This is a genomic window from Rhizobium phaseoli (assembly GCF_010668805.1).
Classification (GTDB): domain Bacteria; phylum Pseudomonadota; class Alphaproteobacteria; order Rhizobiales; family Rhizobiaceae; genus Rhizobium; species Rhizobium phaseoli_A.
Genome location: NZ_WUFT01000014.1, coordinates 57,092 through 113,961, shown reverse-complemented (window position 1 = coordinate 113,961; position 56,870 = coordinate 57,092). Strand labels below are relative to the sequence as shown.

49 protein-coding genes, 1 pseudogene and 1 riboswitch (1 of these 51 cut by a window edge) are annotated in these 56,870 nt (G+C 61.8%); of the genes and pseudogenes, 27 read left to right on the top strand and 23 right to left on the bottom strand.

Annotation, left to right across the window (positions count from 1 at the left end; translation table 11 throughout):
* Together rhaS and GR197_RS21775 are read right to left on the bottom strand one after the other, a co-directional pair.
* A protein-coding gene (rhaS, locus tag GR197_RS21780) for a rhamnose ABC transporter substrate-binding protein (protein ID WP_164013274.1) crosses the window boundary here: on the bottom strand, window positions 1-622 show its 5' portion. 374 nt of this gene lie to the left of the window's left edge; only the first 622 of its 996 coding nucleotides appear in the window; its start codon is at window positions 620-622; the stop codon falls past the left edge of the window.
* 46 nt (window positions 623-668) lie between these two features.
* On the bottom strand, window positions 669-1,481 hold the full coding sequence (locus tag GR197_RS21775; RefSeq protein ID WP_164013272.1) for a DeoR/GlpR family DNA-binding transcription regulator: 813 nt from the start codon (window positions 1,479-1,481) through the stop codon (window positions 669-671).
* A gap of 197 nt (window positions 1,482-1,678) precedes the next feature.
* Here GR197_RS21775 and GR197_RS21770 point away from each other — a divergent pair, with 197 nt between their 5' ends.
* Window positions 1,679-3,775, top strand: a complete 2,097-nt coding sequence (locus tag GR197_RS21770; RefSeq protein WP_164013270.1) for a bifunctional rhamnulose-1-phosphate aldolase/short-chain dehydrogenase — start codon at window positions 1,679-1,681, stop codon at window positions 3,773-3,775.
* A 216-nt stretch (window positions 3,776-3,991) separates the two neighbouring features.
* Window positions 3,992-5,284 (top strand): L-rhamnose catabolism isomerase, encoded by a 1,293-nt coding sequence (gene rhaI / locus GR197_RS21765; RefSeq protein WP_164013268.1) that lies wholly within the window; start codon window positions 3,992-3,994, stop codon window positions 5,282-5,284.
* Window positions 5,285-5,374: 90 nt separating this feature from the next.
* On the opposite strand, the gene GR197_RS21760 is transcribed toward rhaI, so the two are convergent.
* On the bottom strand, window positions 5,375-5,833 hold the full coding sequence (locus GR197_RS21760) for a carboxymuconolactone decarboxylase family protein (protein ID WP_164013424.1): 459 nt from the start codon (window positions 5,831-5,833) through the stop codon (window positions 5,375-5,377).
* Between the two features lie 126 nt (window positions 5,834-5,959).
* Here GR197_RS21760 and GR197_RS21755 point away from each other — a divergent pair, with 126 nt between their 5' ends.
* Both GR197_RS21755 and GR197_RS21750 read left to right on the top strand, forming a co-directional pair.
* Entirely contained in the window at window positions 5,960-6,829 is an 870-nt protein-coding gene (locus tag GR197_RS21755) for a sigma-70 family RNA polymerase sigma factor (protein ID WP_164013255.1), read from the top strand.
* A gap of 173 nt (window positions 6,830-7,002) precedes the next feature.
* On the top strand, window positions 7,003-8,211 hold the full coding sequence (locus tag GR197_RS21750; protein WP_164013421.1) for an amidohydrolase/deacetylase family metallohydrolase: 1,209 nt from the start codon (window positions 7,003-7,005) through the stop codon (window positions 8,209-8,211).
* Window positions 8,212-8,233: 22 nt separating this feature from the next.
* On the opposite strand, the gene GR197_RS21745 is transcribed toward GR197_RS21750, so the two are convergent.
* Both GR197_RS21745 and GR197_RS21740 read right to left on the bottom strand, forming a co-directional pair.
* A complete protein-coding gene (locus GR197_RS21745; RefSeq protein WP_164013253.1) occupies window positions 8,234-9,073 on the bottom strand; it encodes an IclR family transcriptional regulator in 840 nt (279 codons plus the stop codon).
* Between the two features lie 204 nt (window positions 9,074-9,277).
* Window positions 9,278-9,526, bottom strand: coding sequence for a type II toxin-antitoxin system Phd/YefM family antitoxin (locus GR197_RS21740; protein WP_164013251.1), 249 nt, complete (start codon window positions 9,524-9,526; stop codon window positions 9,278-9,280).
* A gap of 115 nt (window positions 9,527-9,641) precedes the next feature.
* On the opposite strand from GR197_RS21740, the gene GR197_RS21735 reads away from it, so the two are divergent.
* A complete protein-coding gene (locus tag GR197_RS21735) occupies window positions 9,642-10,499 on the top strand; it encodes an SDR family oxidoreductase (protein WP_164013249.1) in 858 nt (285 codons plus the stop codon).
* On the opposite strand, the gene GR197_RS21730 is transcribed toward GR197_RS21735, so the two are convergent.
* On the bottom strand, window positions 10,496-14,107 hold the full coding sequence (locus tag GR197_RS21730; protein ID WP_164013247.1) for a hydantoinase B/oxoprolinase family protein: 3,612 nt from the start codon (window positions 14,105-14,107) through the stop codon (window positions 10,496-10,498). The two genes, GR197_RS21735 and GR197_RS21730, sit on opposite strands and share 4 nt — an antisense overlap.
* Before the next feature lie 87 nt (window positions 14,108-14,194).
* Here GR197_RS21730 and GR197_RS21725 point away from each other — a divergent pair, with 87 nt between their 5' ends.
* The gene (locus GR197_RS21725; RefSeq protein ID WP_164013245.1) at window positions 14,195-14,722 is read left to right on the top strand and encodes a winged helix DNA-binding protein; all 528 of its coding nucleotides are present in this window, start codon (window positions 14,195-14,197) and stop codon (window positions 14,720-14,722) included.
* A 54-nt stretch (window positions 14,723-14,776) separates the two neighbouring features.
* Here GR197_RS21725 and GR197_RS21720 read toward each other — a convergent pair whose 3' ends face one another.
* Window positions 14,777-14,992 (bottom strand): hypothetical protein, encoded by a 216-nt coding sequence (locus GR197_RS21720; RefSeq protein WP_164013244.1) that lies wholly within the window; start codon window positions 14,990-14,992, stop codon window positions 14,777-14,779.
* Between the two features lie 127 nt (window positions 14,993-15,119).
* On the opposite strand from GR197_RS21720, the gene GR197_RS21715 reads away from it, so the two are divergent.
* Window positions 15,120-15,743, top strand: coding sequence for a TetR/AcrR family transcriptional regulator (locus GR197_RS21715; protein WP_164013241.1), 624 nt, complete (start codon window positions 15,120-15,122; stop codon window positions 15,741-15,743).
* Window positions 15,744-15,812: 69 nt separating this feature from the next.
* Entirely contained in the window at window positions 15,813-16,007 is a 195-nt protein-coding gene (locus GR197_RS21710) for a hypothetical protein (RefSeq protein WP_164013239.1), read from the top strand.
* 61 nt (window positions 16,008-16,068) lie between these two features.
* On the opposite strand, the gene GR197_RS21705 is transcribed toward GR197_RS21710, so the two are convergent.
* Together GR197_RS21705 and GR197_RS21700 are read right to left on the bottom strand one after the other, a co-directional pair.
* On the bottom strand, window positions 16,069-16,500 hold the full coding sequence (locus GR197_RS21705) for a DUF1810 domain-containing protein (protein WP_164013237.1): 432 nt from the start codon (window positions 16,498-16,500) through the stop codon (window positions 16,069-16,071).
* Window positions 16,501-16,590: 90 nt separating this feature from the next.
* The gene (locus GR197_RS21700) at window positions 16,591-16,869 is read right to left on the bottom strand and encodes a hypothetical protein (RefSeq protein ID WP_204330335.1); all 279 of its coding nucleotides are present in this window, start codon (window positions 16,867-16,869) and stop codon (window positions 16,591-16,593) included.
* Between the two features lie 274 nt (window positions 16,870-17,143).
* On the opposite strand from GR197_RS21700, the gene GR197_RS21695 reads away from it, so the two are divergent.
* Together GR197_RS21695 and GR197_RS21690 are read left to right on the top strand one after the other, a co-directional pair.
* Complete coding sequence (locus GR197_RS21695; RefSeq protein ID WP_164013233.1) at window positions 17,144-18,514, top strand: amidase; 1,371 nt, start codon at window positions 17,144-17,146, stop codon at window positions 18,512-18,514.
* A gap of 66 nt (window positions 18,515-18,580) precedes the next feature.
* The gene (locus GR197_RS21690; RefSeq protein ID WP_164013231.1) at window positions 18,581-19,441 is read left to right on the top strand and encodes a TIM barrel protein; all 861 of its coding nucleotides are present in this window, start codon (window positions 18,581-18,583) and stop codon (window positions 19,439-19,441) included.
* A gap of 9 nt (window positions 19,442-19,450) precedes the next feature.
* Here the strand turns inward: GR197_RS21690 and betC are convergent, their stop codons facing one another.
* Window positions 19,451-20,965 (bottom strand): choline-sulfatase, encoded by a 1,515-nt coding sequence (gene betC, locus GR197_RS21685; RefSeq protein ID WP_164013230.1) that lies wholly within the window; start codon window positions 20,963-20,965, stop codon window positions 19,451-19,453.
* Window positions 20,966-21,060: 95 nt separating this feature from the next.
* Here betC and GR197_RS21680 point away from each other — a divergent pair, with 95 nt between their 5' ends.
* The 3 genes from GR197_RS21680 (at window position 21,061) to GR197_RS21670 (ending at window position 23,111) form a co-directional block, all read left to right on the top strand.
* Window positions 21,061-21,966, top strand: coding sequence for a choline sulfate utilization transcriptional regulator (locus tag GR197_RS21680; RefSeq protein ID WP_164013228.1), 906 nt, complete (start codon window positions 21,061-21,063; stop codon window positions 21,964-21,966).
* A gap of 90 nt (window positions 21,967-22,056) precedes the next feature.
* On the top strand, window positions 22,057-22,257 hold the full coding sequence (locus GR197_RS21675; RefSeq protein ID WP_164013226.1) for a hypothetical protein: 201 nt from the start codon (window positions 22,057-22,059) through the stop codon (window positions 22,255-22,257).
* 59 nt (window positions 22,258-22,316) lie between these two features.
* Window positions 22,317-23,111: an HpcH/HpaI aldolase family protein gene (locus GR197_RS21670; RefSeq protein WP_164013224.1), complete on the top strand. Its 795-nt coding sequence runs from the start codon at window positions 22,317-22,319 to the stop codon at window positions 23,109-23,111.
* Window positions 23,112-23,145: 34 nt separating this feature from the next.
* Here GR197_RS21670 and GR197_RS21665 read toward each other — a convergent pair whose 3' ends face one another.
* Window positions 23,146-23,826, bottom strand: a complete 681-nt coding sequence (locus tag GR197_RS21665; protein WP_164013222.1) for a spermidine synthase — start codon at window positions 23,824-23,826, stop codon at window positions 23,146-23,148.
* Window positions 23,827-24,017: 191 nt separating this feature from the next.
* Between GR197_RS21665 and GR197_RS21660 the strand changes: the two genes are divergently transcribed.
* Window positions 24,018-24,455, top strand: coding sequence for a VOC family protein (locus GR197_RS21660; RefSeq protein ID WP_164013220.1), 438 nt, complete (start codon window positions 24,018-24,020; stop codon window positions 24,453-24,455).
* A 6-nt stretch (window positions 24,456-24,461) separates the two neighbouring features.
* Here GR197_RS21660 and GR197_RS21655 read toward each other — a convergent pair whose 3' ends face one another.
* From GR197_RS21655 to thiM, 10 genes are all read right to left on the bottom strand, one after another.
* Window positions 24,462-25,361: an ABC transporter ATP-binding protein gene (locus tag GR197_RS21655; RefSeq protein ID WP_164013218.1), complete on the bottom strand. Its 900-nt coding sequence runs from the start codon at window positions 25,359-25,361 to the stop codon at window positions 24,462-24,464.
* The gene (locus GR197_RS21650) at window positions 25,358-26,161 is read right to left on the bottom strand and encodes an ATP-binding cassette domain-containing protein (protein WP_164013216.1); all 804 of its coding nucleotides are present in this window, start codon (window positions 26,159-26,161) and stop codon (window positions 25,358-25,360) included. Before GR197_RS21650 ends, GR197_RS21655 begins: the two co-directional genes overlap by 4 nt.
* On the bottom strand, window positions 26,158-27,036 hold the full coding sequence (locus GR197_RS21645; RefSeq protein ID WP_164013214.1) for an ABC transporter permease: 879 nt from the start codon (window positions 27,034-27,036) through the stop codon (window positions 26,158-26,160). Before GR197_RS21645 ends, GR197_RS21650 begins: the two co-directional genes overlap by 4 nt.
* 1 nt (window position 27,037) lies before the next feature.
* Window positions 27,038-28,015 (bottom strand): ABC transporter permease, encoded by a 978-nt coding sequence (locus tag GR197_RS21640; protein ID WP_164013212.1) that lies wholly within the window; start codon window positions 28,013-28,015, stop codon window positions 27,038-27,040.
* A 56-nt stretch (window positions 28,016-28,071) separates the two neighbouring features.
* On the bottom strand, window positions 28,072-29,718 hold the full coding sequence (locus GR197_RS21635) for an ABC transporter substrate-binding protein (RefSeq protein ID WP_164013210.1): 1,647 nt from the start codon (window positions 29,716-29,718) through the stop codon (window positions 28,072-28,074).
* Window positions 29,719-29,760: 42 nt separating this feature from the next.
* Window positions 29,761-30,783, bottom strand: a complete 1,023-nt coding sequence (locus tag GR197_RS21630; protein WP_164013208.1) for a glycoside hydrolase family 3 N-terminal domain-containing protein — start codon at window positions 30,781-30,783, stop codon at window positions 29,761-29,763.
* Window positions 30,784-30,799: 16 nt separating this feature from the next.
* Window positions 30,800-31,288: a GNAT family N-acetyltransferase gene (locus GR197_RS21625; RefSeq protein ID WP_164013206.1), complete on the bottom strand. Its 489-nt coding sequence runs from the start codon at window positions 31,286-31,288 to the stop codon at window positions 30,800-30,802.
* 215 nt (window positions 31,289-31,503) lie between these two features.
* Window positions 31,504-32,313 (bottom strand): bifunctional hydroxymethylpyrimidine kinase/phosphomethylpyrimidine kinase, encoded by an 810-nt coding sequence (gene thiD / locus GR197_RS21620; protein ID WP_164013204.1) that lies wholly within the window; start codon window positions 32,311-32,313, stop codon window positions 31,504-31,506.
* Window positions 32,310-32,945 (bottom strand): thiamine phosphate synthase, encoded by a 636-nt coding sequence (thiE, locus tag GR197_RS21615; RefSeq protein ID WP_164013202.1) that lies wholly within the window; start codon window positions 32,943-32,945, stop codon window positions 32,310-32,312. Before thiE ends, thiD begins: the two co-directional genes overlap by 4 nt.
* Window positions 32,942-33,745 (bottom strand): hydroxyethylthiazole kinase, encoded by an 804-nt coding sequence (thiM, locus tag GR197_RS21610; RefSeq protein ID WP_164013200.1) that lies wholly within the window; start codon window positions 33,743-33,745, stop codon window positions 32,942-32,944. Before thiM ends, thiE begins: the two co-directional genes overlap by 4 nt.
* A gap of 50 nt (window positions 33,746-33,795) precedes the next feature.
* A riboswitch (TPP riboswitch) is annotated at window positions 33,796-33,892 on the bottom strand.
* A 648-nt stretch (window positions 33,893-34,540) separates the two neighbouring features.
* Between thiM and GR197_RS21605 the strand changes: the two genes are divergently transcribed.
* The 6 genes from GR197_RS21605 (at window position 34,541) to GR197_RS21580 (ending at window position 46,553) form a co-directional block, all read left to right on the top strand.
* Window positions 34,541-35,149 (top strand): invasion associated locus B family protein, encoded by a 609-nt coding sequence (locus GR197_RS21605; protein WP_164013198.1) that lies wholly within the window; start codon window positions 34,541-34,543, stop codon window positions 35,147-35,149.
* A gap of 12 nt (window positions 35,150-35,161) precedes the next feature.
* Window positions 35,162-36,883, top strand: coding sequence for a ShlB/FhaC/HecB family hemolysin secretion/activation protein (locus GR197_RS21600; RefSeq protein ID WP_164013196.1), 1,722 nt, complete (start codon window positions 35,162-35,164; stop codon window positions 36,881-36,883).
* A 13-nt stretch (window positions 36,884-36,896) separates the two neighbouring features.
* Window positions 36,897-37,361, top strand: a complete 465-nt coding sequence (locus GR197_RS21595) for a hypothetical protein (protein ID WP_164013194.1) — start codon at window positions 36,897-36,899, stop codon at window positions 37,359-37,361.
* A 43-nt stretch (window positions 37,362-37,404) separates the two neighbouring features.
* Window positions 37,405-37,959, top strand: a complete 555-nt coding sequence (locus GR197_RS21590) for a hypothetical protein (RefSeq protein WP_164013192.1) — start codon at window positions 37,405-37,407, stop codon at window positions 37,957-37,959.
* A 91-nt stretch (window positions 37,960-38,050) separates the two neighbouring features.
* Window positions 38,051-45,913, top strand: a complete 7,863-nt coding sequence (locus GR197_RS21585) for a hemagglutinin repeat-containing protein (protein ID WP_246724650.1) — start codon at window positions 38,051-38,053, stop codon at window positions 45,911-45,913.
* Between the two features lie 10 nt (window positions 45,914-45,923).
* Window positions 45,924-46,553: a hypothetical protein gene (locus GR197_RS21580; protein ID WP_246724649.1), complete on the top strand. Its 630-nt coding sequence runs from the start codon at window positions 45,924-45,926 to the stop codon at window positions 46,551-46,553.
* A gap of 497 nt (window positions 46,554-47,050) precedes the next feature.
* Here GR197_RS21580 and GR197_RS21575 read toward each other — a convergent pair whose 3' ends face one another.
* Window positions 47,051-47,635 carry a DUF1349 domain-containing protein gene (locus GR197_RS21575; RefSeq protein WP_164013190.1) on the bottom strand — a complete coding sequence of 195 codons (585 nt, stop codon included), beginning with the start codon at window positions 47,633-47,635 and terminating at the stop codon, window positions 47,051-47,053.
* Window positions 47,636-47,860: 225 nt separating this feature from the next.
* Between GR197_RS21575 and GR197_RS21570 the strand changes: the two genes are divergently transcribed.
* From GR197_RS21570 to GR197_RS21540, 7 genes are all read left to right on the top strand, one after another.
* The gene (locus tag GR197_RS21570; protein WP_164013188.1) at window positions 47,861-49,387 is read left to right on the top strand and encodes an ABC transporter substrate-binding protein; all 1,527 of its coding nucleotides are present in this window, start codon (window positions 47,861-47,863) and stop codon (window positions 49,385-49,387) included.
* An 82-nt stretch (window positions 49,388-49,469) separates the two neighbouring features.
* Window positions 49,470-50,411, top strand: a complete 942-nt coding sequence (locus GR197_RS21565; protein WP_164013187.1) for an ABC transporter permease — start codon at window positions 49,470-49,472, stop codon at window positions 50,409-50,411.
* Window positions 50,411-51,280, top strand: coding sequence for an ABC transporter permease (locus tag GR197_RS21560; RefSeq protein ID WP_164013185.1), 870 nt, complete (start codon window positions 50,411-50,413; stop codon window positions 51,278-51,280). The genes GR197_RS21565 and GR197_RS21560 overlap by 1 nt, the downstream gene beginning before the upstream one ends.
* 62 nt (window positions 51,281-51,342) lie before the next feature.
* Window positions 51,343-51,855: a RidA family protein gene (locus GR197_RS21555; RefSeq protein WP_164013183.1), complete on the top strand. Its 513-nt coding sequence runs from the start codon at window positions 51,343-51,345 to the stop codon at window positions 51,853-51,855.
* A gap of 69 nt (window positions 51,856-51,924) precedes the next feature.
* Window positions 51,925-53,121 (top strand): aminotransferase class V-fold PLP-dependent enzyme, encoded by a 1,197-nt coding sequence (locus tag GR197_RS21550; RefSeq protein ID WP_164013181.1) that lies wholly within the window; start codon window positions 51,925-51,927, stop codon window positions 53,119-53,121.
* A gap of 17 nt (window positions 53,122-53,138) precedes the next feature.
* Window positions 53,139-54,974, top strand: coding sequence for an ABC transporter ATP-binding protein (locus tag GR197_RS21545; protein WP_164013179.1), 1,836 nt, complete (start codon window positions 53,139-53,141; stop codon window positions 54,972-54,974).
* Window positions 54,975-55,058: 84 nt separating this feature from the next.
* Window positions 55,059-55,880, top strand: coding sequence for a bifunctional allantoicase/(S)-ureidoglycine aminohydrolase (locus GR197_RS21540; RefSeq protein ID WP_164013177.1), 822 nt, complete (start codon window positions 55,059-55,061; stop codon window positions 55,878-55,880).
* Between the two features lie 33 nt (window positions 55,881-55,913).
* On the opposite strand, the pseudogene GR197_RS21535 reads toward GR197_RS21540, so the two are convergent.
* Window positions 55,914-56,838 (bottom strand): annotated as a pseudogene (locus tag GR197_RS21535) (TauD/TfdA dioxygenase family protein).
* Window positions 56,839-56,870: the final 32 nt, after the last annotated feature.

Sequence of the window (56,870 nt, the reverse complement as noted above, 5' to 3'; positions counted from 1 at the left end):
TCAGCAGGCCTTCGGCTTCACGATAGGACTTGTCCGAGAGATCGTCGCCATAAACCGTGGTGACGAGGTTGAGGCCCGGGAAATCCTTGAGCTGCTTCTTCATCTGGTCGATCCAGATGTTCTGGTTGGTCGAGGTGGTCGTTGCCGACAGGATGGCGAAATCACCCTTGCCGCCGTCGAGGTGGTCCTTGACGAGCGTCAGGCACATCTTGCCGATCAGCTCGTTGGACGACGGGTTGAGCTGCAGGATACGGCCTTCCGGCGCGACGCCCGAATCCCAGGAGATGACCTTGATGCCGCGCTGGGCAGCCTTCTTCAGCGCCGGAACGAGCGCGTCTGGATCGTTGGCCGAGACGGCAATGGCGTCGACGCCCTGGGCGATCAGCGAGTTGATGACTTCGATCTGGCCTTCCGCCGTCGTCGACGTCGGACCGGTGTAGATGACTTCTACGCCGCCGAGTTCCTTGGCGGCTTCCTGGGCACCCTTGTTGGCGGCGTCGAAGAAGCCGTTGCCGAGCGACTTCACCACCAGGCCGATCTTGATGTCCTTGGCGCTTGCAGTGCCGGCCATCATGGCGACGGCGAGCGCTACACCGAGCGCAAGTGTCTTTGCGAGTTTCATGTACTTTCCTCCCTTAAAGATTAGACTTCCACACCTCGGCGGCGCCTCATGCGACCGACGAGGAATCCTCCCTCACAGCCTGGGCCACCGGGCTGGCGACAACGAGCCGGACGCCGGCATTCTCGACCATGCGAGCTGCCTCGTCCGAAATCGCGTCATCAGTGATGATCACAGAAACGCGGTCGAGCGCGCAGAGAATGAGGCTCGACCGGCGATTGAATTTGCTTGAATCGGCCATAACGACGAGTTCGTCGGCCTGGTGCATCAGCTTCTGCTCACTCTGAATGATCAGCGCATCCGCCTCCATGATGCCAAGCGGGCCGACGCCTTGGGCGCCGATGAACATGCGCCGCGCATAAAAATTGCGGATCGCGTCATTGTCGAAAGGCGACAGGATCAGGCTCTGCTCGCGATAGATCGCGCCGCCCGGCACCGTCACTGTGTTTTTGGAATGCTTCACCAGATGTTCGGCGATCGCGAAAGAATTGGTCATGACCTGCAAGCGATGGCCGGCCATGTAATGCACCATCTGGAAGGTGGTCGTGCCGCCATTGATGATGATGGCGTCGCCCGCTTCGCAGAGATCGACGGCCGCGCGTGCAATTGCGCGTTTCTTATCGATGTTGACCGATTCTGACACCCGGAAGGGCCGGCCGGCAAGATTGCCGAGTTGCGGCGGATGCACTGCCTCCGCGCCGCCGCGGACGCGGCGGATCTTGCCTTGCACATGAAGAGCCGCAATGTCGCGCCGGATCGTTGCTTCAGAAGCTTCCGTCAGCTCGGAAATGTCCTGGATCGTAACGACCGACTTTTCCTGAACGGCGCTTAAGATAATGCGGTGGCGTTCGCGTTCGTGCATGGGGCTCCTCCTCTGGTCATATTTATTTCGCATCCGTTAATGCGTGTCAATCACAAACGATCATAAATTTTCATATTGCGATGCAGCATAATCGATTTTGATCGTTTTCGATTGACAAGCGCACTTTTGATGCGCGATACCGTGAGCGAAAGGGCGCGCTGATCGCGGCGCCTCACAAGCCTTTATGGGAGGATGATATGGCGGCGAACGTCCGGCTTCTGGATAACCGGTGGGATGATGCTTATGCGGCAGGCCTCGATGAGCCCGGCAAGCTGCTCTATCGCTCCAACCTGCTCGGCGCCGACAAGCGCATCACCAATTACGGCGGCGGCAATACCTCGGCGAAGGTAATAGAAACCGATCCGCTGACCGGCGGCAAGGCGAAGGTTCTCTGGGTCAAGGGTTCGGGCGGCGACGTCGGCACGATCAAGCTCGACGGTTTCGCCACCCTCTACCAGGACAAGCTGGAATCGCTGAAAGGTATCTATAAGGGTGTCGAGGACGAAGACCGCATGGTCGGTTTCCTGCCGCACTGCACCTTCAACCTGAATGGCCGCGCCGCCTCGATCGACACGCCGCTGCACGGTTTCGTGCCTTTTACCCATGTCGACCACATGCATCCCGATGCGATCATCGCGATTGCCGCCTCGAAGAATTCCAGAGAATTGACACAGCAGGTCTTCGGTGACGCGATCGGCTGGCTGCCATGGCGTCGCCCGGGCTTCCAGCTCGGCCTCGACCTCGGTGCTTTCGTCGCCGCAAACCCGAATGCCAAGGGCGTCGTGCTCGAAAGCCACGGTCTGTTCACCTGGGCAAACGACGCCAAGGCCTGCTACGAGCTGACGCTCGATATCATCAACAAGGCGATCGTCTGGTTTGCCGACAAGACCGAGGGCAAGACGATTTTCGGCGGCGCCGTCGCGCAAAGCCTGGCCGTTGGCGAACGCCGCGCCATCGCCGCCCGGCTGATGCCGGAAATCCGGGGTCGCATCGGCCAGCAGGAGCGCAAACTCGGACATTTCGACGATCAGGAAGCCGTGCTCGAATTCGTCAACTCCCGCGATCTGCGCCCGCTCGGCGCGCTAGGCACCAGTTGCCCCGATCATTTCCTGCGAACCAAGATCCGCCCGCTGATCGTCGATTTCGACCCTGAAAAGCCGGATGTCGACGCGATCGTTGCCGGCCTAGACAAGGCGCTGGAGGATTACCGCGCCGATTACGCACGCTATTATAATGACTGCAAGCATGACAATTCACCCGCCATGCGCGACGCCAATCCGGTCATCTTTCTCGTTCCCGGCGTCGGCATGCTGTCATTTGCCCGCGACAAGGCGACGGCCCGCATCGCCAGCGAATTTTATGTCAACGCCATCAACGTCATGCGCGGTGCCTCGACGGTCTCGGAATATCAGGGCCTGCCGGAACAGGAAGCCTTCGATATCGAATACTGGCTGCTCGAAGAGGCCAAGCTGCAGCGCATGCCGAAGCCGAAGAGCCTTGCCGGCCGCGTGGCCTTCGTCACCGGCGGCGCCGGCGGCATCGGCCGGACGACGGCCGCACGTCTCGTCGGCGAGGGCGCCTGCGTGGTGCTTGCCGATATCGACCAGGCGGCGCTCGAGGGCACCGAAGCCGATTTCGTCAAGAAGTTTGGCGCTGATGCGGTGCGCAGCGTTCGCCTTGATGTCACCAAGGAAGATGCGGTGATTGCCTCCTTCACAGAAGCCTGCGTCGAATTCGGCGGCATCGATATTCTCGTCTCGAATGCCGGCATTGCTTCGTCTGCGCCGATCGAAGCCACCGAGCTTGCGACGTGGAACCGCAATATCGATATTCTGGCGACCGGCTATTTCCTGGTTTCGCGCGAAGCCTTCCGCCTGTTCCGCCGTCAGGCGCTCGGCGGCAACATCGTCTTCGTCGCTTCTAAAAACGGCCTTGCCGCCTCGCCGAATGCGTCTGCCTATTGCACCGCAAAGGCTGCCGAAATCCATCTCGCCCGCTGCCTGGCGCTGGAAGGTGCGGATGCCGGCATCCGCGTCAACACCGTCAACCCGGATGCGGTGCTGCGGGGTTCGAAGATCTGGAGCGGCGAATGGCGCGAACAGCGCGCTGCCTCGTCCAAGATCGAAGTGGATGATCTCGAGGAACATTACCGCAAGCGTTCGATGCTGAAACTCAACGTGTTTCCGGAGGATATCGCCGAGGCGATCTACTTCCTGGCCTCTGACCTTTCGGCAAAATCGACCGGCAACATCATCAATGTCGATGCCGGCAACGTGCAGAGCTTTACGCGGTAATATCTAATCGGCGGCGGATGTGTCTGCCCCTCACCCTAACCCTCTCCCCGTTCAGACGGGGAGAGGGGACTTGCCCAACGAAATGTTGGAGTGGGACGGAGACGGTGCGGCATATCCCCTTCTCCCCGTCTGAACGGGGAGAAGGTGCCGGCAGGCGGATGAGGGGCAGGCCCCACGGCAGTCCCAATGTAGAAATTGCATAACCGGGAGGAAAAAATGGCCGAGTTCAGGATCGCGCAGGATCTGGTCGCGACAGAAAACGACAAGCGGACAACCGCATTGAAAGCCGATTACGAGGCGCTGGGTGCGAACCTTGCCCGCCGGGGCATCGATATCGAAGCGGTTACCCGCAGGGTGGCGGAATTCTTCGTCGCCGTTCCCTCCTGGGGTGTCGGCACCGGCGGCACGCGCTTTGCCCGCTTCCCCGGCACCGGCGAGCCGCGCGGCATCTTCGACAAGCTCGACGATTGCGCCGTCATCAACCAGCTGACCCAGGCGACGCCAAACGTCTCGCTGCATATTCCCTGGGATAAGGCGGATGTGAGCGAATTGAAGGCCAAGGGCAATGCGCTCGGCCTCGGCTTCGATGCGATGAATTCGAACACCTTTTCCGATGCGCCGGGCCAAGCCCATTCCTACAAATATGGTTCGCTCAGCCATACCGATGCGGCAACGCGGGCGCAGGCGGTCGAGCACAATCTCGAATGCATCGAGATCGGCAATGCGCTCGGCTCCAAGGCACTGACGGTCTGGATCGGCGACGGCTCGAACTTCCCCGGCCAGAGCAATTTCACCAAGGCTTTCGAACGTTACCTCGCCTCGATGGCCGATATCTACAAGGCGCTGCCCGACGATTGGAAGCTGTTCTCCGAACACAAGATGTATGAGCCGGCCTTCTATTCGACGATCGTCCAGGATTGGGGCACCAATTACCTGATCGCCCAGACGCTCGGCCCCAAGGCCCATTGCCTCGTCGATCTCGGCCATCATGCACCGAACACCAATATCGAGATGATCGTCGCCCGGCTGATCCAGTTCGGCAAACTCGGTGGCTTCCACTTCAACGATTCGAAATATGGCGACGACGATCTCGACGCCGGCGCGATCGATCCTTATCGGCTGTTCCTCGTCTTCAACGAGCTGGTCGATGCCGAGCAGCGCGGCGTCAACGACTTCAACCCGGCCCATATGATCGACCAGTCGCACAATGTCACCGACCCGATCGAAAGCCTGATCAACAGCGCCAACGAAATCCGCCGCGCTTATGCGCAGGCGCTGATCGTCGACCGCAAGGCGCTCGACGGATACCAGCAGGACAATGACGCGCTGATGGCGTCGGAGACCCTGAAGCGGGCCTATCGCGCCGATGTCGAGCCGATCCTCGCCGAAGCTCGGCGCAGGGCCGGCGGCGCGATCGACCCGATCGCTGCCTACCGCGCCAGCGGCTACCGCAGGAAAGTGGCGGCCGAACGCCCGGCCTCCGCTGCCGGTGGTGGCGGTATCATCTGAACGATAGGTCGTCCCTCACGACCTGAAGCCAAACTGATTGAGTTGGTTGCCGGCAGCGCAGGGGCGAAGCGCTGCCGGCTGCCCTGCCGCTTACGGCTTCCAAGCCCCGGCGATCTGGCGGGTGGCGATGTTCAGCCGGTTCCAGACATTGATATTGGCGATGGCGATGACGAGTGCCGCAAGGCTCCTGCCGTCATAATGCCGGGTCGCCTCATCCCAGATATCGTCAGGCACCGGGTCGGCGCGGTCGCTGACGCGGGTCACCGCCTCGGTCAGCGAAAGGGCTGCCCGTTCGCCGTCGCTGAAATAGGGCGAGTCGCGCCAGGCGCTGACGGCAAAGAGCCGTTCGTCCGTCTCTCCAAGTTTCTTCGCAACGCGAGGATGGCCGTCGACACATGCGCTGCAGCCGTTGATCTGGCTGGCCCTGAGATAGACGAGTTCGAGCAGCTTCGGCGACAGACCGGTCTCGGCCGGCACCTTGCCGAGGGCAGCCAGTGCCTGCATGGCTTCGGGAATGACGAGGGCGGGATTTCCCATTCTTTCCTGCATGACCACTCTTTCCTGCATGATATGTCTCCTTGATGTGTTTGTCGTTTGACGCTCGGCCGGCGCTGTCACATCGGCCGGGTTTCGTTCGTCATGGCTTTGACGGAATGCAGCGGAGGAATGTGACAAATGGACGAGAAAAAATGGCTGGCTGACGAATTCGAAGCGAACAGGGCGCATCTGAGGGCCGCTGCCTATCGTATGCTCGGCTCGCGCAGCGAGGCCGAAGATGCCGTCCAGGAAGCCTGGCTGCGGCTCAGTCGTACGGATACGGCAGATGTCGGTAATCTCGGCGGCTGGCTGACGACGGTGGTGGCGCGCATCTGCCTCGACATGCTGCGCACGCGCAAGACCCGCCGTGAGGAACCGCTGGAGATGCCGGTCCATGCCGCGATCACCGATCCGGCAAACGATCCGGAGCGCGATGCAGCCTTCGCCGAATCGGTCGGCGTGGCGTTGCTCATCGTGCTGCAGACGCTGGCGCCCGCCGAACGTGTCGCCTTCGTGCTTCACGACATGTTCGATCTGCCCTTCGACGAGATCGCGCCGATCATCGGTCGTTCGTCCGCCGCTGCCCGTCAGCTTGCAAGCCGCGCCCGCCGCCGGGTGCAAGGGGCAGACGAAGCGCCGGATGTTGATTTCGGCCGCAAACGCACGATCGCGGAGGCGTTTTTGACGGCGTCGCGCAACGGCGATCTTGAGGCGTTGCTTGCCGTGCTTGCCCCCGATGTCGTCTTCCGGCCGGATGCGACGGCGGCGCGGTTCGGCACCATCGGCGAAACCCGCGGAGCGGCCGATGTGGCCGCAGCCTTCAAGGGGCGGGCGCAGGCGGCAGAAATTGCCGTTGTCGACGGCGAGCTCGGATTTGTCGTGCAAATCGGCCGCCAGCTCCGCGTCGTCGGGGTGCTGACGATCGCCGATGGCAGGATCGCTGCGATCGACGCCATTGCCGATCCGGATCACCTCCAACGGCTTGACTACTCGATCCTTCGGGATTGAAAATAAACGCTGATTTGCCGGATCTTCGCGAACAGGCGCGCTTTGGAACAAGTGCGCCATCGACGGTTTCTCGGCGGCGGATCCCGTGTCATTGTCCTTGACAGCAGCGCCCTCAGCTTTATTCTATTATAAAGATTTATATAGCATAACTATGGAATTCAGGCAATATGACCATGTCAAGCGACCAGGCGAAGAAGCCGCTTCTCCTCACCAATGTCAAACCGATGGCTTTCGGTGCGGGCACAGCCGAGGGGGCGATCGACATTCTCGTTGATGCCGATGGCAGGATCGCTAAAATCGGTTCGTCACTCGCGATCTCTGAGGATGTGAGGCGCATCGACGGCAAAGGCGCCTTCGTCTCGCCGGGCTGGGTCGACCTCCACGTGCATATCTGGCACGGCGGCACCGACATTTCCATCCGTCCCTCGGAATGCGGCGTCGAGCGCGGCGTCACCACGCTGGTCGATGCCGGTTCGGCCGGTGAGGCGAATTTCCATGGCTTCCGCGAATATATCATCGAGCCCGCGCGTGAGCGCATCAAGGCCTTCCTGAACCTTGGCTCGATCGGCCTCGTTGCCTGCAACCGCGTCGCCGAACTCAGGGATATAAGAGATATCGATCTCGACCGCATCCTCGAAGTCTATGCCGAAAACAGCGAGCACATCGTCGGCATCAAGGTGCGCGCCAGCCATGTCATCACCGGCTCCTGGGGTGTCACCCCCGTCAAGCTTGGCAAGAAGATCGCCAAGATCCTGAAAGTGCCGATGATGGTGCATGTCGGCGAGCCGCCGGCGCTTTATGACGAAGTGCTTGAGATTCTCGGGCCCGGCGACGTCGTCACCCATTGCTTCAACGGCAAGGCCGGCTCGAGCATCATGGAGGACGAGGATCTCTTCAATCTCGCCGAGCGCTGCGCCTCCGAGGGCATCCGCCTCGACATCGGCCATGGCGGCGCCTCCTTCTCCTTCAAGGTGGCGGAAGCGGCGATCGCGCGCGGGCTGCTGCCGTTCTCGATTTCGACCGACCTGCACGGCCATTCGATGAACTTCCCGGTCTGGGACCTGGCGACGACGATGTCGAAGCTGCTCAGCGTTGGCATGCCCTTCGACAAGGTGGTGGAGGCCGTCACCCACGCGCCGGCATCGGTCATCAAGCTGTCGATGGAGAACCGGCTCTCGGTCGGCGCGCAGGCCGAATTCACGATTTTCGACCTCGTCGATTCCGACCTTGAGGCGACGGATTCCAACGGCGACGTCTCCGTCCTCGGCAAGCTGTTCGAGCCGCGGTATGCGGTAATCGGCGCCGATGCCTTTACTGCCGGCCGCTACGTGCCGCGGGCACGCAAGCTCGTGCGCCACAGCCACGGTTATTCCTACCGGTAGGATCCGCTGATGAGCGAAGCGTTCAGCGGTTGCGCCAGCCCATCAGCTTTTCGATCCGCTCCGCCGAACTGCGCACGTGCGCGGTATAGTGGTTCTCGTCGGAAAAGGCCTTCTGCTCCGGTAGCACGATGGAAATGGTAGCGACGCACTGGCCGTCGCGATCGCAGATCGGCGAGGCGATGCAGGCAACTGCATAATCGGATTCCCCCGCCTGGATCGACAGGCGCGCCTCGAAGGCCTTGCCAGCGGCTTCCGACAGGGTGCTCGGATCGATCTCGGCGCGGCCGGTCGGTGACGAGCGGGCGCAGCGCTTGAACAGCTCGATGCGCTCCTCCTCCGGCAGGTGGCCGGCGAGCAGGCGGCCAGACGCCGTCCAGTTCAGCGGCACGCGGGTGCCGACGCGCGACGCCACCTGGAAGTGGCTCGGGCCGTCGGCCATGGCAAGCACCAGCATATAATCGCCGTCGCGGCCGCAGACCTGCACGGTTTCGCCGGCCTGGCGACAGAGATCGTGCATCTCGTGGGTGGCGATGCTCATGAAATCCAGCGACCGGGCATAGGCAAGGCCGTAATGATAGAGGCGGGCGCCGAGCCAGATCGAGCCGTCCGCCTGACGCGTCAGCATGTTCTTCTCGACCAGATCGTCGACGATGACGTAAACGGTCGACAGCGGCGCCTTCACCGCCTTGGCGATCGCATAGACGCCGGCAGGCGACCCGGTCTCATAAAGATGATCGATCACTTGAAGCGCACGGTCGATGCCGCTGACGCGGGCGCGACGCACACCCTTGCCCGCGACGTCGTCGGCGTGGGCCTCATCTTCGGTGTAAACTGCGGGTGATGTCTTTCCGTCCAATTCCATGAACCTCGTTAAAACTGCGACCATGTTACATTACTATGGCATAGCGGTCGCTGTGGCAAATCGCAACATCTTGTAGGTTGATCGTGCGGGCGGATGCGACGGCGACAGAAGCTTGAAGAGTTATGTGAGACGAACTTTAGGAAAGAAAAACTCACGGATTACCCTTCAGCCACCACCTTCGGCGACGATTCCCGACGGAAAGCATCAATAGCGATCTGTGTCGCGCATACCCCGAATGAACGTTGCGGAATCGACCGGTTCGTCAGGCGGCTGCATCGAGGCGGTCAATGTCTTCAGCCGTTCTATATCGATCGCTTTTACCGATGTCTTCATGGGCACAAGTTGCGCGACCGGCTTCCCATGCCGCAGTATCTCGAAAGTCTCTCCGGCTTCGACGCGACCGAGCAATTCGCTGAGACGGACCTCGGCTTCCTCTAGATCGACACGCATCATGATGTGTCCTCGATGTCTATTTCCCGGTCATCTTATCCGAAAACTATGCAGTCGTAATCCCGCTTGGAACAACAAGCCGTAGCTTGAGTTTGACCCCTGAACCCAGGAGATCATGATGACGAATTATCCGACACCGCCGTTCCCATCCCAGAAACAGCCGATGCCGGGTTTTACCGCGCAGATGGATCCCGTCCCCGATCATGGCGAAAAAAGCTATCGCGGCTCCGACCGACTGAAAGGCAAGCGGGCGATCATCACCGGTGGCGATAGCGGCATCGGCCGGGCAGTGGCGATAGCCTATGCCAGGGAAGGCGCCGATATCGTAATTTCCTATCTCGACGAGGATGAGGATGCCGACGAGACAAAGCGGCTCGTCGAGGAGGCCGGTCGCAAGGCCGTGCTCGTCAGCGGCGATATCCAGGATCCGGCTCTGTGCCGGCAGATCGTCGAGACGGCGGTCAAGGAGCTCGGCGGTATTGACATCCTCGTCAACAATGCCGCGCATCAGGCGAGCTTCAAGAGTATCGACGAGATCAGCGACGAGGAGTGGGAACTGACCTTCAAGGTCAATATCCATGCGATGTTCTACCTGACCAAGGCGGCCGTTCCCCATATGAAGCCCGGCAGTTCCATCATCAACACCGCCTCGATCAATTCGGACAGCCCGAACCCGACACTGCTTGCCTATGCGACAACCAAGGGCGCGATCCAGAATTTCACCGCCGGCCTCGCCCAGCTTCTGGCCGAGAAAGGCATTCGCGCCAATGCCGTGGCGCCGGGGCCGATCTGGACGCCGCTCATTCCCTCGACCCTGCCTGAGGAAAGCGTCAGCAACTTCGGCAAGCAGGTGCCGATGAAACGGCCCGGCCAGCCGGCCGAGCTGGCAACGACCTATGTGATGTTGGCCGATCCCTTGTCGAGTTATGTCTCCGGCGCGACAATCGCGGTCACCGGCGGCAAACCGATCCTCTAAACCGGTTTGCCGTAGCCACCGCCGGTCGGCGTCGTGACGATCACGGCATCGCCGGCGGCAAGCATTGCCTGATCAGCGCCCTCCAGCCTTTCGACCTTGCCATCGGCGCGGCGGATCTCGGTTTTTCCCAATTGCCCGTCTTCCCCGCCGTTGAGGCCGAACGGCCGGATCGTGCGGTGGGAGGAGAGAATGCTGCAATCCATCGTCTCCAGGAAGCGGATGGTGCGCTCGGTTCCGCCGCCGGAGCTATACTGTCCCTTGCCGCCGGAGCCACGGCGGATGTGGAAATCCTCGAGCACGACGGGAAAACGGAATTCCAGCACTTCAGGATCGGTCAGCCGCGAATTGGTCATGTGGGTGTGCACACCATCGGCGCCGCTGAAGCCAGTGCCATCATTGAGCAGACCGGCGGGGCCGCCGGCACAGATCGTCTCGTAATATTGATAAACGGCGTTGCCGAAGGTCAGGTTGTTCATTGAGCCCTGGGCTGCCGCCAGCGTGCCGAGCGCCCCGAACAGCGCGTTGGTCACATGCTGGCTGGTCTCGACATTGCCGGCGACGACGGCGGCGGGATAGGCCGGGCGCAGCATCGAACCGTCGGGCACGATGATCCTGATCGGCCGCAGGCAGCCGGCATTCATCGGGATCGGCTGCTCGACCATAACCCGGAAGACATACAGCACGGCGGCGCGCGTCACCGGTTCCGGTGCATTGAAATTGGTCGGCTGCTGCGCGCTGGTGCCGGTGAAATCGACCGTCGCCTCACGCGCTTTTCTGTCGACGGTGATTTTCACCTTGATGACGGCGCCCTGGTCGGTGGGATAGGTGAATTCGCTGTCGCTCAGCCGGGCGATCACTCGGCGCACGCTCTCTTCGGCATTGTCCTGCACATGGCCCATATAGGCTTCGACGACGTCGAGCCCGAAATGGGAGACCATCTTGCGCAATTCCTGCACGCCCTTTTCGTTGGCGGCGATCTGCGCCTTGACGTCCGCGAGGTTCTGGGCCGGATTGCGGGCGGGATAGGCATGGTCAGTCAGCATCGCTGCGAAGTCGCCCTCGCGGAAACGGCCTTTGTCGACCAGCAGGAAATTGTCGATCAGCACACCTTCCTCGTCGACCTTCGTCGCCCGCGGCGTCATCGAGCCCGGCGCCTTTCCGCCGATATCGGCATGATGACCACGCGAGGCGACGTAAAACAGAATGACCTCTCCCGGATCGTCGAAAACCGGCGTAACGACGGTGATGTCGGGCAGATGCGTGCCGCCATTATAGGGAGCGTTGAGCGCAAAGACGTCGCCCGGGCGGATGCGGCCTTCATTGAGGCGGATGATCGTTTCGACCGACCGGTCCATCGAGCCGAGATGCACCGGCATATGCGGCGCATTGGCGACGAGCGCGCCGGTGCGGTCGAAGACGGCGCAGGAGAAATCGAGCCGCTCCTTGATGTTGACGGAATGAGCCGTGTTCTGCAGCGTCACGCCCATCTGCTCGGCGATCGCCATGAACAGATTGTTGAAGACTTCGAGCATAACCGGGTCGGCGCTGGTGCCGATCGCCGCGTTGCGGGAAAGCGGAATCTCGCGGGTGAGCACAATATGGTCGTGGCCGGTAAGCCTTGCCTGCCAGCCGGCTTCGACGACGATCGTCTGATGTGGTTCGATAATGAGGGCAGGTCCCTTGAGGACGGCGCCCGGCTTCAGCCCGTCGCGCCTGAAAATGCCGGCTTCGCGCCATGTTCCGCCGGAATAGAAGCGGGTCGTGCGAAGGGCTTCCGGCTCGGAGGCTTCCGCCTGTATGTCCGCTTCCTCGATGTCGGCGCCGCCGCCAATGCCCTCGACTTCGATGGAATCGACGACAACAGGCCGGTCTTCAAAGATGAAGCCGAACTGCTTCTTATGGGCGGCGGCAAAGGCCTGCGCCATTTCTTCCTGCGGCCCGAAGGCGACGGGCAGGGCGGTGTCGGTGCCCTTGTATTGCAGGTGCAGGCGGGTGACGATTTCCATATCGCCAGCCTCGACACCCTGCAGCGTCAATTCCTCGCGCACCTCCTCGGCCAACCCGGCCCGGATGTCGGCGATCGTCGTCAACGCCGTGGCGAGTTCCGTGAGCACCGCGCGCTGGCGCGTGGCGCGAATATCGGCAAGACCCATGCCATAGGCCGAGAGAATGCCGGAGAAGGGGTGGATCAGCACGGTCTTCATGCCGAGGCTGTCGGCGACAAGGCAGGCATGCTGGCCACCGGCGCCGCCGAAGCAGGTGAGCGCATAGTCCGAAACGTCATAACCGCGCTGGACGGAGATCTTCTTGATGGCATTGGCCATGTTCTCGACGGCGATGGCGAGAAAACCGTCGGCGACGTCTTCCGCCGTCCGCCCGCCGCCGATCGTCTGCGCCATGTCGGCGAAGGCGGCACTCACCGTCTCGGCATCGAGCGGCAGGTCCTGCAACGGCCCGAAGATTTCAGGGAAGAACTCCGGCAGCAGCTTACCGGCCATGATGTTGGCGTCGGTAACAGTGAGTGGGCCGCCGCGTCGATAGGATTTCGGGCCGGGCGTGGCGCCGGCTGATTCAGGACCAACCCGGAAGCGCGAACCGTCATAGCTCAAGATCGAACCGCCGCCGGCAGCGACGGTGTGGATCTTCATCATTGGGGCGCGCATGCGCACGCCGGCGACTTCGGTCTCGAAGGCGCGTTCCAGTTCACCGTCGTAATGCGAAACATCGGTCGAAGTGCCGCCCATGTCGAAGCCGATCATCCTGTTGAAACCGGCGATGCGCGAGACCTCGACCGCGCCGACCACGCCGCCGGCGGGGCCGGAGAGGATCGCGTCCTTGCCCTGGAAGAGGTGCGCGTCGGTCAGCCCGCCGGAGGACTGCATGAACATCAGCTTTGGGCCTTCGCCTTCGCCAGTGCCGAGCTCGGCGGCGACCTGATCGACATAGCGCCGGAGAACCGGAGACAGATAGGCGTCGACGACGGCGGTGTCGCCGCGGCCGACAAGCTTGATCAGCGGTGAAACCACGTGCGACGGCGAGATCTGCGTGAAGCCGATCGCGCGCGCGATGGCGGCGGCCTGCTGCTCATGCTGGGGATAGCGATAGGCATGCATGAAGACGATGGCGACCGCGCGCAGGCCCTTGCTGTAGGCGGCTTCCAGTGCTTGCCGCAAGACATGTTCGTCGAGGCCGCGTTCCACCGTGCCGTCCGCCAGCACGCGCTCGTCGGCCTCGATAACGTCGGAATAGAGCAGTTCCGGTTTGACGATTTTTTTGGCGAAGATATCGGCGCGGGCCTGGTAGCCGATCTCCAGCGCATCGCGAAAACCCTTCGTCGTCACCAGCAGCGTCGGATCGCCCTTGCGTTCCAGCAGCGCGTTGGTGGCGACCGTCGTTCCCATCTTCACCGCGCCAATGAGATCGGAAGGGATTGGTTGGCCGGCTGCTACACCAAGTAGCTCACGGATCCCGTGCACCGCCGGGTCGCGATAGGCTTCCGGATTTTCCGAGAGCAGCTTGTGGGCGGTGAGCGAACCGTCGGGACGGCGCGCGACGATATCGGTGAAAGTGCCGCCGCGATCGACCCAGAAATCCCACTGTCTGCCCATCATCCGGCCTCCCATTGAACTGAAAATTTATTGACGATTTATCGATAAAATGTCAACGTTATCTTCTCGAAATCATGGAGGGGCGGCATGGCAGATCAGCGCGGGCGACAGGAAATCGGACCGATCGTCTCCTCCGCACACCTGGCAGATGGCGCGCTGCCGGCTCTTTCGGAGCTGGAATTCGGCCTGATCCTCGCCGGCAATGCCTTCGATCGTTGGATGGTCCGCTGCATGACGGCAGCGGGCGAGCCCGGCTGTGCTGCAATCGACGTGCTGGTGCTGCATTCGGTGGCCCACCGGCAGCGGCCGAAGCGGCTCGGCGACCTCTGCAGCGTGCTCGGCGTCGAGGATACGCATCTGGTGATCTACGCGATCAAGAAGCTGGAAAGACGTGGCCTCGTGACAAGCGCACGGGCAGGCAAGGAGAAGCTGATCGCCGCCACCGAAAAAGGTTTTGAAACCTGCCTGAAATACCGGGCGGTGCGGGAGGCGTTGCTGGTGGAGTCTATGAAGGGGATCGGGCTCGATCCCGCGGTGACATCGGCGGTGGCGGCGACGCTCCGGGTGCTTTCCGGGCATTACGATCAAGCGGCAAGGGCCGCCGCCTCTTTGTGACGGCAGCCCTTGGCGGGGGCAGGGAAAGATCCCCCGAGATTTTAAGCGGATTGTTCAGCCGAAGCAGGGCATCGCCGGCAGATTGGTGCGGCTTGCGAGCGCTCCGATCATGTTGCCCACTGAGGTCGGGCGCGGTTCGCGTTTACCGGCCGCCGTCTCCAGGAGTTGCTTGAAATCTTCAAGCTTCACGCCGTCGGCGCGCAACACCATGGCGATCAGGGGGTCGCGAAGGGCTTCGGATATCGTCAGGTCGTCTCTGGTCTTTCTCATGGTTGTCCTCCTTTCGTGGGCGGTCGCCCGTGTTCCACTTTCCGCTGCCGTGTTCTCGACATTGACTTTCGCGTTTTGTGGTGTTACCGGTAAGTAACAATGCATTTGTTACCGATCGGTCACATCGATGTCAAGGACTACGTCCGCGAAAAGATCAGAAACTTTGAATGAAATCTCCGTAGCCGCTCCAGAAAATCGAATCCCGCCGAGGGAGCGTATCGTCTCGACCGCGTCGGAGCTTTTCCGTGAGCGCGGCATCCGCGGCATCGGCGTCGATGCCATCGCCGACGCCGCTCTGACCAACAAGATGACGCTCTACCGGCATTTCGGCTCGAAGGACGAACTCGTCTGCGAGACGCTACGCCGCGCCTCCGAAAAGGCGGGTGCGATCTGGCGTGAGCTGGAGGTTGCCTATCCCGGCAATCCGCGCGCCCAGCTGTATGCCTGGGTGGAAACGCGGGCGCAATGTCTGAACGGCGAGCCCGCCGGCTGCGATCTCGCCAATGCCGCCATCGAACTGAAGGGCGAGGGCCATCCCGCCCACGAGATGATCGAACGGCACAAGGCCGAACAGCGCGATCGCCTGGCCGCGCTCTGTTCGGCGGCCGATGCGCGCGAGCCCGAGCTTCTTGCCGATACGTTGACGTTGCTGCTCGAGGGGGCGCGTGTCAGCCGCCAGGCGATGGGCGCTGCCGGCTGCTGCGGTCATTTCGCCAAGGCCTGCAACGCGGCGATCGCGTCTTTCGCCTGAATTCCTTCGGGAACCTTACCGCTTCCATACCGTTCATCCATCACCGGAGGACAAAGTGGAGACCGGGAGATGAACCACGTCTATCTCAAGCGCCTATATGCCAAACGCGCCGAGCTCGAAGCCAAGCTGGAGCTCCATGACGCCCGCTATTGTTTCGGCGAGGAAGAGGTCGATGACGGCACCGACAGCGATCTGCGTCAGCGGTTGAGCGAAATCTCCGACGAAATAGCTGCGCTGGAAGCAGGCCGGGCCGCCAGAGCGTGATGCCAAAACTGTCGGCGGTCTCGGACGACATTGGGCCGACCGGGCCTAAAATCTACCTGTTCTAAGTCCGGAGGATTTCCATAGTCCGTTCGTCGAATTTCCCTTGGTAGAAATGCTCGATCACCCGGTGGAAGGGCGAGCCATGGTCGCTGATCGCGGCAAACAATGTCATCGACGAGCGCAGCTTCAGGTCGTCGGGTGAACCGAGGATCTCATGCGCCGATCGGCCGTCAACCGACAATATCGCTTCGATGCAGCGTAGCAGCCGGCTTGAGAGAATGGGATCGGCAAGATAGGCAGCGGTTTCCTCGGCCGAGCGGATCGCATATTTTTCCGCCGTTGCCGACGTGCCGAGACCAGCGATCTGCGGGAAGATGAACCACATCCAATGGGACGTCTTGCGCCCGGCTTTCAGCTCGGAGAGCGCCTGTTCGTAAATGCCGTTCTGGGCGTCGATGAAACGGTCGAGATTGTAATCGATATCACCGGCCATGGTCCTTTTCCCTTTTCCTGCATTATGCAGCCTGGGCCAAGGTCTCCACGCCCGGCGAGGTGATTTTACCCGCGCGAGCCGAACTCGCCTTCAGCAGACCCTTTCGGCATAAGGGCTGCTCTCACGGCAATGGCCGTAAGGCTGATGGTGCGGCGCGCTGTCGCCAGCGGGGGCGGCAATGGCCGATGTCGTCACCGGGTCCGTCTCGCTGGAAGAATATGCGGCAAAACCGACAAAGCTCAAGAGAGCCAGCGCTGCGACCACGACAATCCGCTCGAAGCCCGAAAGTTTCTGGGCGCTGACATGTTCCACATAGTCGCGCTCGCCCAAGCCGGCGGTTCCATCCTCCTTTACATGGAGGGTCACCATATCCTGGCGACGGGTCAAATTTTCACAATCTGTCATCTTCATTACTCCTGCAACACATGTGGCGCCGGTCTCTCAAGAATAAACTCTCAACCCTCATGGCGGACCGACTCCCGCATGCGTGCAGCATGTGTGTCTTTAATCGCGGCAATTGAAGGGGCAATCTGCAAACTCAGTGTTCAAAAAATCGTCCTAATAAATGCAAAATATCGTGATGCTCTGGCTCGCCGGAATGATCCGGGGTAGTCCAGAGGATCATCTTTCAGTGGATCGTCCCATGAGCAAATCCTTCGGCGCGATGTCGGTCGCCCAGCTTTCCGTTCTCATTCAAGGTGGCGCGGCCGATCCGGTCGACGTGGCCGAGGCGGTCTTCGACACCATCGCCGCTTACGCCGACAAGGCGGTCTTCACCACGCTGACTGAAAGCCGGGCGATGGAGGAGGCGCGCGCCTCTTCTAAGCGTTTGCTGGAAGGCCGATCGCTCGGATTGCTGGACGGCATTCCGATCGCCTGGAAGGATCTTTTCGATATCGAAGGCCGGGCGACGACGGCGGGTTCCGTCGTGCTGGCCGGAGACGCGCCGGCCAAGCGCGATGCGGTCGTCGTCGACCTCCTCCGGCAGGCCGGCATGGTCGCCATCGGCCGCACCAATATGAGCGAATTCGCCTTTTCGGGCCTCGGCATCAATCCGCATTACGGCACGCCGGTCAATCCACGCGGCACCGACCTCCCGCGCATTCCGGGCGGCTCGTCCTCGGGCGCCGGTGTCGCGGTCGCAGCCGGCCTGGTGCCGGTGGCGATGGGCACGGACACCGGCGGTTCGGTGCGCATTCCGGCCGCCTTCAACGGCATCGTCGGCTACAAGGCGACCCGCGGCCGTCATGCGATGGACGGCGTCTATCCGCTGGCCATGAGCCTGGATTCGCTCGGACCGCTCTGCCGCAGCGTCAGGGACGCAGTGTGGATCGATGCGGCGATGCGCGGTCGGATCGCATCTGACGTCGTCGAGCGTCCGCTGCAGGGGCTGGAACTGCTCGTGCCTGAAAATATCGTCTTCGACGGAGCCGAACCGGGCGTCATCGCCGCATTCGAGGCCGGTTTGGAACGTCTTCAAAGGGCCGGCGCCCATGTTGCCCGTGCCGTCATTCCCGCCTTCGACGCGATTTTCGATCTGATGACGAGATATGGCCCGTTGGTCACCGCCGAAGCTTTCGCGCTTCACCATGAACGCTTGGCCGGACCGGATGCGGACAGGATGGACCGCCGCGTCGTCATGCGCACCCGCTTGGGAAGCAGGACGACCCTTGTCGATTACCTGGCGATCCTCGAGGCGCGCAAACGGATGATCGCGGATGTCGAGCGCCTTGTCGGCGACCGGCTGCTCGCTTTTCCGACGGTCGCCCATGTCGCGCCGCCGATCGGACCGCTGGAAGGGGACGACGAGCTGTTCTTCGCGACCAACAACAAGACGCTGCGCAACACCGCGCTCGGCAATTTCCTCGACTGGTGCGGCGTCTCTATCCCCTGCGGCACGGGTGCCTCAAGCATGCCGGTCGGCCTGCTGCTCTCGGCCATGGCCCGTCGCGACGAAACGCTGCTGGGAGTTGCCCTTGCCGCCGAGCCGGTCGTCCGCGGCGATTTCGCCTGAGGCGGCAATTGAACCGGCTGGCTTTTATTGCCATGGATGGCAGAAGGAAATATTGGAGGAAGGCACGTGCAGATCTTGCAAAACGGACGCTTCGCGGTTTCGACGTGGTCGCTGCATCGGCTGCTCGGTGCCGTTTATGCCTACAGTCCCGATCCCGACAAAAGTTCTGCGCCGAAGGAACCCTATGGCCCTGGTGCCGCGGCACTCATCGACATTCCGGCGGCGTTGGCGGCGCGCGGCGTCAATCGGCTGGAGGTCTGTTCCTTCCATCTGCCGAGCCTTGAGGCCGGCTATCTAAGTGATTTGCGCGATGCGATGACGGCCTCGAAAGTGCTGTTCCAGACGCTGCTGGTCGAGGACGGCGATCCGAGCCATGCCGAGACGGCCGAACGCGACGTCAGATGGATGGCGGAGTGGATCGATATCGCCGCTGCACTGGGGGCACAGCGGATGCGCGTCATCGCCGGCAAGCAGAAACCGACCGAGGAAAACCTGAACCGCGCCGCCTGTCACCTCGGCTGGCTGGCCGAAAAAGCCGAAGGCAGCGGTGTGCGCATCGTCGTCGAGAACTGGTTCGACCTGCTGCCGTCGCCGGTCGAGATGAACTGGCTGCTGGACCGGCTGGACGGCAAGGTCGGCCTCAACGGCGACCTTGGCAATTGGGCGGCACCCGCGAAATATGAAGGCCTGGCCGACATCATGCGCCGTGCCGAGATCTGCCACGCCAAGGCCGATTACGGTGTTGGCGGGCTCGATGCCGACGATTACCGCAGGTGCCTGGAAATGTGCGAGAGGGCCGGTTATGCCGGTCCCTTTACGCTGATCTACGACTCGCCGTTTTTTCCCGACGAATGGGACGGCATCCTGCTGCAAAAGCAGTTTATCGAGGATTTCCTGCGCGAGGCGCCGGCCCGCAGGTCGGCTTGAACCGAAGCGCTATTCCTCACGCGGAAACCGCTGACTTTCCTCCAGCACGTTCAGGTCCATGTGGTTGCGCATATAGCGCTCCGACGCTTTTTGCAGCGGCTGATAGTCCCAGGGATAATAGGCGCCATTGCGCAGCGCTGCGTAGACCACCCAGCGGCGCGCCTGGCTTTCGCGCACGGCGGCGTCGAAATCGGCAAGGTTCCAGCGCCGCCTGGCCTGGTCGACAAGCCTCGCCAGTGCGTCGGCATGCGCCGGCTTTCCCGCCAGATTGTCGAGTTCCTGCGGGTCGGCTTCGAGGTCGAACAGCATCGGCGGGTCCTTGTCGCAGAGCGAAAGCTTGTAGCGTCCGTCCCTGAGGCAGACGAGCGGCGCTTCGGAACCTTCCGCGGCATATTCCATCGTCACGGGACCGCGGCTGCCGGTGCCTTCGGCGAGGCCTGCGAGATCCTCGCCCTCGGTCCACGGTTTCAACGCGGTGATGTCGATCCCGGCAAGACCGGCGAGCGTCGGCGTCACGTCGAGGGTGGAGACCGGCTGATCGATGCGTTTCGGCTTCCAGCCGGGTGCCGCAATCATCAGCGGGACGCGCGCCGATCCCTCGAAGAAGTTCATCTTGAACCAGAGGCCGCGGTCGCCGAGCATGTCGCCGTGGTCGGAAACGAAGAGGATGATCGTGTTGTCGGCCATGCGGGTCCGTTCCAGTACGCCGAGAATGTCGCCGATCTTCTCGTCGACATAGGAGATATTGGCGAAATAGCCCTGCCTTGCCCGCCTGATCTGTTCGCGACTGATCTCGAAAGCATCATGGTCGCAGGCTTTCATCAGGCGCCGCGAGTGCGGGTCCTGCCGCTCGAAGGCAATCGGCGCCACCGCCGGGTCAAGCGCCGGGCAATCTTCATAGAGGTCCCAGAATTTGCGGCGTGCGACATAGGGATCGTGCGGATGGGTGAAGCTGACGGTCAGGCACCAGGGGCGTTCGTCGTGGCCGCGTGAGAGATCGAACAGCTTGCGGCTCGCGTGGTAGGCGACCTCGTCGTCATATTCCATCTGGTTGGTAATCTCGGCAACGCCGGCGCCGGTGACCGAGCCGAGATTGTGATACCACCAGTCTATGCGCTCGCCGGGTTTGCTGTAGTCGGGCGTCCAGCCGAAATCGGCGGGATAGATATCCGTCGTCAGGCGCTCCTCGAAGCCATGAAGCTGGTCGGGCCCGACGAAATGCATCTTGCCTGATAGAGCCGTCTGATATCCGGCGGCGCGCAGATGATGCGCATAGGTCGGAATGTCGGAGGCAAATTCGGCGGCGTTGTCGTAGACGCGCGTCCGGCTCGGTAATTGCCCGGACATGAAGGACGCCCGCGCCGGCGCGCAGAGCGGGCTTGCCGTATAGGTGTTGGCGAAGCGCACGGAGCGTTCAGCCAATACTTTCAGGTGCGGCGCATGCAGGAAGTCGGCAGGCCCGTCGGGAAACAAGGTCCCGTTCAACTGATCCACCATCAGGATGAGAATATTCGGGCGCGCCATCCGGCTCCTCCTGTGCTATTTGAAGATTTTATTGAAGCGCCTATTCTCGTGCCTGTAAAGACGGCATTTTTGAATGGCTGCCTAAAGGAAATTTTATGCCAGACCACCCGCTTGAGCTTGGATGGATGCGCATCTTCGTCGAGGTCGCGAGACTCGGTAGCTTTTCGTCGGCTGCAGCGCTGCTCGGGCTTACCCAGCCGGCCGTCAGCTACCAGATCCGCCGGCTGGAGGAGCAGTTCGGCGTCAGCCTGCTGCGTCGCCAGCATCGCGGCGTGACGCTGACTGCCGAAGGCGAGCGGCTTCTCGAGGTCACCGTCAAAGCGGTCGGCGATATCGATGCGCTTGCCCGCAGCTTCCGCGCCGAAGCCCAACGACCGGTCGTCCGGCTCAGAACCGACTATGCTTTTTCATCGCTTTGGCTGATCCCGCGCATGGACGGCTTCCGGCTTCTTCATCCGGAAACGGATATACAGATCGTCGCGACGCAGCGGTTTTCGGCCGGTTTTCGCGACGAGGCGGATGTCGCGGTCGTTTTCGGCACGCGGGCGGAATTCGGCGCAATCGGCACGCTTCTGCTGCGGGAAAAGGTCGTGCCGGTCTGCACGCAGGGCTTTCTCGATCGCAATGGCCCGTTCGAGGATGCGAGGCAGCTTGCCAAGGCGGTGCTGATCCATCTCGACACGCCGATGCCGTCACCCTGGTTCGACTGGCGCAGTTATCTGACCGAATTCTCCGTGCTTCGCGACATCAATGCCGGCCGCGGGGATATCAGCTTCAATACATATTCGCTGGTCGTTCAGGCGGCGCTGAGCGGGCAGGGCGTGGCAATCGGCTGGATGGGGCTCGTCGATACGCTGCTCTCCACGCATATGCTGGTCGAAGCCGGCCCGCCGCTCGAGGCGCAGGACCGCGGTTACTGGCTGGTGCCGCCGCGATCTCCAGGCGCGCACAGCGAAAATCTGGCTGCCTGGCTGGTGGACGAAGTCGGAGGGAGCGGCTGACACCGGATTATTTCTCCGCAGCAGAGGCCTTGTCATCGGCGGCGGCGACCGACATTGTGGGAACGAATCCATAGCGAAAGTGACGCAAGCATGCGAACGATCGGATATATCATCGGACTGCTGATGGTCCTCCTCGGGCTGATCTGGATCGGGCAGGGAAGCGGCTATTTTCCTTATCCTGCGTCCAGCTTCATGATCGCGCAAACGATCTGGGTGTTGTGGGGCGCACTTCTGGCCGCAGCCGGCATTGCCGTCATGATCGTCGTCTCGCGCCTGCGCCGGAGAGTATGAACGCCGCCGCTGCCGGGCAGCAATGGCCGCTGGCGGTCTGATGAATTGAGGAGAATGGCATGGGTGCAACTGAGATCGACGGCTTTGCGGAGCGGATCAGGAACAGCCGGGATGGCATGATCTCCGCCTGGGTCGGCATTCCCGACGCCACGCTTGCCAACCACCTGGCGCAGGAGGCCTTCGACGCGGTCGTGCTCGATATGCAGCACGGCATGTGGGACATGCCGTCGGCGGCCAATGCCATCGGTCAGGTGCGGCTTGCCGGCAAGCCGGCCCTGGCGCGCATTCCGGTCGGCGATTTCGCCTCCGCCTCGCGGCTGCTTGATGCCGGCGCCTCCGGCATCATCGCGCCGATGATCAATTCGGCCGAAGACGCGCAAGCCTTCGTCAGGACCACCAAATACCCGCCTGTCGGCGAGCGCAGCTGGGGGCCGTCTCTGGCACTGAACCATATGGGCCTGTCGGGCGATGATTATCTGAAAAACGCCAACGCGCTGACCGTCGCCATCGCCATGGTCGAAACCCGGGCGGCGCTTGAGGCGATCGACGGCATTCTTGGCGTTGCCGGCATTGACGGTATCTTCGTCGGTCCCTCCGACCTTTCGATCGCGCTGTCGAACGGTGATCAGGTGGCGCCGAACGCCGCCGAGATCGACAGCGCCATGCAGCATGCCGTCTCGCGCTGCCGCGCCCACGGCAAATTCGCCTGCGCCTATGCCGCCGACGGCGAGCGGGCCGGCGAACTGTTGAAATTCGGCTTCGACCTGGTGATCGCCGGCGCCGAGACCACGCAGCTGCGCTCCGGCGCCCGCCGCGCCATCAATGCCGCCCGCAGGATCGCTTCGGCCAATTGACCCAGGCGGCGGCCTCATCGTTGAGGAGCTTTGGTCAGCGGGTCGGTTTCATTGCCAGCCAGATCACATGACGGGCGCCGCCGCGTTTGCCGTTGGCGCGGGTGTTGACGGCATCGACGGAAAAGCCGCTGTCCTTCAGGCGGCGGGTAAAATCCGGATCGGGACCGGATGACCAGACGGCGAGCACGCCGCCGGGACGAAGCGCGTCGCGGGCGGCGCGCAGGCCGGCGAAATCATAGAGCCGATCGTTGGATTTGCGGGTCAGCCCGTCCGGGCCATTGTCGACATCGAGCAGGATCGCGTCATAGGCGCCCTTGCCGGCACGGATCGCTTCACCGACATCGCCCTGATGGATGGCGACGCGCGGATCGTCGAGACAGCCTTTGAAGACTTCGGCCATCGGTCCGCGCGCCCAGGCAACGACAGCAGGCACCAGTTCGGCGACGGTGACGCCGGCATTTTCGGGAAGGATGGCGAGAGCGGCGCGCAGTGTGAACCCCATGCCGAGCCCGCCGATCAGCATCCTCGGTTTTGGATGGGCCTTGATCCGCTCCCAGGAAAGCGTTGCAAGGGCCTCTTCCGAGCCGCTGAGGCGGCTGTTCATCAACTCGTTGGCGCCGAGCATGATCGAGAACTCGCTGCCGCGCTGCTTCAGCCTGAGTTCGCCGTCTTCGCCGGGAATGGTCGCGGAATCGAGCTGGATCCAGGGCAGCATGACGGTTTCGCCTCACTTGAAAGAGCCGTCCCCTAGCATAGGGCAATGAGTGGGGCCAGTCAGCAGGGCCTCGGAGGCCATTTGAAAACGGGCGGTGTTCGGACGGCTGTCGGTGTTGGGGCGCCTCAAACGTCCTTTGTCAGACGAGGCGCCACCTCGTAGATTGCAACGACACTTTGGAGATTGGAAACATGGCGCTCAAGCGGATGGACAATGTAGGCATCGTCGTCGAAGACCTCGCCGTGGCGATTGATTTTTTTGGCGAACTCGGCCTCGAGCTCGAAGGACGGGCCATGATCGAAGGAGAATGGGCCGGACGTATTACTGGACTGGGCGATCAGCGTGTCGAGATCGCCATGATGCGCACACCTGATGGCCACAGCCGGCTCGAACTCTCCCGCTTCCTCACGCCTGATATCGTCGCAGATCACCGCAACGCTCCGGTCAACGCGCTCGGCTATCTCCGCGTCATGTTCACCGTTGACGACATCGGCGACACGCTTGAAAGGCTTCGCGCGCGTGGTGCGCAGCTCGTCGGCGAAGTCGTCCAGTATGGAGACACATATCGGCTCTGCTATATAAGAGGGCCCGAAGGGCTTCTCCTCGGGCTTGCCCAGGAACTCAGCTGAGCCGCCTCAGATCATCCGTATGAAATGCTGCGGCTCCACTTCGACGATCTCGTCCTGCGGCGCGGCGGAACGGCGGCGGATATCCTCGACCTCGTCGGGTCGGAGACGGGCCTTCGGGTCCTCGAAGCGGATGTCGGGATCGGGCACGGCCGAAAGCAGCAGCTTTGTATAGGGATGCAGCGGATTGTCGATTACCCTTGCGGTGCTGCCCCATTCGACGATCTGGCCGGCATACATCACAGCGATGTCCTCTGCGATATAGCGGGCGGTGGCGATATCATGGGTGATGTAGAGCAGGCCGAGGTTCATCTCCTGTTTCATCTCGTTCAGCAGGTTCAATACGCCGAGGCGCACCGAGACGTCGAGCATCGAGGTCGGCTCGTCCGCGACGATCACCTCCGGCTGGACCGCAAGCGCGCGGGCGATGTTGACGCGCTGGCGCTGGCCGCCGGAGAGCTCATGCGGATATTTCGGCGCGACGCGATCGGGATCGAGCCGGACGCGCGTCAACAGTTCACGGACCGCGACGTCGATCTCGCTTCCTTCGATCTCCGGGCGATGCAGCTTCAGCGGCCGTCTGAGATGATAGCCGATGGTATGGGCGGGGTTCAGCGAGGCGAAGGGGTCCTGGAAGATCATCTGCACCGAGCGGCGGTAGCGGCCGATCTCGGCGGAATTCGCCGCTTCGACCGGCCGGCCCTTGTAGAGGATCCGGCCCGATGTCGGCCGATATTCGCGCATCGCCATGCGGGCGCAGGTCGTCTTGCCGCTGCCGGATTCGCCGACGAGCGCCAGCGCCCGGCCGGCATGCAGTGAAAAGGAAATGGCGCGCGCCGCATGCACGGCCGCCGAACCGTGTCCGAAACTCTTGGTGACGGTGTCGAGCGCGATGATGGCGTCGCTCATAGCAGCACTCCTCCGTGAAGCGAGGGGAAGGAGGCCCAGAGCTTTTTCGTATAGTCGTGCTCCGGCGCCCGGTAGATCGCCTCGGCCGCGTTCTGCTCCACCAGCCTGCCTGACAGCATGATGCCGATGCGGTCGCAGAACTGCACCATCAGCCCGAGATCATGGGTGATGAAGAGCACAGAGAAGCCGAAGCGGCGGCGCAGCTCGTTGATGCGCTGCAGGATTTCGCGCTGGACGACGACGTCGAGCGCCGTCGTCGGCTCGTCCATGACGACGAGCTTCGGATCGAGCGCCATGCAGATTGCGATGACGATGCGCTGGCGCATGCCGCCGGAAAACTGGTGCGGATAGTCGCGCATGCGATCCGGCGCGATATCGACGAGCCTCAGCATTTCGGCGGTGCGCTCGCGGGCTGCAGCACGGCTCATGCCCTTGTGGGTGCTCAGCATGTCGTAGAATTGCGTCTCGATGCGCAGCACCGGGTTCAGCGAATTCATGGCGCTCTGGAAGACCATGGCGACCTCGCGCCAGCGGAAGGCGGCAAGCGCCTGCCGGTCGAGATCGAGCACGTTGCGGCCGTCGAGCAGTATGCGGCTCTCCTTGCGGATCAGCGCCGGCGGCTTGTGCAGGCGGCTGATGGCAAAGGCGATGGTGCTCTTGCCGCAGCCGGATTCGCCGGCAAGGCCGAAGACCTCGCCCGGCGCCACGTCGAAACTGACATCGTCGACGGCGCGGAAATCCTTCTCCTCGCCGATATAATCGATGGTGAGGTTCCTCACCGAAAGCAATGGCTGCGTCACAGGCGGCCCTCCCCGGAACGGACGAGTAGGGACCAGCGCTTCAGGTGATTGCCGGTGCGCAGCCGCGGATTGGCGATCTCGTCGACGGCGAAGTTCAACAGCGACATGCCGATGCCGAGGAAGGCGAGCGCGAAGCAGGGGGTCAGGATATCCCACCAGGCGCCGACCGAAAGCGCCGAGGCCTTCTGGGCATTGTAGAGCATCGTGCCCCAGGAGATCGCGCGGGGATCGCCGAGGCCGAGAAACTCAAGCGTCGCCTCGGTGATAATTGCGAAGATTACGCTGCCGATCAAATTGATGCCGACGATTGAAATCACGTTGGGAAAGATCTCGAAGGTCATGATGCGCCATTGCGGCTCGCCCATCATCTCGGCGGATTTGACGAAATCCTTATGCTTGACGGAGAGCGTTTCGGCGCGGGTGACGCGGGCGCCCCAGGCCCAGGAGGTGGCGCCGAGGATCAGCGCGATGACGAGCGGGCTTGCCTGGCCGATGAAGGCGGCGAGCACGAGCAGCAGCGGCAGATTGGGAACGACCAGCACCATATTGGTGAAGAAGCTGATCACCTCGTCGGTTCTGCCGCCGCGATAACCGGAGATGATGCCGAGCGCGGTGCCGACAAGGGTGATCAGCAGGCCGGCGCCGAAGCCGACGGCAAGCGAGGTGCGGGCGCCGTAGATCAGCCGGGCGAACACATCCTGGCCGATGCGGGTGGTGCCGAGGATATGGTCGAGCGACGGCGGCTGGTGCGGCCGCCCGGTGCGGGCGGCGGGATCATATTGCGTCAGCAGCGGTGCAACGATCGCGACGATGATGATGGCGGCGATGATGACGAGGCCGGTGAGCGCCTTGCGGTTTCGAAGCAGAGTTTTCATCTCATGCTCCCTTCAGCCGCGGGTCAAGCAGGATATAGCTGACGTCGACGATGAAATTGGCGATTAGCATGGTCGCAGTCATGATGAGGAGCTGGCCCTGGATGACGGGGTAATCGCGGGCGAGGATCGCCTGGTAGAGAATGTTGCCGAGGCCGGGATAGTTATAGACGACCTCCGTCACGAGCGAGCCGCCGAGGATGGTGCCGATGGCGATGGCGAGACTGGAGACGGTCGGCAGCAGGGCGTTGCGGGCGGCGTACCAGAGCATCACATGCCGGTCGGAAAGGCCCTTGGCGCGGGCCATGACGATATAGTCCTCACCGAGCAGATTGATCATGTTGTTGCGCATGGTGACGGTGAAGCCGCCGATCAACACGGTGCAGAGCGTGACCATCGGCAGGATGCCGTGATAGGCGACGCTGCCGAGATATTGCAGGCTGAAGGCCGGATCGAGCGAAGGATCGGCGGCGTAGCCGTTCGGAAACCAGCCGAGCGTGAAGCCGAAAATGAAGAGCACGATCAGCGAGGTGACGACGGCCGGCACCGAGGTCGCGAAAATCGCGCCGACGGAAACGAAAACGTCGAACCTGCTGCCCCGGCGCCAGGCGGCGGCGATGCCGAGGAGGGTGCCGAGTGCAAAACTGATGATCGTCGCTGTGCCCATCAGACCGACGGTCCAGATAAGGGCATGACCGAGCACCGAGGTGACCGGCAGCGGGAAATACTTGATCGAGCGACCGAGATCGCCGGTGAAGATGCTGCCGAGATAGGTGAAGTATTGTTGCCAGAGCGGGCCGTCGACGAAGCCGAAGGTGAGCTTCAGCGCCTGCAGGCTTTCCGGCGGCAATTCGGTGCCGGCGCTGGAGAACATGATCTGCACCGGATCGCCCGGCATCAGCCGCGGCAGGAAGAAATTGATCGTCGCTGCCGCGATGAAGGCTGCCATGTAGAAGGCCAGGCGGCGAAGCAGGAAAGCCATGGGAACTCCGTCGTGACGGGAGCGGCGTTTTGCACCGCTCCCGAGGACTATGATGCTTACTTGACGGGTTCGAGAGCCAAGAGGTTCAGGAGGCGTGCCGGGTTGGTCCGCGAGATCGACGGATTGACGAAGGGGTTTTCCTTGGTCGACCAGCCGGTGAAGCGCTTGGTGTTGTACTGATACCAGTTCGGATTGTTGAACACCGGAATCATCGGCATGTTTTCGGCGACGATGCGTTGCGCCTTGTTCATCGCGTCCTTCTGCTTGGCAAGGTCTGCGGTCTGGGTGAACTCGGTCACGAGTTTCTCGACCTCAGGATTGAACCAGCGCTGCGCGGTGAAGCGCGTCTTTCCCTTGTCCGAAGCGCTGAAGGCGCGCTTGTAGGGGTAATAGGGCGAAGCCGATGCCGGCAGGCTGTTGATCGCCGCATCGAAGGTGCCGTTGATGAGGTTGCCGGTCCAGACGGCTTCTTCAGGCGTTTCGATCTTGGCGTCGATGCCGACCGCCTGCATGCCTTCGACGGCGAGATTGACGGTGTCGATCCAGTCCGTCCAGGAATTCGGGACGATGATCGAGAAGGCAATCTTGCTGCCGTCGGGATTGTCGCGGAAGCCGTCGCCGTCCTTGTCCTTGTAACCGGCCTCGTCGAGCAGGGCCTTGGCGGCATCGGCATCATAGGTCGCGAACTTGCCGAAGTCGGCCTTAACTGATGGATCCGCCCAGCTCTTGTAAAGCTCGCCCATCAGGCCGGGGTCTTCGTTCAGTGTCGGATAGCCGTAGCCGGCGACATCGATCATCGTCTTGCGGTCGAGTGCCATCGAGACGGCGCGGCGGAATTTCAGGTCGTTGAAGGCCTTCTTGTTGTTCTCGTTCGCCGTTTCCAGGTTGAACAGAAAGGCGACCATGCTGCTTGGCGAATACCAGTAGTGGAAATGCGCCGGATCCTTGGAAACATAGACATTGTCGATATCGGGAATGAAGGAGACGCCCCAGTCGAGCGTGCCGTCGGCTGTTGCCGTCAGCATCTGGTTGTTGTCGGCAAGCTGCGGGAAGCGCATGCAATCGACCTTCAGATGCGCGTTGTCCCAGTAGTTCGGATTGCGGCACTGGTCGTAGGTCTGGCCGGTGAAGCGCGGCACCTCGGTCAGCGGGCCGCTGCCGACCGGGTTCTCGTTGGCGAAGGTGACCGGATCGGCGACGTCCTTCCAGACATGTTCCGGAACGATCGGCAGCTGCGAGATCTGTTCGGCTGCGAGCGAGCTCGGATTGGCAAGCGTGAAGCGCACCGTCTGATCGTCGACGGCTTTGACATCGGTGATGAAGCTCCAGATGCTGACGAAGTCGAGCGCCGGGAATTTCTTCAGATAATCATAGGTGAACTTGACGTCGGCTGCCCTCAGCGGCTTGCCGTCAGACCATTTCAGGTTCGAGCGCAGCTTGAAATCGATGCTCTTCAGATCGTCGGAGAGCTTGAAGCTTTCGGCCAGGCGATAGACCGGTTTGTTGCTGTCGAAGCGGTTGAAAATAACCAGCGGCTCGTAGATGAAATCGAGCGTCGACTGGCGCGACGAGGTCTGGTTGAACGGATTGAAGTTGCGGACCCAGGTCGTCGCCGGTTCGATATTCGCCGTTAGGACCGTTTGCGCCATGGCAGAGCCCGAAAGCAGTGTCAGGGCGGCGGCGGCAAGAAGATATTTTTTCATGCTTTATTCCCCTTTTTTATACGGTGAGAGATGGCGCGCCGGTCAGGAGACCAGCGCGCTTGCAAACATGTCTTCGACTTCCGCATGGGCGGCGCGGAGGTCGATCTTGAGATTGCCGAGGCGGGCCTTGCCGGCGGCGATCCGCATGAGAGCGGCGTCCGTCAGCGGCCGTGCAGCCTTGGCGGCGGCTTCGCTTTCCCTGATGTCGCCATGGCTGTGGAGGGCGATGTCGAAGCCGGCGTCGAGCACCTGTCGGACGCGTTCCGGCAGGGTGCCGGAGAGCGATTCCATGAAGATGCAGTCGGAAATCAGCACGCCGTCGTAACCCAAATCGTTGCGGATCACGTCGTGCATGATCGGCGAGACGGAGGCTGGTAATTCCTTGTCATAGGCCGAGTAGACGACATGGGCGACCATCGCCCAGGGCGTATCCTTCAGCGCCACGAAGGGCTTGAAATCAGTGGCAGCGAGCGTCTCGCGGCTGGCGTCGACCACCGGGCGCTCCTTGTGGGAGTCCAGCGTCGCGCGGCCATGGCCGGGAATATGCTTGATCACAGGCATATTGCCGGTCTCGAGCAGGCCGTCGACCACCTCGCGGCCGAGGGCGGCGATGACATCGGGATCGGGACCGAAGGAGCGGGCGCCGATGACCGCGCTCGTCGTCTCGAAGACGAGGTCGAGAACGGGCGAGCAGCCGCTGGAAAGGCCGAGTTCTGTCATCATCGCGCCCATGGCCTGGGAGGAAAGGCGCAATGCTCTTTTGCCGAGCGCGAAATCGCGGCGGGCCAGTTCGGCAAACTGACCGAAGCTGCGGAAGAGCGGCCAGGGGCCGGCATCGAGATGCTGGACGCGCCCGCCCTCCTGATCGGTGAAGACAGGCGCATCGTCGCGGCCGACGGCTTGCCGAAAGCGGTCGATCAGCCGTTTCGTCTGCTCCGGCTCGCGCTGATTGCGCCGGCCGACGAACAGGCCGAGCGGATTGGTTTCGCGAAACAAGGCGAATTCTTCATCCGAAAGGACGGGATTGGGAAGGCCGACGAAAAGGGCGAGCGGGGTCGAGGACAATTCTGGTGCTCCGGGATCAAGTGGTCATTTCGGCCATGCGTCTCAGCATGCCTTCGTAGATGCCCTTGTCGGGGGCGGGGATGATGATGGCGCCTGCGGTCTTCGCGTAAAAATCGACCGGGCCGGCATCGCCGATGAAGGCATAGGCATGGCCAAGCGTCTTCATGGTCTGAAGGCAGGCGGAAAACAGGGCGAGGCCGATACCCTTGCCGCGGGCTTGCGGGTCGACGCCGGTCGGGCCGAAGAAGCCGCGCGCCGTCGTGTCGTAGCAGGCAAAGCCGAGCAGCTTGCCGCCGTCGACGGCGATCAGGCAGGCAACCGGCTGGCGGGAGAAGGCGACGGAGACTTCGCTCGCCCAGTTTTCGCTGAACTGCTGGCGAACCCAGTCGACGACGAGATGCAGTTCCGGGGGGAGGGCCGGTCGGATGGAGACACCGACATGATCGGTTTTCCGATTCAGATCGGCAAGCTTTGTGGAGTATAGACTCACAAGCAGGTCTGGCACCGGTCATTCCTCCTCATATTCCGTTATTGCGGAATATATCCCCTTTTAATGTCATAGACTTGGCTATCTGGCTGAGCTTGTCAACTGCGTTTTTCAAATGGCGCGATGCTGCTCGCCATGATGCTCTCGCTCAAAAGCAAGCCGGCTGCCGAACGCAAAAACGGCCCGGGGAGCCCGAGCCGTTTCGATTGAATGTCTGCGTCGATGATGGATGCTTATCCCGCCACTTTCCAAAGCGCATGAAAATGCTGCACCGGGCCGTGGCCGGAGCCGACGGTCAGGCTTCCGGCGGCGGCGACCGCGCCGGCAAGGTAATCCTTGGCGATGGCGACCGCCTCCGACACCGAGGCACCCTTGGCAAGCTCAGCCGCCAACGCGCTCGACAGCGTGCAGCCAGTGCCGTGGGTGTTCTTGGTCGGTACCCGCCGGGCTTCGAACCAGTGCAGGCCGTCGGCTGTGGCAAGCACGTCGGGGCTGTCGTCGCTGTCGAGATGGCCGCCCTTGACCAGCACCGCGGCCGGACCGAGCGCGCGCAGGCCTTCGGCCTGCGCCGCCATGTCAGCCCGGTTCGTGGCCACCGGCTGCTGCAGCAGGGCGGCGGCCTCAGGCAGGTTCGGAGTCAGTAGGGTGGCGAGCGGCAGCAGCCGCCGGGTCAGCACATCGACGGCTTCGGGCGCCAGCAGGGCGGCGCCGCCCTTGGCGATCATCACAGGATCGATGACGATGGGGATGCCGCGCCGATTGTCGAGGGCGCCGGCAACGGCCTCGGCGATGCCGGCATTGGCGATCATGCCGATCTTGACAGCATCGACGCGCACATCGGCAAAGACGGCATTGATCTGGTCGGCGACGAACGGAGGCGGCACCAAGTGGACGCCGGTGACGCCTTGCGTGTTCTGCGCGGTCAGCGCCGTCAGCACCGCCATGCCGTAGACGCCGCGGGCGGAAAAGGCCTTGAGGTCGGCTTGGATGCCGGCGCCGCCTGAAGGATCGGAGCCGGCGATGGTGAGGACGTTGCGGATCATGCGCGGGCCTTTCGAATTTCTGCGGCGATGCGGCGCGTGGCAGCTTCCGGGTCCGGCGTGCCGCAGATGGCGGAGACGACGGCAAGGCCGCTGGCGCCCGCGGTAAACACCTCGGCCGCATGCTCCGCCTTGAGCCCGCCGATGGCGACCGACGGCACCGGCGAAGCCGCCACCAGCTTTGCCAGGCCGTCAAACCCGATCGGCTGCTTGTGGTCGGTCTTGGTCGGGGTCGCAAACACCGGCCCGACGCCGGTATAATCGACGAGGCTGCGATCGACGCCAGCGGCAAGCGCCGCAGTCTCGACCGAGAGGCCGAGGATCATGTCGGTGCCGATCATCGCCCGCGCTCTCACCGCACCCATGTCCTCTTGGCCGATATGCAACCCGTCGGCACCGATGGCGATCGCCGCCTCGACATCGTCGTTGACGATGAGCAGGGCGCCGGTGCCATCAAGCGCCTGTTTCAAAGCAAGTCCGGTCTCGATCATCCCGGTCGTGCCCGCATGTTTGTCGCGCAGCTGAACCATCGTCGCGCCGCCGGCAACGGCAAGGCGGGCCGTTTCGACCATGCCGATCCCGGCGCAGAGGTCAGGATCGAGCACGAGATAGAGCGAAAGATCGAAGGTCTTCATGCCGCCGATATCCTTGCCCTGGCATCGAGCGTTTCGGCGTCGAGCGCGTGCAGCGCATCGAGAAAGCGCCAGGCGAAGGAGCCGGGACCGGCCGCACCGAGTGCTGCCTCCTCGCCGGCGATGGCGAAGGTTGAAAGGGCTGCGACCGTCGCGCCGAACAGATCCTCGGGCGCGGTTGCGGCAAAGGCGCCGACCAGACAGGTGAGCGAGCAGCCGAGCGCGGTAACCTGCGGCATCAACGCCGATCCGCCTGTGATGCGCACCGCCCGCTCGCCGTCGGTGACGAAATCGACAGCACCGGTAACGGCGACAATCGCCTGCTGCCGCTCAGCAAGCCATCGCGCCGAACCTTCCGCCTGCTCGACCGGATCGCGGCTGTCGACGCCCTGGCCGCGGCTCTCGCCGCCGGCAAGCGCGATGATCTCGGAAGCATTGCCGCGGATGATCGTCGGCTTGAGCGCCAGCAGACCGGCGACCGCATCGCGGCGGAAAGCCGTGGCATAATGGGCGACCGGATCGAGCACCCAGGGTTTGCCGGCAGAGGTCGCCGCCTTCGCTGCTGCCTGCATGCCGTCGATCCATTGTGGCGACAGCGTGCCGATATTGACCGTCAGCGCACTGGCGATGCCGGCGAATTCGCCGGCTTCTTCGGCGGCATGCACCATGGCGGGCGAGGCGCCGGCGGCCAAGAGAACATTGGCGGCGATGTTCATCGCGACGTAATTGGTGATGCACTGAACAAGCGGCGGCTTTTCGCGCATCGCCGTCAGCATGGCTCCTGGTGTGGTCCTGGTTTGCATGTGGCCCCTTTCAGGCGGGGGGCGGGCACGGGGTCATTCATGTGGCAATGCCGCGACCCCGAGCGACTCCCTCCGCCGGCATTATCCGGTTCAGGTTCGAAGGGTGCTTCTCAGCCCGTCTGTCGACGGGCGCCCCTGTCTCTCATCGTGCTCTTTTTCGCAGAGAACGAGGCAGATGTCATCTCGAAAATGACAGTCCTGCGACGGCGCAGCGAGAGACGGGAGGTCGCCGCCGATTCGGGTCTTCATCCGGTTTTCGCGAATGCTGGGCCGCGAATTCCGTCCCGGGCTGCGTCGGCCGTTGCGGTTTCGCCATGCGGTTGTCCCCTCATTCGCAGGTAAACAACAGTAGCAACCCGGGGGTGTAAGGAATTTCCGAAATACATCTCTGTATTTGTGAGCGGCATCGGGAATGATGCAGGCGCCTCCGAGCGTCTTTTCTTCAAAATGAGTGCGGCTCATCTTCCGCCGGATTTTCCGGACGTCTGATAGTGGGGAATTATTCATCCTATCCGTCTATGCGCCTGATATTCAATGAGAACGAGCAGGTGGCCAGCCTCGCATAAGTTGCGCGTCGGCTCATGTGTCTCGCCAAACGGTTTCATTCGAATTTTGGAATCTGTAGGCGATTTCGTTGGGCGTGGGGTCTCGGGCAAATTGAACGTAATCCCCCAGAACGCGAAGTAAATACCTAACACAAACTTTACCGTGCTGACACGTTAAGGTTGACCGAAATGCGGATTGTAGCGATATGACTTTCAACGAGAATAAAATCTTCCTGAAGTTGCATTTTAAATGAAGAAATTTTTGAAAAGCGGCATGACGTGGGTCCTTTGGACGATCGGACCCATTCTGATATCGATCGCCTGTGCGAGCCCATCCTTTTCGCAATCTCCTGATGGTCAAGAACCGGAACAGGCGCCGGCCCAATCGGCGCCGGCGCTAAAATCTCAGAAATTCGACGACTGGTATTATCGCTGCACCGGTTCGGCAGGCGCTGAGGCCTGCGAAGTCGCACAGGTGGCACAAGTCACCAAGGACGGCAAACCCGTCAATATCTTGACGCTGGCGATATCGGCGCCGCCTGCCGCGCCTTCCGAAAAGGACAGGGACAAGCCACGGCTGATGCTGACCGCCCTTCTGCCGCTCAACGTTTTCCTGCCCTCGGGCCTGTCGATCAAGGCCGACGGCAAGCCCGTCGCCAAGCTCGATTACCGCAACTGCAACCAGACCGGATGCTGGGCGCAGCTGGCGCTGGATACGAAAATGACCGCGGCTTTGAAGAAGGGGACCGCCGCCGAAGGGCTGGTGCGGCTGATGAACGGCCAGGACGTCAATATCCGCTTCTCGCTGAAAGGGCTGAAGCCGGCCCTCGATGAACTTCAGCCCGCCGCCGCGAAGTAGCCGAATTTCATCATGACCACAGAAATTCGATACTTTCTGGTTGCCGGCGCTGCCCTCGCGGTGGCGATCGCCCCCGCCTACGCGCAAACGCCGGCCGATGATTTCAACCGCCGCCAGGAAGAGCAGTCGCAGACGCAGCGGCTGGATGCCCTGCGCCGCGCCACACCAGGCGGCAGCGCAGGTGCGGAAAACGGGGCTTTGCCCGCCGGCACAGGCAATGGCGCCTGTTTCGACATCACGCGGGTCGTGATCGACGGGGCGAACCTGCTGTCGGCCCAGGAGATCGGCAAGGTGACGGCGCCTTACGGCAACCGCTGCGTCGGCCTTGCCGAGATCAATGCGGTGCTGAGGGATGTTACGCATCTCTATATCGATCATGGTTATGTGACCTCGCGGGCCTATGTGCCGCAGCAGGATATCCGCAAGACCAGGATCCTCCGGCTGCTCGTCGTCGAGGGCACGCTCTCCGACATCTATCTCAATGGCCAGAAGGTGGCCGGCAACGCTTCGCTGGCGACCGCCTTTCCCGGCCTGATCGGCCGCGTCGTCAATATCCGCGATATCGAGCAGGGCCTCGACCAGATGAACCGGCTGCAGGCCAACGACGCCAAATCAGCCATGCTGCCCGGCCCCAAGGATGGAACCTCGATCCTCAACATCGAAAACCGGCCGGGCCGGCCCTGGCATGTCTCCGTCGGCAACAACAATATGGGGCAGCAGAGCACCGGCTTTTCCCGCAGCTCGGCATCGCTCGGCTACGATGACCTGCTCGGCATCAATGACCAGTGGAATTTCTCCTACGAGCACAGCGGTCCGGACTATTCGTGGGAGAATGACGGAAATGGCTTTGGCAACAGTTATTCCGGCAGCGTCAGCGTCCCCTACGGTTATTCCACCCTGTCGCTGAACGGCTCCTGGTACCAATATGAAAGTGCGGTCGAGGGAAACTTCAGCACGCTCGAAACCTCGGGCAATTCCGGGCAGGCCGGTCTCGGCATCGATCGCGTTATCTCTCGCGACAAGGATTCGTTCACCACGGTCCGCAGCGGCCTGACCTACAAACAGACCAACAACTTCCTGCTCGGCAACCTGATCGAGGTCGGCAGCCGCCGCTATACGGTCGGCGATATCGGCATTTCCCATTCCCGCCGCATGTTCGGCGGCATCTGGATGTTCGATGCCAGCTTTGACAAGGGGCTCGGTCTCTTCGATGCGGTCAACCCGGGGGATCCGGGTGCCGGCAACGCCGATCCGCGGTTTTCGAAATTCAACGCCACGGTCAGCGTGACGCAGCCCTTCCAGGCCACCGGCCGGCAGTTCGAATTCACCTCGCTGCTCAGCGCTCAATATTCCCCCGACAATCTGCTCGGCGCCGAGCAGATCTCGCTCGGCGGCTACAGCAATGTCCGCGGCACGCGCGAAAGCGTGCTCTTCGGCAATAATGGCGTGTTCAGCCACAACGAGATCGTCTGGAGAACGGGGTCCAACCAGGGCGGCGGCGCGGCTGCGAAGGCGTTCGGCGAACTGCGCCCCTATCTCGGCTTCGACTACGGCCATGTCTATGCGCAAAAGCGCTTCGACATATCAGGCGGCGACCTTGCCAGCTGGACGGCCGGCATCAGGGCCGTCGGCGGCAATATCAGTGCCGACCTCGGCTATTCCGACATTGTTGCAAGCAGCCTCGACGATGTCGACGGCGGGCTCTTTTATTTCAGCGCATCCGCTCATTGGTAACGAAAGCAGGACCATGACCACCCGCAATATTTCGACGAACAAGCAGGCCAACACCCTTTCAAGATCGACGGCGCTGATCCTTGCTCTTTCCATGTCGCTTGCCGGCTGTGCCGGGCGGGAGGCACGCCCGGTCGCTTCGACCAACCCGTCCGACAGCGCCTTCGATTGCGCCGGCATCGCGCGGGAATTCGAGGCCAACGAGCGGCAGATCTCCTCGACGGTGAAGGAGCGGACCGATGCGCAGGGCAAGAACATCGTGCTCGGGGCGACCGGTGTGCTGCTGTTTCTGCCGGCGCTGTTTTTCATGGACCCGAAATCGCCCGAGAAGGTCGAGATCGATGCATTGCGCAACAGGAACAATGTCCTGACCAGCATCGCCAAATCGAAGGGCTGTCCGGCACCCAAGTCCCAGCTGACCGAGCTCTACAAGCATCTCGACAGCAAGCCAAAGCCGTCGTCGTCAGACCGCCGAAACTGAATTTGGCCTTCACGTAAATCGTGAAAGAGGTCCGGAGTTTCCTATGCGTATCGTGCGTTTTCTAACCCTTCTCCTGGTGGCCGCGACGTTGGCGTCCTGCGTCACCACGAGGACAGATCCCCGGCTGATTGCGGCCCTCCAGCGGACGTCCGTGCGCGAGATCCGGATCGAGCTGGCTCCCGACGTCAAGACATTCGGTTTCGGCGATAAGCCGGACCAGCAGGTCCAGGAGGCGGTTCGCACGCTCCAGGCCACGATGGCGAAGGAACTGATCGGTGTGCCCGGCGGCCCTAACAGGGGCAGGTTGGTCGTGACGCTGCATGTGTTCGACGTTACCACCAAGCAGGCCCGCATTATCGGCGGCCATGACAGCATGATCGACGGAACCGTTCGGCTGGAGGATGTCAAGACCGGCCAATTGATCGCCCAAGCGCAGAACATCCATGGCGAAGACCTCTCCATGCGCGGAAGCGGTTACGGCGTAATCATCGCCGTCGCGGTCAATGCGGCGACAACGTCCGGCGCGCCTGATGTCATGGCTCAGCGTCTGTCCAAGTCCTTCACGCGCAATGTGAAGACCTGGCTCACCCAGAAATAACGAGACGAGGCGAGGCGCTGCCGGGAAGGCAGCGCCGGTCACGATTGATGTCGAGACACAAAACCAGTTGTGCGTTTGGAAAGACGAAACGATGCGTGTAGAAGCCGATTTTGGTTCGAATGCCAAGGCCCTTGCTTACCGGTTCGGTAGGTTCGCCCATCGCTCGCTGGCGATCGTGCTCAGCGCGCTGTTGGTCTTTCAGCCGATGCTTGCCAATGCCCAGTCGGTCTCAGCGAGCACCACGGCGCCGGCCGCCAATCAGCCGGGCGTCGGCGCGGCACCCAACGGCGCGCCGCTCATCGACATCGTCACGCCGAACAGCCAGGGGCTGTCGCACAACAAATACGACAATTTCAACGTCGGCACGCCGGGCCTGATCCTCAACAATTTCAAGGGCGAGATCGGCAACTCCAATCTCGGCGGCGTCACGCCGGGCAATGCCAATCTCAACACATCGGGGCCGGCATCGGTTATCCTCAACGAAGTCACCAGCGGCAACCGCTCGGCGTTGAACGGCGCGATCGAGGTGTTCGGCGGGCGCGCCGATGTCGTCATCGCCAACCCGAACGGCATCACCTGCGACGGCTGCGGCTTCATCAACACGCCGCATGCAACGCTGACGACGGGGGCTCCGCAAATCGGCGCCGATGGCAAGCTCAACGGCTTTACCGTCAATGGCGGCGATGTCACCATCGGGTCGAACGGCGGCAATTTTTCCGCCGGATCCGGCGCGGTCGATCTGTTCGACATCGTCTCGCGCAGCGTCCACGTCAACGGCCCGGTCTACGGCAAGTCGCTGCGCGTGACGGCGGGTGCGTCCAATTTCGACTACGCCACGGGCGACGCTCAGGCGCTTGCGCCAATCTCCGGCACGCCGGAATACGCAATCGACGGCACCGCGCTCGGCGCCATGCAGGCCGACCGCATCAAGATCGTCGTCACCGAGAATGGCGCTGGCGTGCGCATGAGCGGCGATCTCGCGGCCAACACCAACGAACTGTCTTTGTCGGCCGACGGCAAGATCTCGCTCGGTAACGTCTCCGGCGAGCAGGGCGTCTCGATCTCCTCGAAGTCGAAGGTGACGGCCGCCAAGGTCACGTCGAAAGCAAAGGCCACCATTGCGGCAGATCAGGGCATCACCCTCAATACCTTCGCCGCCGATGGCGATATCGCGCTTTCCAGCGGCAGCGGTCTGTTGACTGCCGGCGGCGAGGTCAACAGCGCCGCCAACGTGCTGATGTCGTCGGCAGCCGGCATTGCCGCCGGCAGCGTCGTGGCCGGCAATGCGCTCACCCTGTCCAGCACCGCGGGCAACATCCAGATTGCAGGTGCGGTCAAGAGCGCCGATGCGCTGACGATCACCGCGACATCAGGCGCGATCTCTGCCGCCTCGCTTGTCAGCGGCAAGAATCTCACCCTTTCCGCCGGCGCCGACATTGGCATATCGGGTGATATGCTGGCGCAGGGCAACGTCACGGCTTCAGGCCGTTCGATCTCGGCCGCAACCATCGCCTCCGGCGTCGATTTCGCCGCCACCGCTCAATCCGCCAATGGCACGCTGGCGCTGCAGCAGGCGGGCAGCATGAGCCTAACCGCCACAAATGGTTCGATTACCGTCAGCAATGCGCTGCTCAGCAGCGGCAATCTTTCGGCCACGGCCAGCCAAAATATCGCCTACAGCAAGCTCCAGAGCCTGAGCAGCGCGGCACTGACGGCCTCGGGCCGGATCAGCTATGGCAACCCCACCAGCGCCACCGGCAACCTGACGCTCACCACCACCAATATCGATCTCTCCAATGGCGCAGCCGGCAACATCGCTGCCGGCGGCACGCTGACGCTCAACGCCGATAGCGCCAATCTCAGCAACAACAGCCTGACGCTCGGCGGCCTCGCCCTCAATCTCTCCGGCACGGCCGATCTTAGCGGCGCCACCATCAACGCCGTCACCAGTGCCGGCGGTTCCGGCGACATCGCCATCAATGCCGACGGCCTCTCCACCTCGGCCAGCACCGCGCTTCTCGCCGCCGACGATCTGACGCTGACGCTGCTGTCGCTGACCAATGCCGGGCAATTGGCGGCCAAAGATGATCTGACGCTCAACATTTCCGGCAATTTTGACAACAGCGCTACCGGCCTTGCCTATGCCGGCCACGACGCCGGCCTCTTCATCGGCGGAGTGCTCACCAATAATCAGGGCGCCATCCTTGCCGGCAACGACCTCAAGATTGCAGGCGTCACATCGGCGCAGAGAACCGCTGGTGTCACCAATATTTCCGGTCTGATCCAGGCTGGAAACGACATGTCCATCCTCACCAGCGAGCTGACCAACAAGCGGGCCGCCACGCCGCAATGGACGACCGGGACGCTGGTTTCCTCCGGCGTCCTGACCGGATTCACGCTCAATCCCGCCGCCGCCAGCCTGCCTTTCGGCTACCTCGAGACCGCAGATCAGAACATGTTCCAGCTCTATGCCGGCGTCGATCCGGGGTTGTGGCAGGATTATGAGCCGCTGCTCTGGTCGAAGGCGACGCTCGCCGACGGCACGACCTATCGCGCATGGACCTGGATCTCGGCCGACGGCCCTGAGAAGGTCACGCCGATCATCGACTGGATCAGGGCCCGCGTGCCGCGGGATGCGAACGGCAATCCGGTTGCCGATCCCAACAATCCGTCGCGCTATTTCATCGTTGACGAAGTCAATTTCAGCGGCTCGGACGAAAGCACCACCTATTCATGGGATTGGTCGTCCCATCTCAGCCAGTCGGTGTACGAGGATCGGCTGATCGGCACGCTCAGCCCGGAAGCGACGATCAGGGCAAGCCGCAACCTCACCATCGACGCCACCAATCTCACCAATGCCTACAGCTCGATCGAGGCCGGCGGCGACGCGACGCTGAAGGGCTCGACGCTGACCAACACCGGCGTCACCCTCTTCCGCACGACGACGACGACCTGCAACGCTCAGGGCGCCTGTACCGCCTATGATGCCAACGGTCACGCCAATCCCTCGAAGAACATCGCCAACGGCACGACGATCGTCAGCTCCGTCCAGGCGATCGGCGGCGTCTCGGCCAACATCAAGGCCCACGGGGCACTCTCCGTCGATTTCGCCAGCGTCAACAATACGTCGGCAGCCGGCTCGATGGCCGGCGGCGCCAGCGTCGCGGCCGCAAGCAATCCCGGCGATCCGCTGTCGGCGCTCTCCGGCCTGACGGCCGGCGGGGCCCTCTTCAACGTCAACTCGGGTCTCGGCACCACCCTTGTCGCTTCGACAAATCCGCAATCGGGCGGTGTCGACGCCAACATACCTGGACAGACCTTCCTGTTCGAAACGCGCGCCAAGTTCCTCGATGTCGGCACCTTCTACGGCTCCGGCTATTTCATGAACCTCATCGGCTATCAGCCGGACACCACCGTTCCCTTCCTGGGCGACGCCTATTTCGAAAACCAGCTGATCGAAAAGCAGATCCAGCAGCTCGCCGGCGAAGGCCTGGGACCGGGCTCCTTTATCCCCGGCAGCGACGCCACCGAGCAGGTCAAGACGCTGCTCGACAATGGCGTCAAGTACGCCAGCGACAACCATCTGCAGGTTGGCCAGGCGCTCACGCCCGAAGCGGTTGCCGCGCTGACGAAGCCGGTCGTGCTCTATCAGAAGCAGGTGGTCAATGGCATCGAGGTGTGGGCGCCGGTCGTCTATCTCCCGAGCACGGCAACGGCGCAACTGACCGCCTCCGGCGCGCTGATGTCGGGCTCATCGGTCACCGTTGGCGGCGGCGCGATCAACAATTCCGGCGCCATGGTCGCGGCCAACGACCTCTCCGTTTCCGGCTCCTCGATTGCGTCGAACGGCGGCAGCTTCAAATCAGGCAAGGACGTGTCGCTCTCCTCCTCCGGCGCGCTGACGCTGAGCGCGCAATCCATGGATCTCGGCGGCCAGGCGATGGTCAACCCGAACGCCGCCGTCACCGCCGGCGGCAACGCGACGCTTGCTGCGGCGACCGACCTGACGCTGAAGGGTGCTGTCGTCAATGCCACAGGCAACGCCTCGCTCACCGGCAAGAATGTGACGCTGGATGCCCTCAAGGTAGATAACGGCGGCCAGCAGAACTCCACCGGTGCCCAGATCGCCAGCGGCGGAGCCCTGTCAATCAAGGCAACCGACAATGTCAACGTCATCGGCAGCTCCGCCAAGGCGGGAACGACGCTTGATGTGACCGCGGATAACGGCTCGGTGGCCGTCGTCTCGACCGATGTCGCCCGCAACAACCAATCCGGCTACACTAGGACGCTTTCCACCGACCAGCAGCAATCGCAGCTTTCTGCCGGCACGAATGCAACGATCAAATCAGGCGACGACATCCTGCTCTCCGGCTCCTCCGTCAAGGCCGGGGGCAATGTCGCGCTGAGCGCCGGCGACGATATCAACATCACCGCCGCCCAGGGGCAATCGGCATCCACCTTCGGCAAGAAGTCCGCCTCGTCGATCACCCATGTCGGCTCCGAGATCGCAGCCGGCGGCGACCTCTCGGTGACGGCGGGCAACACCAGCGGCGATCACTACCTCAACATCGTCGGCAGCAAGCTTGCCGCCGACGGCAAGGTCGGTCTCAAGGCTTCCGGCGACATTACCATCGCCGAAGCCACCGACACCGCCACGCTCGACACTAAGCTCAGCAGCAAGGGCGGCTTCCTCGGCACGAGCGAAAAGACGACCACGCATCTGGAAACGACGACGGCCGTCGGTTCCGCCATCACAGGGGGTGGCGGCGTCGATATTGAATCCGGCAAGGATACGGTCATCTCCACCTCGAAGATCGAAGCCGGCACAGAGACCGGCGCGGCGAACCTAAACATCACCACCGGCGGCGACCTCGTCATCGCTTCCGGCAAGGACACCAGCGCCAAGGATGACAAGGGCTCGCGCAGCGGCTTCCTCTCCAAAGGGAACTCCAGCCACAAAAGCTATGACGAAACGACGGTCGCCTCCGAACTCGGCGCATCCGGCAATATCAACTTGAATGCTGGCGGCGCGGCAGTGATCGCGGGTTCACAAGTCTATGCAGATGGCTCGATTTCCGTCGAGGGCGACAGCGTCTCGGTAATCGGCGCGGCCGAGCAGCATGAGCTTGAGGTCACGCGGAAGAAATCCGGCCTCTTCGTCGGCTCCGGCGACGGCTTCATATCGCTCTGGGGCGCGGAGCAGAAGAGCGGCAAGCAGGCATCCGAACTCAATGTGGCGTCGGTGCTTTCAGCCGGAACCGACCTGGCGCTGAAGTCCCGCGACACCGATGTGAACATTCTCGGCTCGCAGATCTATGCCGACCAGAACATCACGCTTGACGCCGCCCGCGACGTCAACATAACGCCGGGCGCCGAAAGCGAATCGTCCGAGGAGAAAGAAAAACGCTCCGGTTTCGGCATTTCCTTCGGTTCGAGCAGCGGTGGCTTCTCCGTCGGCATCGGCATGTCGTCGGTTTCCGACACGACGAAACAAGGCTCGCAGACCAACGCGATGGCCACTCTTTCCGCCGGCAACGACCTGACGATCAAGGCCGGCCGTGACGCCAACCTGCAGGCCGCCGACGTGTCGGCCGAACGCGATGTCGCGATCACCGCCGACCGCGATGTCAACCTGCTGAGTGCGGAGGACAAATCTAACTATGAAAGCGTGCATGAGCAGTTCTTTGCCGGTGTGACGCTATCGGTTTCGACAGGGCTAGTCAGTGCAGCCCAGAGCATTGCCGGGGCAGCGGAGAAGATCACAGGTATCTCCGATGGCTATTCGGCAGCCAACGCAGCCTTCGCCTCGCTTAAAGCTTATGATGCCATCCAGCAAATCGCCGGCATCGCCAAGGACGGCGGCAGCATCGCCTCCGTATCGCTGACGGCAGGCTTCAGCTACGAAAAGAGCAGCGCTTCTTCTTCAACTTCCACACCGGTCGTCACCAACGTAGAGGCGGGACGCTCGGTCACCATCGAAGCGACTTCCGGCGATCTGACTGGGCACGGTGCTCAGATAGCGGCGGGGTATGATTACGGCGTTGCCGCTGTAGTCGGCGACGACAAGTTCGGCGACATTACGCTGAAAGCCGGTCATGATATCAAGCTTGAAAGCGCCCAGGCGACCAGCGAGACGGGCAGCGACAGCAAGTCGGCGAACGCCAGCTTCGGCGTAAGCGCGGGTATCGGCCTGCAAGGCGTCGGCGTTGGCGTCACCGGCGGCGCCGGCGCGGGAATGTCGAAATCCGATGCCACCTCGATCACACAAGTCAACAGCCATGTGATCGGTAGCGGCGACATCACGATCAGCTCCGGCAACGACACGACGCTCAAGGGCGCTGTCGTTTCCGGCGATACGGTCACGGCCGATATCGGAGGCGATCTCAGCATCATCTCTACGCCCGATCTCGGCAGCAGCGCCAACAACTCTGCCTCCGCCGGTTTCTCGTTGAGCGGAATGGTAGGAGGCAACTTTCTGCCTTTGACCACTCAGCTTTCCGGCTTGCAATTCGGTGGCGGCCTCGGCTCGGGCGCAACGAACTGGATCAGCGAGCAATCCGGTCTACTTTCCACCGGCAAGATGGATATCGAGGTCGGCGGCAATACCGATCTTCAGGCCGGCAAGATCATCTCCGACAGCGGCGACCTGTCGCTTTCCACTGATACGCTGACCTATAAGGATTTCCTTGGACAGAAAGGTTATGAGGGCTTCAGCGCCCAAATCGGTATCGAGATTCCCGGCAACGAGCTGCCCGGAGCGCCGCCGGCAAACAACACGTTGGAGGGCACCTATCAGCTCGACGACACGCGCCAGACCGTCCGTGCTACCGTCGGCCCTGGCGCGATCACCGTCCGTAACGAAGAGAAGCAGGCGGCCTCGGAACAATCTGGAGCGACAGCGCCGCTCGCCGACTTGAACCGGGATCCCGAGAAAGCATACGAGATCACACGAGATAAGCATGTCGATCTGGAGATCTATGTCTCGACGCAGAGCATAAAAGCGGCGCTTGAGGCCGGCAAAACGATTGCCGACGCGATCGGCGACGTGTTCGAGCGTATGGCTGCAGATGGACATTTGTCTTTGGATGACGCCCGTTCCGCAGCTGCGCTCGCGCAATATCGAGATGACCCAGCAGTGCTTTCTCAATTGGCGAGCTGCGGCCAGCGCGCAGAGAATGAGTTTCATCTACTTGATTGGCTTATTACGCCTGCATACGCCGAAGCCGCGAGCTGCACCATTTTCGTTGGGGGCAAGAGCTTCTCCGTCTCTGCGGCAGGCGCACTCAACTGTCTAAATGTATTTCAGCGCCTGACCAAGCTCGCTATCGCAGAGGCGACTTTGGCGGGCACAGCGGTCGCCGGATTGTTAACCACCGGGTTCTTGCTGGCCTCAACAACAGCAGTTGGCGACAAGATTGATCAGACCGCGATCTTAGCGGACGGAACGGCGGTCCATGTCACCGGTGACGGCGACTCCTTGCTACGGCGCGTTGAAATTACGCAAGGCGGTCAGGCGACCATCCTATTTCTCACCATCGGCAACGACGGCCAATACGAACTGCTCTCAGGCACCGTGTTGGGCGGTGCTATGCCAGACTCTATGTTGGCGGGCGTGGCAGATCAGATTTCCGCCGCCACTGGCAAACAGGTTGTCTATAATGAAAAAGATTCGGATGGCGGAAACGATTCTACGAGTGAGCCTCCACGCGGTAAAAAGGCCAGTTCCTCTGCTGTTGGCGACAAGGTCAGAACCCCAGAATCGTATCCGGAGGATTTTGTCAAAGTTGAAGGAACGAAATACAGAAACAGGAAAACTGGTGAGATCTGGGAGAAGAGTCGGACAACTCATACCGACAAAGATGGAGAATGGAAGGTTGGTTCGCATCCAGGAAAAGCTCCTCGCCCGTCGGACAAGATCACCGTCGGTAGCAACGGGGTAATTATTAAATTTTAAAGGAAGAACAATGAGCGATACCCTTCGTTTGCTACTGAAGTCAGTCAATCTCGCGGGATATGGAGCATCAGATCGCTTCCTCGGTTTTTTTGAAAAAGACACCCGATATGAACCGGGCATGGAAGAATCTGCCGTCGACTTCTTCATGCGATATTTCAAAAACGATCTGGAATATTTTGTGATTGCATCTTCGGTGCACGCAAACTCTGACGAAGTTGGGCATTACGGCGATGCTGCGGATGACCAGCGAGACGGCGATCTAATAAAAGGCCTTGTTCAGTCTGGGCTTGTTAGACAATTTAGTTACAAAAAACGATTTGGGCGTGATCCTAGTTCGCAGAAATATAGTGAATCTGTCGAAAAGGAATGGAGAGATATTACCCTTATCAAGGGGGATGATTTCTCTATCGTATGTATAAGATCGTTACTTGTCGCAAAGATGGTTGTGTACGGACTGTACGGTCATTGCTTCATCATGTCGCCGAATTGGCAACTGGCCTTTTATCCGCACGATGATTTTGGTTTTGGCGTGATCGGCTTAGGCGACGACGCAAATGTACGAGTCGCGCACGACTTTTTGGCGCGGGCGGATCAACTGCCAGGCATGCATTCCATCATCAGGACACCGTCCACGAGTTGAACCGAAGCTCCGACGGTAGGTGCACTAATTGCCCTCGGACGCTGAGGCTGTAGCGGAGTTGGAACGCCGTTTCAGACAAGATCAGTCTCTCGTATGAATTCCTGAAATCAGTCCTATCTGCAAAGGCGACAGCGGTGAACAAACTGCCAGGTTGGCTAATCCTTCATATTTGGCAAAGTTTACTTGGGGAAATCTACCCAGAGATCAGGGCCATTGCTGCCGAATTCTCTGGGAAAACTCTTCTCATAAGATATTACTTGGAGCGCGAGCCCACCGATTTTGATGTCGAGAGTATAGAAGTATTATCAACAAACATTTGTGCCTCTGCCGGAGTAGAGTTAATCGCACGTATTGATGTAGAATGTTTATACGCAAATCGACTCTTTAAGGACTTGGACCCATTGTCCGGATTCGTGTATTGCCGCCGAGAATACGACATTGAGGCGTAGGTTGCCGAGAGGATGGTTGATGCGGCGGGAGCATTTTCCCCAGCTTCCTCAACTCAAATCATGCAGATCCGTCGTAATCGCCGGCCCGATCGAAAACTCCGAAAACCGCACCATTAGACCACTGCGCTCCGGCGTGCAGGCCGTCGGCCCGACTTCGTATTGGTCGGCGATCGGGAAGGGCGCTAGCCGCAGCAGCGGCCAGCGGCTGCCGTCGCGGGAGGCCTGGATGCGCAGGGCGCCGTTTGCGACGGTGACGCGGATGTGGAAATCCTCGAGTTCCTTGAAGGGCTGCGACACCGACCAGTCGGACCGGCCGTTGGTGACGACGGTGCTGAGGAAGGCTTCGCCGTCGGTGAATTCGACGCCGGTTTTGACCCAGTGGTTTTCGTCGAGGCGCACCATCAGGCCGGCCTGGTCGTAGAGGGTGCGGAATTCGCCCTGGATGCGGATCTGGGCGGTAAAACTCTCGGCCGTGGGAAAGGCGAGGAAGTGGCCGGTGTCGCGGGTGAAGCCGTAATAGGTCTCGCGCCAGAAATCGGTTTTCTCGTCGGTCGTCAGGGTGAGGGCGGTGTTGTCGGCGTGCCAACTGGCTGGTTCGTTCAGCCATTTTCCGTCGTTGAAATCGATGCTCATTCTATTTTCCCGTTCCATTGAAGCCTGACCGCCGGTGATCGCTCACCTTGGCATAAAACGCGGCCTTCGTGCAGGCAGAGCGCAGCCGAAGATTGTGGTTTTTGGTGTTCCAGTATCCGCAAGAGCGCATAATCGGTCGCCCGCGCTTGACAGGATCGATCCATCTCTTATTCTCTTACAAAAAGATGAATTACATAATTGTGGAACTTGACCGGGAGCCCTCACATGAAAACACTTGTCGCATTTCTGCTCGGTACCGCGCTTGTCGCCCTGCCTTCGACCCTCTTTGCGCAGGAAAAGGGCGGCGTCATCAATGTCGCGACGATCGGCGAGCCGCCAACGCTCGATCCGATGTCGTCGACGGCCGATCTCGTCGGCATCGTCACCCAGCATATTTTCGAAACGCTTTACACTTTCGACAAAAGCTGGAACGTCACGCCGCTTTTGGCTGAAAGCCTGCCGGAGATCAGCGCCGACGGCAAAACCTATACGATCAAGCTCAGGACCGGCATCAAGTTCCACGACAATAGCGACATGACCTCGGACGATGTCGTCGCCTCGCTCGGGCGCTGGATGAAGATCGCATCGCGCGGCAAGCAGGTGGCCGGCTTCATCGACAAGATCACTGCCGTCGATCCCGCAACCGTCACCATCACGCTGAAACAGCCCTATGCGCCGCTGACCTCGCTGCTCGCCTTCAACAATTCGGCAGCGATCATCATCCCTGCCGAAAAGCAGGACGAGCCGATGAAGGAGTTCATCGGCACCGGCCCCTATATGCTGAAGGAGCGCAAGGCCGACCAGTATATCCAGCTCGTCCGCTTCGACGGCTACAAGTCCCGCGAAGGCGACAGCAATGGGTATGGCGGCGCCCGCCATCAATATCTCGATGAAATCCGCTTCGTGCCGGTGCCGGATGCGAATACCCGCGTCGAGGCCGCCATCTCCGGTCAGTATGATTATGTCGACTCGATCGCGGTCGAATCCTACGACAAGCTGAAAGCCTCCACCGCCTCGCAGCCGGTGATGCTGAAGCCCTTCGGTTATCCGGTCTTCGTTTTCAACACGAAGGAGGGTGTTGCTGCGAATGTCGAGGTTCGCAAGGCGATCCGCCAGGCGCTCAGTATGGAAGACATGCTGGCCGCGGCTTTCGGCAGCAAGGATTTTTATGCGCTTGACGGCGCCATCTACCCGAAGACCTTTTCCTGGTCGACGGATGCGGGCGTCGAAGGCGCCTATAACGTCGCCGATCCGGAAGGGGCGGCCGCTGCCGCCAAGAAGGCCGGCTACAAAGGTGAGCCGATCCGCATCCTGACCAGCCGCCAGTATGAATTCCACTACAAGATGGCGCAGGTCGCCGCCGAATATCTGAAGCTTGCCGGATTCACCGTCGATATGCAGGTGGTGGACTGGGCGACGCTGACGCAGCGCCGCACCGATCCGAAGCTCTGGGATATCTACATCACCCACAGCCCGTTCCTGCCGGAGCCGGCGCTGATCGGCTCGCTCTCGACCAGCTCGCCCGGCTGGTGGGATACGCCGGCCCGCAAGGCCGCCGTCGATGCCTTCACCTCCGAGGTCGACCCGAAGAAGCGCGTGGCACTTTGGGCCGATGTCCAGAAGGCGATCTATACGGACGCGCCCTTTATGAAGATCGGCGATTTCAACGCCGTCGCGGCAAAGTCGGTCAAACTCGAAGGCGTCGATCCGGCCCCGTGGCCATATTTCTGGAACGCTTCGATCAAGAAGTAAGCATCGCCGCCGGTGCCGACCCTTCCAGGGTTCGGCACCGGTCTTTTCTGCCGTATCTGCAAGGGCTTGAAGGCCAGCATTCATGATCCGCTACATCCTCCAGCGCTTCTTTGGCATGATCGTCGTGATGTTTCTCGTCGTCACGATCGTCTTCGTCATCGTGCGCGTGACGCCGGGCGACCCGGCCGCCGTCATGCTCGGGCCGGATGCGACGCCGCAGGATGTTGTCGATCTCCGCGCCAGGCTCGGCCTCGATCAGTCGCTCGGCCTGCAATATCTCTATTATATCGGCCAGTTGCTGAAGGGCGATCTCGGTCAGTCGATCTTCCTCAACATGCCGGTGACGTCGGCTCTGCTCGACCGCGCCGAGCCGACCTTCTTCCTGACGCTGTTTTCGCTTGCGATCGCCAGCACCATTGCGCTGCCGATCGGCATCTATGCCGCCTATCGGCGTGGCTCCTTCGTCGACCAGGCGGCAACGACGCTGGCGATGTTTGCCGCCAGCATCCCGAGCTTCTGGCTCGGCCTCATCCTGATGCAGTTCTTCGCCGTCCGGCTCAATATCTTCCCGGTCTCGGGTTATGGCGGTCCCGGCTCGACCTTCCTTGATCGGATGTATCATCTGACCCTGCCGGCCTTTGCGCTCGGCATCGTCTCCTCGGCGCTGATCCTGCGCTTCACCCGCGCCTCGATGCTGGATGTGCTCGGCGACGATTATATCCGCACGGCGCGCGCAAAGGGGCTGGTCGAGCGCAAGGTCATCCTCAAGCATGCGCTGAAAAATGCGCTGATCCCGATCCTGACGGTGCTCGGCCTGACGGCTGCGGTGCTGATTTCGGGCGCCGTCGTCACCGAGACTGTCTTCGGCCTGCCGGGTGTCGGCAATCTCGTCGTCTCGGCGGTGCTGCGCCGCGATTACCCTGTCATCCAGGGTGCGCTGCTCGTCATCGCCGCCCTCTACGTGCTGATCAATTTTGCGATCGACATGCTCTATCTGCTGGTCGATCCGAGGGTGCGCTACTGATGGCCGATATCGCAATCAAATCAGTCGAGAGCGAAGGCAGCAAATTCGTCCGCCGCCTGCTGAAGCGCAAGACGGTGACCTTCGGCCTGCTGATCCTGGCGATCTTCGTGCTGCTGGCGGTCTTCGCGCCTGTCGTCGCGCCCTATTCGCCATCCAAGCTTTCCATCGTCAACCGGCTGAAGCCGCCGAGCGGCACCTTCTTCTTCGGCACGGACGAGTTCGGCCGCGACGTCTTCTCGCGGACGATCTTTGCCGGCCGCCTGTCGCTGCTCGTCGGCGTTGCGGTCGTCAGCCTGTCGGCAGTGATCGGCGTGACGCTCGGCTTGCTTGCCGGCTTCTTCCAGAAGCTCGATACGCCGATTGCCCGGCTGATCGATGCGATGATGGCCTTCCCGGATATTCTGCTGGCGATCGCCCTCGTCGCCGCCCTCGGCCCGTCCTTGACCACGGTGATCATCGCGCTGTCGATCGTCTATGCGCCGCGTCTTGCCCGCATCGTGCGCGCGTCGACGCTGGTCATTCGCGAGCTGCCCTATGTCGAGGCGGCAAGGGCGCTCGGCATTTCCACCTTTCACATCATGACCCGGCATGTGCTGCGCAATCTGCTCTCGCCGATCCTGGTGCAGGCCACCTTCCTCTTTGCCAGCGCCATGCTTGCCGAAGCCGGCCTCTCCTTTCTCGGCCTTGGCGTCAGCCCAGAAATTCCGACCTGGGGAACGATGATCGCCGCCGGCCGCCAATATATCGGCCAGGCCGACTGGATGACGCTGTTTCCCGGCGTCGCCATCATTCTCTCGGTGCTGTCGCTACAGATGGTCGGCGACGGCCTCAGGGACATGCTCGACCCAAGACTTCGCAAGGACCTTTAATCCGCCGACCAGACGTCGGCCAATCGAAATTCGCCCAATCCAATTCGCCCAGTCCAATTCGCATGACAGGAGTTTGCGTGAATCAGTTTCCCAACGCCGCCGGCAAGGTCGAGAACTCGCCTTACCAACGGTTAGCCGCCCTCGGCATCAAGCTGCCGCCGCCACCGCCGCCGATCGCCAATTTCGTGACGCATGTGGTGGAAGGCAATATGCTCTACCTCTCCGGCCAGGGGCCGCGTGAGGCCGACGGCTTCATGCATGCCGGCAAAGTCGGCGGCGGCGTCGGTGTCGAGGAGGCTTACCGGCATGCGCGGCTGACCGGCATCAATCTGCTCGCCGTCATGCATGACGCGCTCGGCGATCTCTCCCGCGTCAAGCGGGTGGTCAAGCTGCTCGGCATGGTCAATGCCGTGCCTGAGTTCGAGGATCATCCAAGCGTCATCAACGGCTGCTCGGATCTGTTGATCGCCGTTTTCGGCGCGGCGGGCGAACATGCCCGCTCGGCCGTCGGCTTCGGCTCGCTGCCCGGCAACATCACCGTCGAAATCGAGGCGATCGTCGCCTTGAATGGCTGACGAGAGCTTTCATATTTGGAGCAGCGTCCGCCATGGCGCGTTCCTCGACTAAGACTTCTGGAGACCTTCATGCCCAATGATATCAGACCTTCGCTCGGCCTTCGCCCCGTCATCAACGTATCCGGCACGATGACCAGCCTCGGCGCCTCGATCGTCGTGCCGGAGGCGATCGAGGCGATGGCATCGATCCTGCCGCATTTCGTCGAGATCAACGACCTGCAGCGCAAGGCAAGTGCGGTCATCGCCCGGCTGACCGGCGGCGAGGCAGGCTTCGTCACCGCCTCCTGCTCGGCCGGTATTTCGCTGGCGGTCGCCGGCGCCATCACCGGCGACAATCTGCTGGCGATCGAGAAGTTGCCGGATGCCGCGTCCGAGAAGAACGAAGTGCTGGTGCAGATGGGCCACGTGGTGAGCTACGGCGCGCCGGTCGACCAGGCGATCCGGCTTGCCGGCGGCAAGGCCGTGCTTGTGGGACAGGCGACCTCGACGCATCGCTTTCACATGGAAAAGGCGATTACCGACAAGACTGCCGCCGCCGTCTATGTCGTCTCCCACCATGTGGTCGACTACGGCCTGCTGAACCTGAAGGAATTCGTCGAGATCGCCCATGCCAGGGGCGTGCCCGTCATCGTCGATGCGGCCTCGGAATATGATCTGCGGATTTTCCTGGAGCAGGGGGCCGATATCGCGCTTTATTCCGGCCACAAATTCCTCGGCGGCCCGACGTCTGGCATCGTCGCCGGCCGGAAGGAACTGGTGCGTCATGCCTTCCTGCAGAATATGGGCATCGGCCGCGGCATGAAGGTCGGCAAGGAGAGTATTTTCGGCGTGATGGCCGCACTCGAAGCCTGGGAAAAGCGCGATCATGCCGGCATCCGGGAGCGCGAGACCGGCTCTCTCAATCTGTGGAAGCGCACACTCGACGGCCGTCCCGGTCTGACCGCGCTGATCGAGCCCGATCCGACCAACAATCCGCTCGACCGGCTGCGTCTCATCGTCGATGCCGAGCAGGCCCATATCACCGCCTGGGATCTGGCCGATGCGCTGGCGAGGGGCACCCCGCCGATCATCGTGCGCGACCACGAGGTGGAGCACCGCTATTTCTATCTCGACCCGTGCAACCTGCATCCGGGCCAGGATGTCATCGTCGCAAACCGCCTGGCCGAGGAACTCGACAAGGCGCGCGCCTCCAATGAGATCATCGCAACGCCGATCGAAAACCGCAGCCGGCACCGCTTCGACGCCGCGCTGCGCTGGCCGGATTGAGCCGCAAGGGGAGCGATATGGCTGAGGTTCAAGCACAATCGATCGAAACGGCCGCACCCGTTCTTTCCGTCGACAGGCTGACCACCTCCTTTCTGGTCGACGGCGGCTGGAAACCGGTGGTGCGCGATGTCTCCTTCACCGTCGCACCCGGCGAGACGGTGGCGATCGTCGGTGAATCCGGCTCGGGCAAGAGTGTCACCTCGCTGTCGATCATGCGGCTGCTGCAGGCCGATACCAGCCGCGTCGAGGGCCGGGTCATGCTCGGCGGCCGCGACCTGTTGGCACTGCCGGAACATGCGATGCGGCAGGTGCGCGGCAACGAGGTGGCGATGATCTTCCAGGAGCCGATGACCTCGCTCAATCCGCTCTTCACCATCGGCGATCAGATCTCCGAGGCGCTGCTTTGCCATTCCACTATCAGCCGGGCCGATGCCAGGGCCGAGACGATTAGGCTGCTGGAAAAAGTCCGCATCCCCTCGGCCGCCTCGCGCTTCGACGAATATCCGCATCGTTTTTCCGGCGGCATGCGCCAGCGGGTGATGATCGCCATGGCCCTTGCCAGCCGGCCGAAACTGCTGATCGCCGACGAGCCGACGACGGCGCTCGACGTGACCATCCAGGGCCAGATTCTCGATCTCATCAAGATGCTGCAGGAGGAGGAGGGGACTTCGGTACTGTTCATCACCCATGACATGGGCGTCGTCGCCGAGATCGCCGATCGGACGGTGGTGATGTATCGTGGCGAGCAGGTTGAAAGCGGGATCACCGCCGATATCTTCCACCGCGGCAGAAATCCCTATACCAGAGCGCTGCTGTCGGCCGTGCCGGTGCTCGGTTCGATGCAGGGCCGGCAAAGGCCGCTGCGTTTCCCCGTGGTCAATACGGCAACGGGGGAATCCGACATTCCGACTGAGGCCGCCGATACAGTCGCAGTGACGCCGGTCTTGCAGGTGAAGAACCTCACCAAGCGTTTCGACATTCATTCCGGCCTGTTCGGCCGGTTGACCAGCCGGGTGCACGCGGTCGAAAACGTCTCGTTCGATCTCCATGCTGGCGAGACGCTGTCGCTCGTCGGCGAATCCGGTTGCGGCAAATCGACGACGGGCCGCGCCATCATGCGTCTCATCGAGCCGCAGGCGGGCTCCGTTCTCGTCGAGGGCAGGGAGGTGCTCGGCCTCGACAGGAAGGAGCTGCGCGAAATGCGCAAATCCGTGCAGATGATCTTCCAGGATCCCTTTGCCAGCCTCAATCCACGCATGAAGGTCGGTGCTGCGATTGCCGAACCCTATCTCGAACACCGGTTGGGCAACTCCAAACAGGCAAAGGAGGTTGTTGCCGATCTGCTGGTCAAGGTCGGGCTGTCCGCGGATATGGCGGCGCGTTATCCGCACGAATTTTCCGGCGGCCAGCGGCAGCGCATCTGCATTGCCCGGGCGCTTGCCCTGCAGCCGAAGGTCATCGTCGCCGATGAAAGTGTGTCGGCGCTCGACGTGTCGATCAAGGCGCAGGTCATCAATCTGATGCTCGACCTGCAGCAGAGCCTCGACCTCGCCTTCCTGTTCATCTCGCACGACATGGCGGTGGTCGAGCGCGTCAGCCACCGGGTGGCGGTGATGTATCTCGGCGAAATCGTCGAGATCGGCCCGCGCGCCGCCGTCTTCGAAAATCCGCAGCATCCCTACACCCGCAAACTCATCGCCGCCGTGCCTGTGCCCGATCCCGACCGCCGTCATGAGAAGCGGATGGTGGCGAATGACGAGATCAAGAGCCCGATGCGCGCCGTCGACTACCAGCCTCCGGCCACCTTCTATCGCGAAGTCGGGCCGGGCCATCTGGTGATGGCAGATCGGTAGGCTGGCTTGCCCCAATGGCAGTTGCCTAACCGGCTGGCGGCGCATAAAGCAGATGTAGTGACACCTGCCTGGAAAGCCGCATCAATGGACAAGACAGAGTATTATTCGAAGCTTGGCGGTCTGCCGCCGCAGACCCAATTGCTTTCCGGCAAGGCCGTTTTCACCACGGCTTACGCGGTCATCCCGCGCGGCGTCATGAGCGATATCGTCACCAGCCTCCTTCCGCATTGGACGGGAACGCGGGCATGGGTTCTGTCGCGGCCGCTTTCCGGCTTCTCCGAAACCTTCTCGCAATATGTGATGGAAGTTCAGCCGGGCGGCGGAAGCGATCGGCCGGAGCCGGACAAGCGGGCCGAAGCAGTGCTGTTCGTCGTCGAAGGCGGCATGACGGTGGAGCTCGACGGCGTCAGCCACACGCTGCGCGCCGGCTCCTTCGCCTATATTCCCGCGGGTTCGGCCTGGCGCCTGAAAAACGACGGATCGGGCCCGGCGATATTCCACTGGATCCGCAAGGCGTTTCAGGAAGTCGAGGGGCTGGAGCCGCCGCCGGCGATCTTCACGCACGAGGATGAGCATCCCGCAGCAGCAATGCCCGACACGGACGGACGCTGGGGAACGACGCGGTTTATCGATCCTGCCGACGTCCGCTACGACATGCATGTCACTATTGTGACCTTGGAGCCGGGCGCCGTAATCCCCTTCATGGAAACCCATGTCATGGAACACGGGCTCTATGTGCTCGAGGGAAAGGCGGTCTATCGCCTGAACGAGGATTGGGTTGAGGTCGAGGCCGGCGACTTCATGTGGCTGCGGGCCTTTTGCCCGCAGGCCTGTTATGCTGGCGGTCCCGGTCGCTTCCGCTACCTGCTCTACAAAGACGTCAACCGGCACATGAAGCTCTGGTAGGAACTGTGCCGGTCAACATCCGTGCGTCGGTGATCACGCCGCCTTTGCCTGCGGCTTGGCGGCCTTGACGTGGGTTACGCTGCGGCGGCCGTCGATGCTGACGGGAACATCGCCGTCAACGGTGGCGCGGCGGACCACCCGGTGCTGGTCGCCATAATCGTTGACGGCATAGTGCTGGGTGGCGCGGTTGTCCCAGATCGCCACATCTCCTGCTCTCCAGCGCCAGCGCACGGTATTTTCCGGGGCGGTGACGTAGGATTGGAACACCTCGTAGAGTTTCGCGGAGTCGCTCTTCGACAGGCCGACAAGTCGCTGAACGAAGTTGCCGAGCAGCAGCGATCTTTCGCCGGTTTCCGGATGGACACGCACGACCGGATGCTCGGTTTCGTAGATGGTCGAGGTGAAAACCTCCTCGAAATGCTTCTTCTCTGCATCCGTGGCGCGAGGGCGCACGGCGGCATAGTCATAGGCATTGCTGTGAATGGCCCATAAATTATCCGCCAGCAATTTGAGCGGCGCCGGCAGACTTTCGTATGCCGCATGGGTGTTGGACCAGATCGTGTCACCGCCGGCTGCCGGAATGACGACGCCGCGCAGGACGGAAAATTTGGGGTAGGCGTCGACGAAGGTAACGTCGGTGTGCCACTGGTCCGCCCGGCCGCCGCCGCGGCTGGAATCGAGATTGAGGATGGAAGCCGTGCCCGCGACCGGTCCCTGGGTAGGATGTGGCACGAGATCGCCGAGGCGGCGCGCGAAGGCTTCCTGTTCGGAATCCTCAAGATGTCCCGCGGAAGAAGATGACCTTGTGCTTCAGAAGAAGCTGGTTGATGGCTGCCACCGTTGCATCCGAAAGGTCTCCGCCAAGGCGGATATCCCTGATTTCGGCTCCGACACGGCCGGTCAGCGGGATAACATTGGGCTTGGGAATGATCTGATTGACGAGAACCGGATTGCTCATGGAAATCTCCTGTTGATCTTGGAAGAAGTCGG

What these genes read in the sequence shown, in the direction of transcription:
- GR197_RS21585 (WP_246724650.1), top strand. Translation starts at nt 38,051, where the DNA reads ATGCGTGTAGAAGCCGATTTTGGTTCGAATGCCAAGGCCCTTGCTTAC.
- GR197_RS21635 (WP_164013210.1), bottom strand. Translation starts at nt 29,718, where the DNA reads ATGAAAAAATATCTTCTTGCCGCCGCCGCCCTGACACTGCTTTCGGGC.
- GR197_RS21675 (WP_164013226.1), top strand. Translation starts at nt 22,057, where the DNA reads ATGCGAACGATCGGATATATCATCGGACTGCTGATGGTCCTCCTCGGG.
- GR197_RS21705 (WP_164013237.1), bottom strand. Translation starts at nt 16,500, where the DNA reads ATGGCCGGTGATATCGATTACAATCTCGACCGTTTCATCGACGCCCAG.
- GR197_RS21710 (WP_164013239.1), top strand. Translation starts at nt 15,813, where the DNA reads ATGAACCACGTCTATCTCAAGCGCCTATATGCCAAACGCGCCGAGCTC.
- GR197_RS21720 (WP_164013244.1), bottom strand. Translation starts at nt 14,992, where the DNA reads ATGAGAAAGACCAGAGACGACCTGACGATATCCGAAGCCCTTCGCGAC.
- GR197_RS21680 (WP_164013228.1), top strand. Translation starts at nt 21,061, where the DNA reads ATGCCAGACCACCCGCTTGAGCTTGGATGGATGCGCATCTTCGTCGAG.
- thiM (WP_164013200.1), bottom strand. Translation starts at nt 33,745, where the DNA reads ATGCAAACCAGGACCACACCAGGAGCCATGCTGACGGCGATGCGCGAA.
- GR197_RS21575 (WP_164013190.1), bottom strand. Translation starts at nt 47,635, where the DNA reads ATGAGCATCGATTTCAACGACGGAAAATGGCTGAACGAACCAGCCAGT.
- GR197_RS21595 (WP_164013194.1), top strand. Translation starts at nt 36,897, where the DNA reads ATGACCACCCGCAATATTTCGACGAACAAGCAGGCCAACACCCTTTCA.
- GR197_RS21670 (WP_164013224.1), top strand. Translation starts at nt 22,317, where the DNA reads ATGGGTGCAACTGAGATCGACGGCTTTGCGGAGCGGATCAGGAACAGC.
- GR197_RS21560 (WP_164013185.1), top strand. Translation starts at nt 50,411, where the DNA reads ATGGCCGATATCGCAATCAAATCAGTCGAGAGCGAAGGCAGCAAATTC.
- GR197_RS21760 (WP_164013424.1), bottom strand. Translation starts at nt 5,833, where the DNA reads ATGCAGGAAAGAATGGGAAATCCCGCCCTCGTCATTCCCGAAGCCATG.
- GR197_RS21565 (WP_164013187.1), top strand. Translation starts at nt 49,470, where the DNA reads ATGATCCGCTACATCCTCCAGCGCTTCTTTGGCATGATCGTCGTGATG.
- GR197_RS21725 (WP_164013245.1), top strand. Translation starts at nt 14,195, where the DNA reads ATGGCAGATCAGCGCGGGCGACAGGAAATCGGACCGATCGTCTCCTCC.
- GR197_RS21775 (WP_164013272.1), bottom strand. Translation starts at nt 1,481, where the DNA reads ATGCACGAACGCGAACGCCACCGCATTATCTTAAGCGCCGTTCAGGAA.
- GR197_RS21665 (WP_164013222.1), bottom strand. Translation starts at nt 23,826, where the DNA reads ATGCTGCCCTGGATCCAGCTCGATTCCGCGACCATTCCCGGCGAAGAC.
- GR197_RS21605 (WP_164013198.1), top strand. Translation starts at nt 34,541, where the DNA reads ATGAAGAAATTTTTGAAAAGCGGCATGACGTGGGTCCTTTGGACGATC.
- GR197_RS21730 (WP_164013247.1), bottom strand. Translation starts at nt 14,107, where the DNA reads ATGGGCAGACAGTGGGATTTCTGGGTCGATCGCGGCGGCACTTTCACC.
- GR197_RS21700 (WP_204330335.1), bottom strand. Translation starts at nt 16,869, where the DNA reads ATGGTGACCCTCCATGTAAAGGAGGATGGAACCGCCGGCTTGGGCGAG.
- GR197_RS21580 (WP_246724649.1), top strand. Translation starts at nt 45,924, where the DNA reads ATGAGCGATACCCTTCGTTTGCTACTGAAGTCAGTCAATCTCGCGGGA.
- betC (WP_164013230.1), bottom strand. Translation starts at nt 20,965, where the DNA reads ATGGCGCGCCCGAATATTCTCATCCTGATGGTGGATCAGTTGAACGGG.
- rhaI (WP_164013268.1), top strand. Translation starts at nt 3,992, where the DNA reads ATGGCCGAGTTCAGGATCGCGCAGGATCTGGTCGCGACAGAAAACGAC.
- GR197_RS21655 (WP_164013218.1), bottom strand. Translation starts at nt 25,361, where the DNA reads ATGAGCGACGCCATCATCGCGCTCGACACCGTCACCAAGAGTTTCGGA.
- GR197_RS21745 (WP_164013253.1), bottom strand. Translation starts at nt 9,073, where the DNA reads ATGGAATTGGACGGAAAGACATCACCCGCAGTTTACACCGAAGATGAG.
- GR197_RS21645 (WP_164013214.1), bottom strand. Translation starts at nt 27,036, where the DNA reads ATGAAAACTCTGCTTCGAAACCGCAAGGCGCTCACCGGCCTCGTCATC.
- GR197_RS21660 (WP_164013220.1), top strand. Translation starts at nt 24,018, where the DNA reads ATGGCGCTCAAGCGGATGGACAATGTAGGCATCGTCGTCGAAGACCTC.
- GR197_RS21590 (WP_164013192.1), top strand. Translation starts at nt 37,405, where the DNA reads ATGCGTATCGTGCGTTTTCTAACCCTTCTCCTGGTGGCCGCGACGTTG.
- GR197_RS21545 (WP_164013179.1), top strand. Translation starts at nt 53,139, where the DNA reads ATGGCTGAGGTTCAAGCACAATCGATCGAAACGGCCGCACCCGTTCTT.
- GR197_RS21550 (WP_164013181.1), top strand. Translation starts at nt 51,925, where the DNA reads ATGCCCAATGATATCAGACCTTCGCTCGGCCTTCGCCCCGTCATCAAC.
- GR197_RS21740 (WP_164013251.1), bottom strand. Translation starts at nt 9,526, where the DNA reads ATGATGCGTGTCGATCTAGAGGAAGCCGAGGTCCGTCTCAGCGAATTG.
- GR197_RS21735 (WP_164013249.1), top strand. Translation starts at nt 9,642, where the DNA reads ATGACGAATTATCCGACACCGCCGTTCCCATCCCAGAAACAGCCGATG.
- GR197_RS21555 (WP_164013183.1), top strand. Translation starts at nt 51,343, where the DNA reads ATGACAGGAGTTTGCGTGAATCAGTTTCCCAACGCCGCCGGCAAGGTC.
- GR197_RS21570 (WP_164013188.1), top strand. Translation starts at nt 47,861, where the DNA reads ATGAAAACACTTGTCGCATTTCTGCTCGGTACCGCGCTTGTCGCCCTG.
- GR197_RS21750 (WP_164013421.1), top strand. Translation starts at nt 7,003, where the DNA reads ATGTCAAGCGACCAGGCGAAGAAGCCGCTTCTCCTCACCAATGTCAAA.
- GR197_RS21540 (WP_164013177.1), top strand. Translation starts at nt 55,059, where the DNA reads ATGGACAAGACAGAGTATTATTCGAAGCTTGGCGGTCTGCCGCCGCAG.
- thiE (WP_164013202.1), bottom strand. Translation starts at nt 32,945, where the DNA reads ATGAAGACCTTCGATCTTTCGCTCTATCTCGTGCTCGATCCTGACCTC.
- GR197_RS21600 (WP_164013196.1), top strand. Translation starts at nt 35,162, where the DNA reads ATGACCACAGAAATTCGATACTTTCTGGTTGCCGGCGCTGCCCTCGCG.
- thiD (WP_164013204.1), bottom strand. Translation starts at nt 32,313, where the DNA reads ATGATCCGCAACGTCCTCACCATCGCCGGCTCCGATCCTTCAGGCGGC.
- GR197_RS21695 (WP_164013233.1), top strand. Translation starts at nt 17,144, where the DNA reads ATGAGCAAATCCTTCGGCGCGATGTCGGTCGCCCAGCTTTCCGTTCTC.
- GR197_RS21715 (WP_164013241.1), top strand. Translation starts at nt 15,120, where the DNA reads ATGTCAAGGACTACGTCCGCGAAAAGATCAGAAACTTTGAATGAAATC.
- GR197_RS21640 (WP_164013212.1), bottom strand. Translation starts at nt 28,015, where the DNA reads ATGGCTTTCCTGCTTCGCCGCCTGGCCTTCTACATGGCAGCCTTCATC.
- GR197_RS21770 (WP_164013270.1), top strand. Translation starts at nt 1,679, where the DNA reads ATGGCGGCGAACGTCCGGCTTCTGGATAACCGGTGGGATGATGCTTAT.
- GR197_RS21755 (WP_164013255.1), top strand. Translation starts at nt 5,960, where the DNA reads ATGGACGAGAAAAAATGGCTGGCTGACGAATTCGAAGCGAACAGGGCG.